A 57,671-nucleotide genomic window follows, 5' to 3' on the forward strand; every position below is an offset into this window, starting at 1 on the left:
AAACATTAATTGACGGAAAGGAGGTGTGGAACGATAAAATCACTTTACTGAACAGTTGAATCTGATCTGACAACTGCACCAGTCAAATCGGGGACTGTCTGATGGGATCGCGACTACTACATCTTAATCTACCCGTACGTACCCTTATACACCCTTATGTACCCTGCGGCGCTTCTCCGCTGTCCGTTCTTTCTCCCCGGTGTCGACGGGAAAATATCATTCGATCCAGGTTTTCCCCTACGGAAAGACATCCGTCCAGAAACCGGCTCGTCCTGGAAGAACTGGACGAACTGTCGTTCATCCAATGGACAAATGTCGCCAGATAAATGGAAGTGAGCGCACTTTCTTCCAACGCGCGCCGGAAGTACGTAGCATCCCTCCCTGCAGCCTCCCGCATCCATTGCACGGTACGGCTGACGCGCATCAATCCGGGAATCTGAACGTGCAGATGACCCGGCTCCAGTTTGCCATAGATCATTTGCCTTGTAGCCTTGCGGTAAGGGTAAAGAGAGGCCAGCCAGGTCATGATCAGCCGGTGCAGCCGTTGATGCGGTGTCAAGAAGGAAAAGTCCGGCGCCTGCGCCATCCTGAGCATCGCACTGTCTGCCCGCTCGAACCAGGCTTCAACGATATCCTCTTTCTCACGAAAATGCGCATGCACGTCATTCAGAGTTATACCCAGCGCAGCCGCCACGTCATGCAGGCGTACGGCCTCCCACGATTTCTGTTCGCCAAGTTCAACTGCGGTGTTAATAATCTGATCAGCAGTCACCATTACCGATAACCCATCACGCGAGTAGTTGATTCAGGAAGGAAATTTCACAAAACTCCGAACTGGTCAGAAGGAACGTAGCGCAAATACGGATGCAATGTCAACCCTTTCAGGGCTATGGAAACGTGACGAACCAGGATTACTCTCGTTGGAGAATTGCTGTTCACGCAATCGTCGTTGACGAAAAACAGCCTGCTCTCAGGAGTAACCGCTGGCGCCGCCACTTCTTAACGCAATCCGAGGAAGCTCAAGACAGCGAGAAGGATAACAATAAAACCCACCCACCAGATTATGTTGTTCATGCCTGCCTCCTTAAACTGTTTATATTCAAACGATGGGAGTTGTTTCGCCCATCATTCATGTGGTTGCTTGTGACTTTATTCTTCCCCTGATCGAGTTTTATTTCAGTTCGCCATCACACATATAAGGATTTGCAGTTTTACCATCGCCTGAGGATTGCCTTGCATCACGCTCCGCTTCTTCGTCATTCGCTTCTCTCATGAAGGAGGGATGCAATCAAAGTTACACGGAAATCAGCCAGGAAATGAACTACACTGAGTTCTGAATATGAAGCAACCGAGATAACGATCGCGATAAGGAGGAATCATGGCAAAGGCAAACCCGATTCAGGTACAGAAATTCCTGTCCGGCATGGATTACCCTGCGAACAAGGAGGATCTCGTGGATCACGCCAAATCCAAGGGCGCTGACGAGAATATAATGCAGACGCTCGAACAGTTGCCGGATGAGGACTATGAGACGCCGGCGGATGTGAGCAAGGCGATCGGGCATATCAAGTAATTCCTGGCATGGGTATAGGGCAGGATAAAGCCCGCCGGCAGGAGAACAGATACACCCGAAGACATCCGAAGGGTGAAACGTGTGGAGGCAACGAGGACAATGCCAGGAAACAAAGAACAAGAAATGATTTTTACTGACATTGGCAGCAGGTAATTTTCCCCCGCCTCTCCCGTTCTCACCCCGCAAAATCGCGGTTCTACACGCCAAGGCATTGGGTGACTTTATCGTCATCCTGCCCGCCCTGGATGCGATTAAACGGACATATCCCGATGCAGAACTCATCCTGCTTGCCAAACCCTGGGTAAAGGAATTCCTTGCCGGTCGGCCGTCAATAGTGGATCGGGTTATCGGTATTCCCCTGCTTGCCGGCGTCAATGATCCGGTCGAGTCAAAAGGCCAAGTCCTCGATACGGATAGTTGCGCCTACCCGCTGGAAGTCGATCGGTTTTGCCAGGCGATGCAAGGCGAGAAGCTCGATGTCGTCATTCACATGCAGGGTGACGGTAAATCCGTCAACCCCTTCATCAATAAATTCGGGGCCAGCCTGACGGCAGGCATGTGCAACCCGCCTGCCGAATCCCTCGACCGTTCCATCCCTTATGTGCATTACCAGAGCGAGATTCTGCGCAATCTGGAAGTGGCGGCCTTGATCGGGGCTCATACCACGAGTACCGGATTCGAACCGCGCATCGAGGTGACGGAATCCGACGAACAGGAGGCAGAACCAGTCCGGCAACTCATCAAGGGCAAACCCTATGTCGTTATCCACCCGGGCGCGGATGACCTCCGCAGGGTATGGCCTGCAGCCAGCTTTGCCGGGATAGCGAACTATCTGGCTGAAAAGGGATATGAAGTTGTCGTGACGGGAACGCCGAAAGAAGAAGAGCGTGTCGCGAATGTCTTGAAGGCGATGAGTTACGCCGCCCTTCCCTGCACTGATCTCGGGCTGGGCGGCTTGTCCGCTCTTTTACAGCAAAGCGCGCTCGTTGTCAGCAACGATACTGGTCCGCTCCATCTGGCACGCGCGGTCGGGGTACGTACAGTCGGGATTTACTGGGCGCCCAACGTGCTCAACTGGGGGCCGCTCAGCCGCGACCGGCATCGCGTTGCGATAAGCTGGCAGCTTGAATGCCCCCAATGCGGCATCAAGCCTGTTTCACCCTGGCCATTTCAGCCGCAGAAGCCGGATTGCAGTCATCCGTACTCATTCGTTGAAAGTGTACCGGTTGCAGAGGTTCTTGGATTGGCCACGGAATTATTGCCAAGCCATTGAGCACCGAGCACTAAGTCGCTCACTACGCCGCTGTTTTTCAGTAAGCATTCTGAACAAAGTTGCTGACGACTCTTTGCCAGTCGTTGGCAAACCGCTGGATGTTGAATCGCTGGATTGCATACTCGCGCGCGTTCCGGCTCAATTCCCGTGCATGATCGTGATCGTCGAGCAGATAACGCATCCGTTCAATCAGCTTGTCCACGTCGGTTTCGACATAGCCCCTTTTTCCGTTCTCAACTGCAGTAACCATCTCGGTTGTCGCGAGCCCTATGACGGGCAATCCCGTCATCATCGCTTCACAGACGGATAACCCGAGGCTGGTATAACGAATGGGGTTGAAAAAGAAGCGATACCTGGCGACGAAAGCAGGCAACTCATCATGCGACACTTCACCCAGCCCCCCCAGTTCCGTTGAACCCATCCCCACCAGATCCAGCGGTATCTGTTCGCGGATTTTCTCGAATACATCGAGACCGAGACGGCGGCCGCGCTTGTGCATGTTATTCACCACGACGATACCTTTGGCATGTTCACCCGTGTATTTCACGTTGTCCGGCACCGTCACGCCATGATCGATGACTGCGGTCGGTGTTCCGTTACTATCCCACATCAGGCGGTTGAAATCGGTTACGTGAACCAGAAGCATGGAAGGATCGTCCACCCAGTGGGCGGTGTTGGTTGGATGTTCCTGCGGGGGATCGTGTTCGAGGTAAATTTTAGGCAGCCGCCGCTGTGCCTCGGACAGGATTTCGTACTGATCAACTTCGTAGTTCTTGCGATGCTGAAACAGGATCACGTCAAAATCGAGATCCTTCACCTGTTCGATGGGCACATCGTGCACGTTGTCCCCCCAATCGAAACCACTCGAACGACCTCCGTAACCTGCGCCCTCTCCTTTGGGCAAATAAAACTCCAGCGGAGCCTGGGTGAGGTAGTAGAGGTAGTTGCCGTGAATATGCCAGGTAAGAATGCGCAATTTCTCCTGCTCTGTCGCTCTCTCTTTTCTTTCTTGATTCTCCTTTACTTCCACATTAATGCCCAATTAATTCCTCCAGCGCCCTGATTGCTGCTTTCGGTGTCCCCACGGCGTTTCGCGAAACAACCCGATGACGAACCTGATCCAACGGACCCCAGATCACCGGATCAGTCGTGGTGAAGACAGTAACGCTTGGAGCATCGACCGCTACCGCCAGATGCGCAACACCTGTGTCATTCGAAATCACCGCCTGGCTGCCTTTCAGAAGGGCGGCGAGTGATCCGATGTCGGTTTTACCGGCAAGATCAATCGCCGCGTCCGTCATTTTCCCCGCGACCGCTTGCGTAAGCGGCTTCTCTTCTGCGGTACCCGTCAACACCACTTTCAAACCCTGCCGAATACACCTATCCGCTACCTCCGCGAAATGCGCGGCAGGCCAGGGCGCTGCGGAGATAGCGCCCGGATGCAGGCAGACATAAGGTTTATCAAGAATAGTCACGTATTCTTCCAGCTCCTGAAGTTTCTGGCAGTCCCCGTCCAATACCGGAAACTCCATCGCCCTGTCCCCCGCGCGGTCCGTCTGGCCCAAGCCAAGAAATTCAAGCAGCGCGAGATTCCTTAACAACTCAGGCTGGCTGGATGGGTATGGCATGAAGAAATCGCAGTTCGGCCAATGACCGTCCTCGCTCGCAAACCCGGCCACAACAGCCGCTCCAAAAAGGGAGACGACAAGATTAGACACCGTGCCTTTGCCATGCATTTGCAGAGCAAGGTCGTATTGTCGCTGCTGCATGCCCTCCAGAAAGGCCGTAACCGCCTCGGCCTTGAAGGGATGCTCGGGCAATCCCGGAAAGCCCGGAAATTCGACAAATTCGTCAATATAATGATTGTAGCGCACGGCAAGTGCCTTGTTCCAAGGCAGGCCCACATAATCGATGGTGGCGTGTGGGAAAGCGCGCCGAATCAACCGCAGCGCAGGGACGAACAGCAGGAAATCTCCCAGCTTCAAGGCCCTGAAAATCGCGATCTTTTTAATTGGCAGATTACCCAGCTGAGCCATATGCTTTCCATGCGCTCCCGGTACGGTCAGAATCCCTTCACCCAACAGTATTGCATGTAAGCCAGGGTTCCGCTATTTTTGTAGCCAATTCTCCTGTTTTAACTCTTCTTTTCTGAAGCCATTAATTGAAAGGAGTCACGGATGTTCATATCCAGCCCGGCTTTTCCTGATCACACCATCGTTCTCAAACCACATACCTGCATGGGAGAAAATATCAGCCCTCCCCTGGAGTTTGGAGACCTTCCCACAGAAACGAAAAGCCTGGTCCTGATCGTGGAAGACCGTGATGCAACACCGGTTCCCTGGGTACATTGGCTGGTATTCAATATTCCCCCTGATACCACAACAGTTTCAGCCGGCAGTATTCCCGCGGGCGGGACGGAAGGCATTGCCAATGGGGGAACGCACGGTTATGAAGGTCCTTGCCCCAAATACTTCCACGGCACCCACCACTACCACTTCCAGTTATTCGCGCTGGATACCATCTTGGATTTACCCGCAAGTGCGGATAAAACTCGGGTAGCGGCAAGCATGAAAGAACACATCATTGATTCCGCTACGCTCGTTGGACTGTGCGAGGGGACGAAAGCCGAAGCGGAGACTTCTTGAGAAATTTGCATAACTCCTCACTTTAACTCCGCCTCCTTGTTTTGCCTATCTAATCCAGCTATGGAGAGGATAGAGGGGAGGCAGATTAATTGAATTATTGATTGAACAATATTTTTTTCTGCGTCAATTGTGTCTTTCCATACAGAAATCTTCAAAAATAAAGATAAAAATAAAGATTTACCTGTTACCTGTTACCTGTTCACTGGCCTCAAAAACTTAAATGAATCTCTCCCCCGGAATCACTTCTTCAAAGGAGAACGAGCCATGTTACATGCGGAAGACCGAACGAGCAGAGATCGCGTTCGCCACTCAACAGCGCCAAACGTGAACCGCGAGATAGACCGCCAAACAAATAGTAATATCCGGCGTTATGCGAACAGCAGCGAGGAGGTCATCAATCGTCGCATAGAGGAGCTCGATAGGGAATGGGACATCGAACGCGCGCTTGAAGCCAACGCCTCGGCACTCGCCTTGACCGGTCTTTTGCTCGGGCTGACTGTCAACAGGAAATGGCTGGCGTTACCCACGGTTGTACTGTCGTTCCTGCTGCAGCACTCCCTGCAAGGATGGTGCCCGCCTTTACCGCTGTTGAGGCGTCTCGGCGTACGCACGCGAGGCGAAATCGACCGTGAAAAATATGAACTGAAGGCATTGCTGGAGGGGAGGTAGCTGCTGGCGGAGGGAATTTATATGCGTCACCGCATTTTTCTCGCACAAATACTCAAACAGCAATGACAGTGCGCAGGCGATGCCGAATGGTCGTTCGCTCAATTCCCTGTGCTTTAAATCATCCCGCCGCATTGCAGGGCTCGGGATGATGTTTAACAAAAATAAGCTTCTCTGTATTAAAACCAAGTCTATTTGCCTCTCTGATGAATTTTTCCAAAACTTCCTCTTGGACGTGAGGAATTCTCGCCAGAAGCCAAAGGTAGTTTCGATCCGGTCCAGTGACAAACGAATACTGATAGCTGGCCTTATCCAGATCAAACACCACATACGAGGCATAGAAAGGGCCAAAAAAAGAAACTTTGAGATATCCAATGTCCGCTGCTGTTGCGGCGTAAGCTCTCCCCTTTGCTACACGCCACTTGCCTTTTTCGACATCACACCCGCGGTTTACCACGTCAATGCCTCCATCATCGCGCAAACCGTAGCTTGCTGTTACGTCATTTAAGCCCCTTTCGAAGGAATGTTCGAATCGAGCAATCTCGTACCAAACTCCTTGATAGCGACCGATGTCAAAGTCTGTGACTGGAGTAATTCCTTTTGGGATTCCTCCGCACCCCGCCAGCATCGCTGCAATTACCCAAGCTAATAATATTTTCTTCACGTTCAAAAAGATTTGTAACAATCAGCCCTTCGGGCAGCAGCGTTTTCAACAGATCGATTTTCCATTCAGCTTATAGATTTGCTTATAGTTCAGAGTGGAGTGGCTAATACGGTATGAGGGTATCGAGTGGGCAATCCACTATCACCGGATTTCAAGATTTGGAGCTATTCGTAAGCGACGCAAGGCGTTCACTCAGTCGTTCGATTTCTTTTTCTTCCAGAACCTGAGTGGTTATATCGTACTGAACGCCTAAATAGTAGAGAACCTTTCCGTGCGAGTCGAACAGCGGGATAATTTTAAGATGATTGTAAAATAGCTCTCCGTTTTTACGATAATTTCTGAGCGTGACTTCGATCAGCTCCTTGTTCGTTATCGCCGCACGGATCTGCGGTCTCTCTTCCTGTTCCCGATCTGTACCTTGCAAAAAACGGCAATTCTTTCCAATAGTTTCTTCCTGGGTATACCCAGTCATGGCCGCGAACGCCTTATTTGCGTAGACGAGGGGCAAATCTTCCATATCAGGATCGGCCAAGGTCACTCCATTGACACAAGAATCGAGTATAGTGCAGAGAACTCGGGGAATTAACCCAGGATCTTTATCATCAATGAAAAGCATTGGTGTCTCCTATCGTGTCCCGCACCACTAATATTAAAACCCAGTTCAATGGGCAGTGAGGGGCAGGAATATTAACAACGCGCTTCCACCAGTTTTTTTATATTTCTCACTGTCTCTTCCGTACCTTCCTGGATCGCTATACGAATCAGTTTTTCAAACGGTCTCATATACACGTCAAGGCTGAGCAGCTCGAAAGTGAAAATAATACGGCTTGCAGAGGTGGGTGTAACGGACTCGAAAAGGTAATCGCACCGATACGGATTAGAAATGCCCTCAAAGCAAACATGCCGGCCTAGCTGAAATACTGTAATCCTGAATGTAGACTCGGAGCGCCTCCCCTGGTCGATACGAACTTGGCGACAGGTCGTTCCTATTCGTACCGGTCCATCCGTCAACGGGACCAACTCTACAACTTCCCGCGACCACTTGGGATAGTTCACGAGTAAATTAGGGCCAACAAAATCGAAAACTTCTGTGACCGGCCGCTGGATCACGGTGTCAGCTTTACCAACCACGGGCGTGTCCTTAAGCAAACCGAACATAAAACTGACTCCGCTGTGTAATGTCAATCAACTCCATTTCCACTCAGTGATTAGCTCAGAACTGGCCGAAGCTGCCCCCTGTGGTAATTTCGTCAGAAATATGTAAGACAAGGGAGATAAGCTTCTATCATTTCAGATGACCCAGCAATAATCCCCTTCGAATGTATCGTCCATTCCATACCCTCGTAATCAACCACTTTCCCTCCCGAAACCCTAACCATGCAGACCCCCGCAACCATATCGGTCAGTTTGGTCGAAGGACGAAAAAACAGGTCCAGTCGTCCTGCGGCGACTTCTGCCAATGACAGTACCGGGGCGCCAAGAACCTTTACTGCCCGCGCTTGTTGTAATACGCCTGAGAGCTGGCCGAGTGTTTCGGACCGTGTTTCCATTTGAGAGGAAAAGTCCAGGCTGACAACCGCGTTTGTGGGTTCAGTATGTTTCCTCAGTTGCGTAACCTCTCCATTTATTTTTAGCAAACCTTCTTGCTGTGCGCTATACAGAATGTCGTGGATGGGATCGTAAATCACGCCCAGAACAGGTTTGGCGTTGCGAAGAAGCCCGATGGAGATGGCAAGAAGCGGTGGGTACCCCGTCATGTTTTCCGTCCCATCCAGTGGATCAACGACCCATTGGTCGTCCTGCTCAATAGCGACCCCCCCGCTCTCTTCCCCATAAAAATGGCATGGGTGGAGTTTCAGAAGCGCTTCTTTCAGGAATTGCTCGGACTCTCTGTCAGCGGTGGTTACAACCTGTCGAGGAGATTTGAACTGGGGTGCCACACCTTGGATATAGTGTGCTTTGATAATGCTTCCGGCGTGCTTTGCAATTTGCTCTATTTCTTCGATAGGAAAGTCGTACTGTGCGAAGCTTTTAAGCTGGAGGTTTTTCATACGCGCTTTGTTTAATTCAGTAATCAAACAACACACGTCATACCCGTGAAAACGGGTATCCAGGGGTTGTAAATATATGACATCAACGTTTAAAGCCGGATTCCGGGCAGCAGCGGATAAAGCCTGGAATGACAGATTTATAGAAGCAGGTCGGGCTCTGCCGGCAGTTTTTTGGTTGTCGGGCAGAGCCCGGCTTACTCGAACCAGTAATGACGATTGGTTAGATGATCCAAGAATGAATACATTTTATTTCCTGATCTGTCTTATTTCCTGCTCATAACGCCAGTTCTTTCGGGATATCGAATTTTCTGTTGATTACGGTGGTCGGCGCTTCCTGATGATAGGCGCCGGAGGGGATAAGGCCGCAGCCACCGTAGCGCTTCATGACTCTCAGTTGCGCAAGGACGTCCTCGCCCGCGTGTTCTTGCGGCACTTCCTGCCAGAATTCAAACCCGCCCGTTTCCCGCAGCTTTTCCGTGTCATACAGCACGCAGCCTCCCACCCAGGCGATCTTGTATTTCTTTTGGGTGTCGGGAGTCAGTTTCAGTTTTTCCTGCACATGAAGGATATTGGCTGCGTTATGCAGGCAGTATCGCTGCCAACTCGCGTGCTGGGGGGTTACGATCTCCGGCTCGACGCGACCGTGCCATAGCTCGATCGCCTGCTCCCAGGGCCGGCGGTCATTCCGGTATGACAATCCGATGACCGCCTGCCCGACAAATCCGATTTCTTCTTCCTGGTGCGCCAGCAGCATGTTTCCCAGAACGAAAGACTCCAGCAGAATGTCATCATCGAGGTAAAGGCAGTATGGCGAATCAACCGTATCCAGCAGGAACTGCCGTTGCTGCGCCAGGCCGCGGCGAGGCAAGTTGGTCAGTTGCTGCACCGCATGGCCTTTTTTTTCCAGCAGGCGGATTGCCGTCTGCACCGAGGCATCCCTGTATACGGGAAGATCACTCTGATCGGAGATAACGACGGCGAAATCGCGGTATTGCTGGAAACAAAGCCCGGTGAGCGTTACCGCCAGCGCCGTGGGGCGGTTGTAGGAAGGAATGACTACGGTAATGTCTTCCCGCATCATGTATCCCTTGTTATTGATGCCTCCAGGCGGCCATTGGATTTGATCAGCCTTTCCGTGGTCAGGCCTGGAATGACGGACCTGGGTTTTCTCCGTGAGGAAACAAGCTCACCCACAGCCGCCCCGATTGCCTCCGGCGAAGCCCTGGGTGTGGATGGTCCGGGGAAAGACTGAAGCAGCCGGTTCTTTGTCCTCAATTCCGGCGGCACCTCGAAGTAAAGCACCTTGCTCGGCACTTGCCACGGCGTATGCTGCGGATTGGTCATCGCGTACAGCACAACGACAGGGGTGCCGACGGCAGCGGCGATATGGACAGGACCGGTATTATTCGACATCAGAACGGGCGCCGCTTCGATCAGGATAATGAGTTCTGCAATGGATAGCTCTCCAGCGAGATTCACCGCAGCCGCCCCGAGTTGGCGAGCGATCTGGTCCACATGGCCCCGCTCGCTGCCGCTGCCAGTGAGCAGGATTTTATAGCCCTGCCTGATGAGCGACTGGCAGGCCGTCACATAATTACTGGCCGGGTAGAGGCGCTTTTCTTCACTGACGCCAGCATGCAGCACCAGCCAGCGCATACCTGCCCGGATGCCAGCGGCATTTAACATACCCCCTATCCTGTCCGTTGCTTCTTTCCGCGTCTCCTCCGGAATTTTCAGCAGGAGCCTTGTATCGGAGGTTTCCGCGCCGACCATCTCGACCAGGCGAAGTTGCCGTTCGACCTCGTGGACGACGTAGTCCAGAGGCTCCCTGTCCGGTACCCACTGATTGATAAGCTGGTAGGGATTCTCGCGGCAATAGCCCAGAACGGTTTTGATACCCGCCAGATAGCACAACATTCCAGCCGGCAGGGGATTCTGGCTATAGACTGTAAAGATTACGGCGGCATCAAACCGAAAGGCTTGCAATTCATCGGCAAGCGCCAGCAACCGTTGCGCCCCATTGGTTTCGGTCGTCTTTACCCAGGGAACATCGAACGGAATCGTTTCGTCCACTTCCGGAATGAAGGGGGCAATGCATGCTCCTGCGGTGGAAGTCAGCAGAGTAATTTTTCTGCCCGCAACCGACTCCCTGAGCGCGCGCATCGCCGGTTGGCTCATCAACACGTCGCCCATGTTGTCTGGGCGGACGCATAATAGGTTCTTGTAATTTTTCCAGGCTTCGGCAAACACTTTGGTTTCCCGGCTAGGCAACCTGTTTGTCCATGCTTTTGATTCTGGATATGATGTTTGTCGTGGATCGGTCCTGAACAAAAGGCATGATTTCCACTTTTCCACCGTATGCCCGGACAATCGGCGCTTCGGGAAGCGTGTCGATCGTATAGTCGCCGCCTTTTACATACAAATCCGGCTGAATGACTTCCAGAAGGTTGATCGGCGTGTCTTCCTCGAATGACGTCATGAGTGTCACCGACTCCAATCCGGACAGTATGCGGATACGTTCGTATAGGTTGTTAATTGGGCGATTGCTCCCTTTCAGGCGTTTAATGCTAGCATCGGAATTGAGGCCCAGCACCAGAACGTCACCCAAATCCCGCGCCTGCTCAAGATAGGTGACATGGCCGCTATGAAGCAGATCGAAGCACCCATTGGTAAACACAATACGCTTGCCTTCTTTTCTGAATGCAGCCAAGCGATTATTCAAGCCTTGCCAGTCCGGGATATATTTACTGCTGCTTCCCAGGTAATGCCGTAGCTCGTTCTGCGTGCAGGTCGCAGTGTGGGATTTTTGCAGTATCACCATCGCGGCAGACTTGGCAATCTCACCTGCCACTTCAATGGAAGACTCGCTGGCGAGGGCCAGCGTAAGCGCGCTGACATAAGTATCCCCAGCTCCGGCTGCCCTAGTGTTCTCTACCGGTTTGGAGAATGTGCGATAAGGCTCCTTGCCGTGCTGAAACAGCAATGCGCCTTCGATATCGATGGTGGCTGCAACATATTTGGTTCCTGTTTTTTTGAGCAGCTTTTGTCCGTAGAGCCTGATCTGCTCCGAACGCTGGCCGACAGGTGCCGGTTCCGTGATGGCAAGCAGCGTGACGAGTTCCTGATAGTTCGGCTTGGCTACAGTCGCCCCAAGCCGGCTGTATTTATCGAGCGATTTCGCGTCGATTACCAAGATATTTTCCTTTTTTTTCTGCAAGACACGCAAAGCATTGATCACCGGGTCCGTGATAATGCCATAGCCATAATCGGAAACAACGACAGCATCCATCTCATGAAACTTTTCGTTCAGGGTATCGATCATCTGCTGTTCATGCTCGTTGCATACCTGTTCCGTCGTGCCTGCGTCGAAACGCACCAGCAGCTGGGCGCCCGCGGCTACACGCTGTTTGGTAAGCGTGCGGCGGGTGGGATCGCAGATAACCAGGGAAATGTCGAGGCCATGACTGACGAGCGATTCTTTCAGTAATTCGGCCTCGTGATCACATCCGACAACCGAAAGGTAGTGGACTGTGGCCCCCAGTTGTGCCAGATTTACTGCCGTATTAGCCGCCCCTCCCGGCACCGCCTTGACATCCCTGATATCCACGATGGGAACAGGGGCCTCCCTGCAGATACGACTTGCCGACCCGTCGAGATACACATCGAGCATTGCATCGCCGATTACCAGCACATTCAAATCGCTGAAACGATCGATAGTGGCAAGATAACTGCTGTTCATGCTGTCTCCTTTTACCTGGGATGTGTCACCTGTGCATGAGCTACACGGGGTCAAAGCAAATTTCAGGGGGCAATCGAGAAAACTGCCGGTATCAGCAGTGTGCAACCTCCCTGCGCGTCGCATCGCAGCCGGCGCCCTGACAAACAATCTCGGCGGCTTCCATCCAATCCGTTACCGAATACATGGGTTCGCGGTAATTACCCCTTACCCACTCCGTCTCGTTACCGTTATCCAGATGAATCGTATGGCAACCCGCCCGATTGCCGGCTTCCACGTCATTCAGGATATCGCCGATCATCCAGGAGGCTTGAAGGTACACATCATGATTTCTGGCTGCCTGTAAAATCATTTCCGGCATCGGCTTACGGCATTGGCAACCATCGGCCGGCCCGTGGGGGCAGTAATAAAAAGCGTCGATGGAAACGTCATATTCGGCCAGCAAGGACTGGATGCAGCGGTTAACAGGAAATAAATCCTTTTCCTCGAACAGCCCCCTGGCGATGCCGGATTGATTGGAAATGACAATCAATTTATAACCCACATTTTTCATATTCCGGAGTGCTGCACCCGCACCCGCGATCAATCGCACCTGCCGGGGATCGACGTTGTAGGGCACGTCGTGAACAAGGGTGCCATCCTTGTCGATAAACACCGCCTTTCCGGTTCCAATTTCTTCAGTTTCCTTAAGCACTACGGCCACGATGTCTCCCGCATCGGAAGAACCATTACTTCCGGGATCACTGTTTCGTCCGGTTGTGTGAGAACAAAATGCACGGTTTCGGCCACATTTTTTGGATCCTGGAGGACGTTTGGATCGGTATCGGGGAACCTATCCATGATAAAAGGCGTGCGCATTCCGCCTGCTATCACCGCAGTGACCTTGATATTGTCCCTGCGCCCTTCCGCATGCAGCGCATGACTGAAACCGAGCAGGCCCCATTTGCTGGCGTGATAGGCGCTTGCCTCGGTCCAGACCCGCTTCGCGGCTGTCGAGGCAATGTTGATGATATGCCCCCTGCCCTGACGCTTGAGGAGCGGATAGACGGCTTTCGACAACAGGAAGGGACCACATAAGTTGACGTCCACCACCCGGTCCCAATCCGTGACGCTTAAATCTTCAATACCGAGGGTCATGTCGGTACCGGCGTTATTGATCAGTATGTCGATGCGCCCATGTCCGGCCATGATGTCATCGATAGTCTGCCGGATATCCTCCGCATTGCGCACGTCCAGCACGAAGGGATAAGCAGTGCCGCCCTCATCGTTAATGGCCTGGGCTACGTTTTTTACCTTGTCTTCCTTGATGTCGCAGGCGCAGACAACCGCTCCTGCCGCGCCGAGCGTATTCGCAATCGCCTCGCCTAACCCTTGGCCCGCCCCAGTGACAATAACGACTTTGTCAGTCACATTTTGTTGATTCATGCTTGATTTTCCTCTTATTAACGTTTTTAGCCAGTCCCTGGACCTGGAAGTGCTTTATTGACCACTCTTCCGTTATCTGAATGGTATCCAGGTCGTCCACCACGATTTGCTGCTCGATCAGATGGCTCAGCACGTGGAGAACAAGCAGTTGTACTTCCTGGATGCGTGAAGTTTCGTTTGACGGAACGATGATGCTGACATCAGTCAGTTCGCTGGCAGGTCCACCTTCCTTGCCGAGCAGGCCGATGCAGAACATCTCGCGCCGGCGCGCAGTCCGGAGCGCCTTGACCAGGTTGACTGACTGCCCGCTCGAACTGATGACCACCAGGACATCTCCCGGCTGTCCGTGTGCTTCGACCTGCCTGGCAAATACATCATCAAATGTATAGTCGTTCGACCAGGCAGTCACAAAGGCGGTATCGGCAGTGAGTGCCATTGCGGGCAAGCCGCGGCGACCGTTCGCCTCAAACCGTCCCATGAGTTCGGCTGCAAAGTGTTGCGCTTCGGCGGCACTCCCGCCATTGCCGCAAACCAACACCTTCCCGCCACGAGCGAGCGATCGGTAAATAGCCTGGGCCGAATCGAGAGTGGCAAGGCGGATTTTCCGCCTGGACTTTTCAATAGTCTCTATTAATGCCCCGAAGGAGTCGTCGATGTACGACAGAGAATCTTCTTCGTCGTCTGCCCGCAGCGGGTTCTGCGTTGCAATCCGCTCGTACATGTTGGCCGTGAGATGCGTTGCCTTCATCCATGTGTAATTCTGATTGACATGGCGGATAGCGTTTTCCTTGAAATACGTCATGAGCTTGTTACTGCTCAAAAGCTCGATGATGCGGCGGCCAAGCGACGCGGGGTCGTTGGGTGGCACAAGAAAGCCCGTCCTGCCGTCCATGACCGTGGATTTAATGCCCCCGACATTTGAACCGATCACGGGCGTCCCGCAGGCCATGGCTTCAAGCGGGGTGATGCCGAACGGTTCATACCAGGGCGTGGTCGTGAATACGTCGCACGCGCTATAGTAGTAATGCAGCATGTCGCGCGGCCGGCGTCCGACAAACGTCACGAGATCGCCCGCACCCTCTGCTTCAGCCAGTTTTTGCAGGCGACCGATTTCAGGCGTTGTTTTTGGATCGGGCTCATCCGACTCCCCGCCCACTATCAGGAGGCGCGCTTCGAAGTTGTGCTCGCGCCGCATGTAGCCCAGCGCTTTTATGACGTTATCGACACCTTTTCGCCGCACCATGCGCCCCAGCTGCAGGATGATCTTTTCCTGGGGATCGAGTTTCAGCGCCATGCGTGCGAACAGCTTATCGAGAGGATAGATTTCATCCGGCCTGAATCCATTTGGAATAACCGTGATTTTTCCCGGATCAGCTTCATAGAGATTGACCAGGTCATCGCGATCCTGCGGGCACAAGGCAACAATCTGGTCAGCCTCTGCAATCACCCTTTCCTCGATGGCAAAGCCCTCGTCCGGGAACCAGTCATTCCCCCCCTGGTGAAGCCTCCGTACTTTTGCAAGAGCGTGAAAGGTAACGATGAAAGGAATGCCCAGTTTCCGCTTGATATCCGCCGCCACCAGCCCTGACATGAAGAAATGGGCATGAACGAGCTTGTAGCGATTATTTTCCGTCTTCATAAACCGCAGGATGTTCCGCGTGAAGGCGGGCATATGAGGCAGCAGCTTTTCCTTAGGGATGAACGTGACTGGCCCGGCTTCGACATGCACGATGCGTATGCCATCCCGCCAGTTGAGGATTTTTGGAACTCGCCGGTCGTCCCAACGGGTAAAGACGTCGATTTCGTAGCCGAGGGCGGCAAGATGCCGGGCCAGTTCAGCAACCGCGATATTTTGTCCGCCGGTGTCCGTACCCCCTATTGCCGCAATGGGTGAAGCGTGTTCACTGATGAGAGCAATTCTCTTCTTCATACTCCTCCCCTTTCATTGAAGCCGGTCACGAGGCGCCTGCCGGTAATGAAACAGAAGAAGGCACCTCATTCACACGAGAGCACTTCCTGTTTCGACAGGCCGGCGTCTGCACGTCCAGCTAGAGTATGTTGGATGCCGCAGCGATCGAGGACTACGAGATTTTCAATGGAGACACAAACTGCATTCCAATCTGTCTGTGCCTCTGATCCCAGATCAATCACTCAGCTCGAATTAGAGCAGAAGCCCGAATTTTAAGGACGAAAACACGCTCTCTCTGTTCGGTAACACACTCATCCTGAACAGCAAGGCTTTTCCAGTGGAAGACTGCAGGCCAGGCGAAAGGGGAGGCATTATTCTCCGGGCTTTTCGGTTCGGGTATTGGCAACTGAAGAATAAGCAGGAGGTATTCTTTTATGACGCGGATACGAGGTTTGTTCATCCGGCAATCAGATTGATTCCCGGTCTTTTTCGCACACTCGACGGATTCAATCAATCGAAACTGAGCGAATAAAGCACATCGATCGCATTATCCATTCCCGCACGGGCAACTAACGTGATCTTGGGAGTTAGCGCATAGGTGAGCTTCGTCACACCCGCCGCTGCGGCAAGGCCTTGTTCGTAGCTGATGTAAGCCTCCTTCGACAGGCGCTTGCCGATCGTGCCGATTTGTCCGGTCAAGGGATCGCTTCCCGCCTGCCGGATCGATAATTCGTCTACTCCCAATGCCCGGGTTATTTTATCGGTCACACCGCCGGATTGCCCGCCGAGAATGGAGCCGGCCGCGGCAAGCAATAATGAGGCGTCTGCCTTGCCTCCCGGAGCCCGCCCCAGGGTAATCCACGAAAGTTTCTCCAGATCGGACACGGCCGGCGTCGATACCAGCCGTATGACGGGATGACGCACACTGCCAGTCACTTCAACTCCTGCCACCACCGCCAACCCCTTGCGTACTGCACGCACGTTCAGTGCCGGATCGTCGATCGAACCTTGAAAGCTCACGATGCCTCGCTCCACAGTCAGGTCCTGCCCATAGGCCTCGAATTTCGTATCCTGCGCGGTAATGGTGCCGACAGTGCGTAGCTTCTGTCCGGGCTCGCCCCTCAAGTGCAATTGTCCGGCAAGCCTGCCCTCCAGTCCTGATGCATGAATGTAGAACCGCTGGCCCAGATCGAGGGTAGCTTCAACATCGATGCGCAATCCGCTGCGCTCGGAATGCTGTCCATCCGGCTCGTCCCGGCCGATGATAATCACGTCATCGGGCAAATGAGGACGGCCCGCGGTAGGCTGCGCCAGCATACCCGCGTTTGCCATGAGGTTTCCTCTGAGGGTGAGCATATTGTGTTCCAGCGTGGCATTACCGCTTCCCGAAGCAATGATCCAGCGATCAGGCCGTTGAGCCAGCGGAACAAGATTGGCGGTAATTTCGACACTGCCGCGCTCTCCGGTAAAATCCATGACTCCCGACGCCCGCAAGGTACCCGGTCCTTTTGCGAGTTCCAGATGCCGCACCAGGGGGTCCTGCGGAGGTGAATAATGCGGCGCCGAGAAATCCAGGATGTCCATGTGAAGGGACTCCTCGTCAAAATGCGCGGCGAGCTTTCCCTGTTCAAGCCGCACCCCGTGCTCCAGCGAGGCAACCGCCAGATTATCTCCCTGTATCTTTCCTTCCAGACGCGGCTTGCCAAACGTCCCGATCACCTCCGCCTGCAATGCGGCTGCGCCACCAGTCTTGATGCTGCTGTCAATGGCGGGACCCGCCCAGGAAATATCCTGCATTTTGACAAGGATATGGCCGGAGAGGGCGGCATCCTGCAAAATTGTCCAGTGCATCCCGGACTCGGCTGATCTCGCCAGCGGCATGGAGACAAGAGCGTTCGCCTCGCCCAATCGCTTGCCTCTTGCAGTGAGTTCTGCGGTCAGTTGGCCGCCTGTGGCTCGGGTAGACAACTTGAGGATTTGCAGCCCCAGCGGTAGTGGCGGCTCGCCCGGCAATACCCAGTCACCTCCCTCGCGTTCGATGTCAATAAAACCCTTCAGTTGACTACCGACTGAAATATCCCATTCTCCGTGCAACCGGAGAGCTTCATGACCCGCTCCCCGATCGGCTTCATACACCCTACGCCCGTCCGTGCCTTCGTTTTCGTTTGCCCGTGTAGTCTTTGCAGTCTTTACTGCCTTCACTGCCGCCACACCCCCCGCAGCCTCCTCAGACTTTTTTCCTCCAGTCCCGGGACGCAGCCCAATCCCCGAAAAATGCCCCTTTGTGCTCCACCTTTCAGGACTCCAGTCGATTTCGCGAATCTGGACCTCGCCTCCCGCAATGCGGATATTCGATAAGCCGAGTGATGCGTGGCTTGAGCCAATCCGCACGGGAGAGGTATTTTTGAGGCTGAATGGAACTCGGCCGGACCCGGACAACTCCACCAGTTCCCCCGCCCACTCGGCATCCCGCCACTTCCCCCCCGTTTTGGCGAGCCCGCCTCTGCTGCGGAGGGACAAGCTCTGATCATCGACCAACTGGGCAGAAACCTGGATCTCGTGTTGTGAAGTATTGCCCCCCACTTCCACACTGAGTTGTTGCAGACGCGGATTTGCCTGGAGCCGGTAATCCGCAGCCAGAATCTTTAACGCGATCGCATCGCCGTGCAACCTGCCATCGGCAGTGAAATTACCCAGATAATGTTCATCCGGAATCTTGACGCCCTTTCCGGTGGCGGAAAAGCTTAAATCCGGCAATTCAAGCGGCTTCTCGATAAAACTGGCGGAACCGCTTCCCATTATTGCCTTCGCCATGAGTGAGCCGGCAAGTCCGTATCCGATTTGCGCCAGCGCAGGGGCATTCAGTTCAAGCTGTAATTGGTCGCCTGGCCGCCCATAGCCGCCGTGCGCCCGAAGCTGGTTCGTACCGAAGTGCAGTTCAACCTCTCCTTTAGCCCGGCCGAGCCCTGAAAACTCGATACGGCCATTGCCTGATACTGGGTGTTCCGCAACGTGACTGTTGGAGATTGCAAACTGGGCTATACCCGCCGGTTCTGAAACTTTCCGGGCGGACTCGCGCGCCTCCCCGCGAGTCCCGGCGGAGCCTAGCTTACCCGCCAGTTTGAGGGTCGCGTTGAGATCGGTTCGAGGCGCCTGCAAAACCGCGGAGATATCGAAGCGCTGCAAGCTGCCCGCCAGGTCAAACTCCCGCTGCCCGTTCAACTCCATCCTGGCCTGACCGATGAACAGGGACTGTCCATGGTTGAGGCGCACTTTTTCCAGTGTCAGCACATCGTCCGCCAGTGTCATATGAGCACCCGCACTCAGCTTCCGGTCATGAAGCGCCAATATTCCCTGCTGGCTCTTCGCATCCCCGCTGAGTTTCAACGATCCACTGACATTTGTAGGACGCACGCGCGTGTCCAGCCTGGCCATGTTAACCTGCCGGATGCGGAAGTCCGCCGATCCGCTTGCCTGCTTGAGTTGCCATACGACATCACCCATGATCGACCCGCCGCCCGGCAGCAGCAGTTTCAAATCATGAAGCTGGAGCACTTCCGCTGACAACACGGAGTCCGCGCGCGCCTCGAGCACCGGGAGACCGCCCGTATCGAGAGCAGCAGGCTTGCTGTTTTTAACGGTCAAGGTGCCTTCGAGTTGTCCCCCCATTTTTTCATTCAAATCTGCCTGCAAATCAAGCCTGGCCTGAGGCGCCGTAGCTGAAAAAACATGAGGATCCAGACCGCTCAGTGACAACCGTAGCCCAGCCACGGCGAACGGGGCAAAGGGGCGCAGCTTTGCGTTCCCCTCCCCTGCCAGTCCGGCGCCCTCTCCTTCGATTTTCACGTCGATCTGTGCCAGATCGCCACCAAGGGTGGCATAAATGCGTGCTTCCGATTTCCCCGTCAACGTATGGTTTTGTTGTCGCACTTCAGGGATGGCAATCCCTGCCAGGACTACCTCGCCTTCCAGATGAAAAGGCTTCACGCCTTCCAGTTGAGCGGATGCGGTCAGGTGCCCATAGTCGAGCATGGCGCGCAGTTCCGGAATCTGATGTATGTGCCCATCACTTGTCAATTTCACGGCAAGGTCCAGCGCCCGAAAAACCGGGGCACCCTCTTTTTCGCGCATCACACGGAGGACGCCGATCTCGAACTTGCGCACATCCAGTGATAAGGGTAATTCCAGGTTATCCGGTTGTGTTGCCGGTTCCGGGGAAGGGGATGAAACCACTTCCACTTCTCCCGCTGTCAAGGCGATGATTTTCAGGTGGCCTGACCGCAATGCACCGGGTTCCCAATCCAGTTGCACGTCCCGTGCGACGATAAGCAGGTTTTCCCCGGAAAAGCGCACGCGCCGGACGCTGAAGGATCGGGACAGTTTTCCTTCCAGCCCTTCAAAAGAAATGCTATCCGCGCTCAGGCGAGACAGGGTCGACCCGAGCCAGACGAGGCCCGAGTTGCTTGTGACCAGCCAGAGAGTGGAGCCCACGACCGCAAGGAGAATGAAGATCGCCGCCAGCAGCAACCACTGCCACCAGCGGAAGCTTGGGAAGACATGCCGGATTCGCTGTTCGCTTGGAGGCTTCATACGCTGTCAGAACGCCACGGCAATCGAAAAATGAAAACGGAGTTTTCCGTCCCGCTGCCCGCGGGCAACATCCACCGCCAGTGGCCCCACAGGACTGCGCCATCGTATCCCTCCACCGTATCCGACGGCCGGATTCAGCCCGCCTATGGTATCGGCTGCATCCCCCACATCGGTAAAGATGGCAGCCCCCCAGTTACGCGTAAGCCAATGATTATACTCAATCGATCCCGTGAACATCACCCTGCCTCCGACCACAGCGCTGCCTTCCCGCACGCCTAAACGCTGAAAAGCGTATCCGCGAACGGATTGAATACCGCCTGCCCTGAAGAGATATTCCTGGGGAATGCCGAAGCGTGAAGGAGCAAAGGTGTACCCCACCTCGCCCCGCAGAAGCAGCACGTCGCGCTTGCCCACCGGATACCAGAACTGATGTCTTGCATAAGTCCGCAAGAAATCCTGATCGGACAGCAGTTCCCGCTTACCACCCCCTATGCGCAATTCCGAAACACTGCCATCCCTGGGAAATAACGGGTTATCCACGGAACGATAGCGCAGATAGCCATCCAGCACCAAGGTCTGGTTGATCTGCTCCAGGCCCCCTTCTGGCTCCCGGTTTTCCCGCTGCCAGTTCAATGAAAGCCTGGTTTCAGTCTTGTCCAAGAGCTGGTTGCGACTGACGCCGACTTTCTGGCGTATGGTTTCCAGTTGCTGGATGAAGGTCCTATCCCCCGACGCCCCCAGGGAAAACCATGTTCCCGACGCATCCGCCACGCTGTCGATTGAGCCCGTCAGGCTCTGGCGTTTCTGCTCGATACGCAATCCACTGTTGAGCCTCAAGGCGCTATTCAGAAAATCGTTATTCGTGTAAGTGACCTCGCCACGCGCACCCGTATTGGAACTGTAACCTGCGCCGAACCCTACTCTCTTCGATTTCGCCTCTGATAGCACTACCTCTACCGGCGCCCCCTCATGCGTTGCTTCGTCAGGTTGAATATTGACAGCCGCGGAACTGAATTGAGGCAGATTCTGCAATTTCGTCTGGAACGAGAGTAATTGATCACGGCGATAAAGGTCCCCCGGTTTAAATGGTGCAAGCCCGCTTATGAGTGAGGGTTCATAGCGATTAAGTCCTTTTATGTCGAGATCGCCAAAGCGGAATGCCGGCCCGGAGTTCACTATCACCATTAATCGCGCCTGCGAAGAATCAGGGTCTATCTCCGCCTTGCTTTCCTCGATCTGCGCTGCGACATAATCCTCTCCCGCGACACTGGATAGCAATACCGATTTGGCCTCTTCCCAGGCAGGGGAGCGAAAGGGCTGGCCCTCCCTGAGTGACCAGGCAGATCGCAGCTTTTCAATCCGTGCGCGCCTTACAGGCTCATCAACACCCAGATCTCCCTTGAACTCGATATGGACCTCGGCAACCACTGTTCGCGGTCCCGGTGCGACTTCCAATTGCGGTAGTGCCTCGCTGGATGTGGAGAGATGCAATGTTATCCCAGGCATGAAATAACCTTCGGTGGCGAGCAGTTCGCTGATTTCGCGCTGGGCCCGCCGCATGAAAGTGGCGCGCGCCGTTTCGTCTTCCAGAGGCTCCGTCGGCAGACGGAAATGTGTCTTCAGCAGATCCGCCACGGGTTCCGGAGCGGAAAGCCTGATGGAGGGGGACGGAGCGTCTCCGAAGAGTCCCCCGAAGAGACCCGCTTCGACCGTGCCATTACTCAGCATGAGCAAAATGATCACGCCGAGATAAAGACACGCTTTATCTGCCAGAAGAGAAAACAAGAATTTCAAGACGGACAAATGCGAGAAGGGCTGTATAAACACTACCGGAAGCCGCGAATGAAAGGCAGGCTTTGCCTGTAAACCTGCGGGATAAGGTAAAAATCTTTGCATCCGCAAGCGGACCGCCAGAATCAAAGAATAGCAGGCCAGCGATATAAGCAACTTTCCTGAGTAAAGCGCATCCGGTGCGGTCGCGTCAAGCCTTTGCTGAGCAAGCTCTCTCCATCCGCCTATCTCCTGGAGCGGCGCCTTGCGCTACAGATCGGTATATATACTATGCTGAACAAAGTCAGGCATTTGACTGTCTACGAATATAACAGTACGAGAGTAAGGATATCCGATGGATAAAAAGGATAAAAAGCCCCAACTTCCCATGGACAAAAAAACCCAGATCAACTTCTGGTACGTCATTATTGCGGTACTCGGCATTCTGCTCATACAAAGCATGTATGCCCGCTATACCAAGGTCGAGCCCATCCCTTACAGCCGCTTTCATACCCTGCTGGACGAGGACAAGATTGCGGAGATAGCCATTACCGAAAACCATATTTATGGCACCCTGAAAGGGGAAGGCGCCGACGGGTTGAAGGATTTCGTGACCACGCGGGTGGAACCTGAGCTGGCTGATAAGCTCGATCAACATCACGTGACGTATACGGGCGTGATTCAGAGCACCTGGATGCGCGATCTGCTGTCGTGGCTATTACCGATGGCGATTTTTTTCGGGATATGGCTGTTTATCATCCGCCGCATGAATCCAGGCGGCATGAGCGGCGGGCTGATGTCAATCGGCAAGAGCCGCGCCAAAGTTTTCGTGGAGAAAGAAACCAAAGTGACTTTCGCAGACGTGGCGGGGGTGGATGAGGCCAAGGAAGAACTGGAAGAAGTCATCAATTTTTTGAAGGATCCTGCCGGATACAGCCGCCTGGGCGGGAGGGTACCCAAGGGTATCCTGCTGGTGGGACCGCCCGGTACGGGCAAGACGCTGCTGGCTCGTGCTGTGGCAGGCGAAGCGAATGTTCCGTTCTTCTCGATCTCCGGTTCCGAGTTCGTAGAGATGTTTGTCGGGGTTGGAGCCGCCCGGGTGCGCGACCTGTTTGAACAGGCGCGTCAGATGGCTCCCGCCATCATCTTTATCGATGAACTGGATTCGCTTGGACGAGCCCGAGGCGCCTATGGGCTTGGGGGTCATGACGAGAAGGAGCAGACGCTGAATCAACTGTTGGCCGAGCTTGATGGTTTCGACCCTAAAAGTGGCGTGGTGCTGCTCGCAGCGACCAACCGGCCCGAAATCCTCGACCCCGCCCTGCTGCGGGCGGGGCGATTTGACCGCCAGGTGCTGGTGGACCGACCGGACAAACTGGGGCGAGAGCAGATTCTTGCTGTGCATCTGAAAAAGGTGAAGCTCGATCCTGATGTAAAAAAAGAGCAGGTCGCAGCTTTGACGCCGGGGTTTACGGGCGCTGATCTCGCCAACCTGGTCAACGAAGCTGCCCTGCTTGCCACCCGCAGGAATGGCGCCGCCGTGACAATGGGGGATTTCAATAACGCCATTTTGCGGGTGGTAGCCGGCCTTGAGAAGCGCAACCGCCTGCTCAATCCGGAAGAACGCCGCGTAGTCGCGTTTCATGAACTGGGACACGCCATGGTGGCGCTCGCCTTGCCAGGAACCGATGCGGTACACAAGGTTTCTATTATCCCACGTGGAATAGGCGCGCTCGGCTATACAGTGCAGCGACCGACCGAAGACCGGTTTCTGATGACCCGGGCAGAACTGGAAAACAAAATGGCGGTGATGATGGGCGGACGAGCGGCCGAGCGTGTGGTATTCAATGAAATATCGACGGGCGCATCGGATGACATCGTCCGCGCGACCGACCTCGCCCGTGCCATGGTGCTACGCTATGGAATGACCGAAGCGCTCGGTAATGTTGCCTATGATCGCGAACGCTCGCAGTTTCTGCAACCCGGCATTCCCATGCCGCAAAGCCGGGACTATAGCGAAGATACGGCAAACACGGTTGACAACACTGTGCGTGCGCTCGTCGATGGCGCGCTGGAGCGAGCGATAGAGATATTGAAAAACAACCGCGCGCTGCTCGATCGTACGGCGGAGGAGCTGCTTCAGGCCGAAACGTTGAATGAACCCGAGATAGAGAACCTGAAACGGCAGATCACTGCCAGGCCCGTGCTTCCTCGCACCGAGACTATCCCTCCGGAAAGCGACAAAGTCCTGGAGAAAATGTAGGCTTCGAATGCTGACTTTGCATGACTGATTGCCTATCTGGAACAGACCTACAGGGTCCATTCCAGATAGGCATCTCAATCAAGCCGCGCATGCATTTATCCACATAAAAAATTTCTATACAGCTCCAGTTTCCTGTATACTCCGCGCTTCGGCGAAAAGCCCTAATAGCATCACGGCTTTTCTCGATCCATCGTTCCTGACCGTTTCAGAGCTTTTTCGATTTTCAAGTTTCCAGCGGAAATTGGCGGCACCGTGGTTAGCGGCGATGTTTGGAACCCTGGGTCAACCCTTTATGGGTTGTTCAAGCGGTTTCTTATGTATGTGCGCTGGCCGACCAACAGCCCGTCCGTTTTCGGGATACGTCCTGCTTGCGCGCTTGAGAGCGCATCCAAGAATCAATATCAGGTCACCTGACTCAGCCACAAAATGGGATGGAAACATCCCTGTGCAGAACTCGACAATCTTGTCGTAACTCTCTTGACGCAAGATCCTTTCAAGTAGAGGCTGAGGTACGGAAACCGGATTTTCATGAGGATGCACACTTTTTCATTCAACAGGAAAAAACAACGTGTCTTTTGAAAGTTTGAATCTCCATCCGCTCATTCTTAAAGCCATCAATGATGCGGGCTATACCTCGCCTACCCCCATTCAGGAACAAGCCATTCCCGAATTGCTGACGGGGCATGATGTCATGGCATCAGCCCAGACCGGCACAGGCAAAACTGCTGCTTTCATGTTGCCTGCTCTGCACCGGCTGGCTTCCCCCTCCCAGGTGCGTAGCCGCGGACCCCGCGTGCTGGTATTGACGCCAACGCGGGAACTTGCGCTCCAGGTATCCGAAGCCACTGCCAAATATGGGAAGTACCTCCCGCGGGCGAAAGTGGTGAGCATACTTGGTGGTATGCCTTACCCGCTGCAGAACAAACTGCTCTCGCAGATGGTCGATATTCTTGTGGCCACTCCAGGTCGGCTGGTCGACCACATCCAACGGGGGCGGATTGATTTTTCGCGCCTGGAAATGCTGGTGCTGGACGAGGCCGACCGCATGCTCGACATGGGCTTCATAGAGGATGTTGAGCGAATCGTATCGGCCACCCCTGCAACCCGCCAGACCTTGCTGTTTTCAGCCACCCTGGATGGTGCAATGGATAATGTGGCTGCGCGTCTGCTGAACTCGCCGAAGCGCATCCAGGTAGCCACTTCCAAGGCCCGGTTGAACAATATCGAACAACGGCTGCATTACGTGGACGACATTTCCCACAAAAACCAGTTGCTGGACCACCTGCTTCAGGACATAGCGCTCAAACAAGCCATCGTTTTTACCGCTACCAAACGTGATGCGGATATGCTCGCCGACAGTCTTTCCGCCCAGGGTCATACGGCAGCCGCCTTGCACGGGGACATGAGCCAGCGCGACCGCAACCGTACTCTCGTAAAGCTGCGCCAGGGCGGCATAAGAGTGCTGGTGGCGACCGATGTAGCCGCGCGGGGAATCGATGTGGCGGGCATTACCCACGTCATCAATTTTGATCTGCCGAAATTTGCCGAAGATTATGTGCATCGCATCGGGCGGACAGGACGCGCTGGCGCGTCAGGAATTGCGGTTTCATTCGCTTCCAGCAAGGATGGAATCCATCTGAAAAAAATCGAACGCTTTACCGGCCACCGCATTGCTTCGCATGTCGTTCCCGGCCTGGAACCACGCGTTAAACCCCGCTCTGGCGGGGGTGTACAGCCTAGAAGCACACCTAGTGTCGCCCATAAACGCAGCCGTACCTGGTCCAGTGATGTTCCGCACCGGAGCAACGCTTATAGGTCCGATGGAGACTGGAAGACTGGGCAGAGCCGTTCACCTGCCGGTAATCGAGATACATGGGGTAATACAGCGAGCAGTACCAGAGCCGCCAGAGCCGGTAGCGGAGGGAATAGCAGGCGTGATTCATTGGGAAACACGACCGGTTCCAGCGCTTTTTTCAGGGGGAAGTAGGCGTTTCATCCATGTTCTGAAGGACCAGCGGGAGGGAAAGCAGCGGGAATTTCCCTGCCCCGCTATTCACGCAATCCTTCATCAATTTTATTCCGGCTGGTTGCGCATGAAGTCCGCGGTCTGATCGAACGCCATGGCGAGCTTCTTGCGCAAGGCCTCATCCAGCTCGATATCCACCATCGCTCGATACATGCAGCCCAACCACTGATCGCGCTCTGCAGCGCCGATAGGAAAAGGCATATGGCGGCTGCGCAGGCGGGGATCGCCATACTTGTCGGTATAAAGTGTCGGTCCCCCGGTCCAGCCCGAGAGGAACATGAACAATTTCTCCCGGGAACTGGTCAAGTCCTGCGGATGAAGCTTGCGTATGCCGTAATAGTCGGGATCCTCATCCATTAGGTCATAAAAACGGTCTACCAAGCGGCGGATGACTGCTTCCCCACCCATCCGTTCGTAAGCTTCTATAAGGTGCACTTCATTCTCCTTCTTTCCTTTAACCAGACTTTAACCAGATCGTCACATCGTCAGGGAAGGCCGGAAGAACAAGGCGCTGCTTCCTCCATTGTTCCCTGCAAAGGTTCACGTTTCCTCAGCATGCGTAAAATCCAGTAGATAGCACAAGCAGCAAGCAGATGCTTTACGCTGTGTCCACTGATTGCGTGTCCGAGAGCATAAATCGGCCGGTCTGCGAATTCCGCAACTTTGCCAAGGGCATAAAACCCGAGCGCAGCGTAGATGTCTCCTCCCCGGGTATAACGCGAGCGGAAGAAAACACCAAGGAGAATGATGACCAGCAACGAATAGAACTGCACAACTACGTAAAAGTTCAGATTGCCCGCTCCGCGCTGTTCGCTCCAATACCAGTTCAGTACGGTACCCGCGCCGATCGCAATCAGGACAGGCAAAAGGGGTGTCCCTGCTTTTGGACCGACCCGGTCGTTGAGCGTTGCTGCCAGCAGCGCCATGATGCCGATTGCAATGGGTAATCGGTCCCATATCAGGCGATCGTTGGCAGGAGCCAGATGGTAGTAGGCTGAACCGAAGCATACCAGCGCCACGTTCAGGAACAAAATCACGAAAGGCCAGCGTTCGGATGGCAGGGTAAAGGCCTTGGCGGCAAGTGAGCTTCGGGAGGACAGCAAAAATACCAGCCCTGCGACTCCCACGAAGAGAAAGGCGAGATTGGAGATTACGTTAAAACAGTTTGGAATGCCGAAACAGTCACGGCTATCAGCGAAATGGTGGTATGACGGGGGCTGCGGAATGGGTGGAACAATTGCGGCAAGCAACAACATGCCAACTGAAAGTATAGCCAGTATCCATAATTTGAATTTATTACTCAATTACTCGTCCAAACTCAACTGAAGGTCTTTGCATGCAAATAAGGAAGTGAACCATAATAGGGTGCATGCAACATGAAAAGAGAAGACCTGGTATGAGAACAAGTGTTTCAACCCGCACGCAAAAACATCGTGCGATGCCGATTTGCCAGATCGATTTGAATATCAAGGAGAAATCATGAAAGTGCTGGGAGTACTTGCAACGTTAGTAACTCTTATTATGACTTTTGGAAGTCGTGGCGCCCTTGCCGAACCTCTTAAGGTGGGCGAGACAGCGCCGGATTTTAATCTTCCCGATCAAAATGGCAAAAACCACAAGCTCTCGGATTACCACGGCAAATGGCTGGCATTGTATTTCTATGTCAAGGACGATACACCCGGGTGCACCAAGCAGGCATGTAAATTCCGTGATGACATTCACCAATTGAGGGATCTGGGCGCGGAAGTTATCGGTGTAAGCGTGGACGACAGTGCAAGCCATGCAAACTTTGCCAAAAAGTATGATATTCCCTTTCCGCTTTTAGCAGATAGCAAAGGCGAGACTGCCAAGCGTTACGATTCGATATGGAGCATCATCGGTCTGGCCAAACGCAATACCTACCTCATTGATCCGGAAGGCAGGATCGCTAAAATTTATTTAGCAGCCAGCGCTTCGCGCAATTCTGTTGAAATAATCGAGGACTTGAAAAGAATGAAGGATTCCCAGTTGCATGTCAAAGATTGAAGTGAATCTCGAAATGTGAAACCTTCTCTAATCCACAAGTAACGGACACAAATTGCCGACTGGAAGTCTCGGCAGGGCTCTCCATTTGGCCACGAAGACCTTTTATCTCTACAGCATCAGACTCTGGGGTTTTACTTGTTTATAGAGATGACAGGCTGCCCTGCAGCAGTCGTTGTAAGTAGTCGTCCCTGAACAATTTGATTTTTGGGAACAAGCTGCTATAAGCTGGTTCCCAGGTCGGTCATCATTCGCTGTTTGCGCCTGCAGCCGAACGAGAATCAGGTCAAGAAGAAGCCGCAGCTTCCTCAGAATCATGCGCAGGTTGTGCCCACAACCCCAGAGCAAGGCATGGAAGGCGTCGCCCAGGTCCACGAACACTTCCTTCGACTGCCGTTTTGTCAGGTTTTTCACTTGTTCCAGGGCCGCATGCAGCATATGTCCATCATAGGGATTACCCGGCAGGCTCTGCATGCCAACCACCAGTCCTTCCTTATGAGTTGTGGCCACCGACACTTTCACCCCAAACTCATAAGGCCGACACACCTTAATGTCTGGTTGTTTGAATATTTGCTGCTCGTTTTTCCAGCTCTTCAGCTTTGCTGATCCGGTTTGTTGCTCTATAGAATTCTGCGAGGTTGTTGAGACCTAAGACCATATCGGGATGATCAGGGCCAAGGGTTTTCTCCCAGATTTCCAGCGAGCGCTTATACAGCGACTCGGCTTGCTCATACTGTCCTTGGGCATCGAACAGCACCGCAATATTGTGGAGGTTTTTAGCCACATCGGGATGATCAGGGCCGAGGGCCTTCTCCCAGATTTCCAGGGCTCGCTTAAAGAGCGGCTCAGCCTGTGCGTATTGCCCTTGAGAAGAGTATAGCAACGCGAGGTTGTTGAGGCTTTGAGCCACATTGGAATGATCGGGACCGAGAGCCTTCTCCGAGATTTTCAGCGCTCGCTTAAGGAGCGGCTCAGCCTGCGCATCCTGCCCTTGGGTGCGATACAGCTCTGCAAGGTTGTTGAGGCTTGTGGCCACATTAGGATGATCAAGGCCAAGTGCTTTCTCCCAGATCTCCAGCGACCGCTTATAGAGCGGCTCGGTCAGCGCATACTGCCCCTGGGCGCGATACAGCTCTGCGAGGTTGTTGAGATTTGTGGCCACATTGGGATGATCGGAACCGAGAGCCTTCTCCGAGATTTTCAGCGCTCGCCTAAGGAGCGGCTCAGCCTGCGCATACTGTCCCTGGGCGCGATACAGCTCTGCGAGGTTGTTGAGGCTTGTGGCCACATTGGGATGATCAAGGCCAAGTGCTTTCTCCCAGATCTCCAGCGAGCGCTTATAGAGCGGCTCAGCCTGCGCATACTGCCCTTGGGCATGATACAGTGCCGCGAGATTATTGAGACTTGTTGCCACATCTGGGTGGTCCGGCCCGAGAGCCTTTTCCCTGCTAACCAAGGATCTCTTGAAGAGCGACTCAGCTAGCACGTACTGACCTTGGGCATGATACAGTGCCGCGAGATTATCCACTCCTTTAGCCACATTGGGCTGATCGCGGTCCAAGATCTTCTCCATGAGCGACAGCGATCGCTTAAGGAGCGGCTCAGCCAGCGCGTACTGACCTTGGGCGCGATACAGTTCTGCAAGGTTGTTGAGGCTTACGGCAACAGCGGGATGATCAGCCCCAAATCCTTTCTCTGCCATTGCTAACGCGTTTTTGGCGACTATTGTCGCCTGGTCGTACTGCCCCTTCTGGAAAAGCAACTTTACTTTGTTATTGAGTATTTCCCATTCTTTCGCCTGCCCGCTTACGACAGCGCTAAATCCCATAAACAGAAGAAAAAGAATTACAGGTGTTTTAACGAATATCATTTATGTGTCACAGGTAGGTTATGGGAGTGAAAGGGGCAAATCGATTTTCCGCGATTCGCTGGGATTATTGATTTTCTCACGGCTGTAAGCGCAATGCTTAAGTTGCAACCTGGAGCAATGGTGGCGAGCGGTTCTTCCATGCTCTGTTCGAGCAGGTTCGTACCAACTTGTGCGCGAAGTTCAGGAGCTAACCGTCTACACCGCCTCGCAATCCACAATAGATATGGAACTAATCAAGACCTTCGTATTACTATCGCGTTCCTGCAACCGCCTCCTCCACTCGTTCCACCGCAATGATTTCGATGCCGGAAGGCGCTGCTTTCGGTTTGTTGGCCTTGGGTACGATAGCCTTCACAAAACCCAGCTTGGCGGCTTCTCTCAATCTTTCCAGGCCACGCTGGACGGGCCGCACTTCTCCCGCCAGACCCACTTCCCCAAACACCACCGTTTTTTCCGGCAGCGGCCGATTCTTGAGCGAGGAAACGATTGCCAGCAATACCGCCAGATCGGCACCTGGTTCGGTAATTTTTACGCCCCCCACCGCGTTCACGAACACATCCTGATCGAAGCAGGCGATGCCTGCGTGGCGGTGCAAAACCGCCAGCAGCATGGCCAGCCTGTTCTGCTCCAGTCCAACGCTCAACCTTCTCGCGTTAGGCGAGTGCGCTTCATCCACCAGGGCCTGGATTTCAACGAGAAGCGGTCGGGTACCTTCCTGTGTCACCATGATGCAGGAGCCCGGGACCTGCCCGCCATGATGAGAAAGAAACAGGGCCGAAGGGTTGCTCACCTCCCGCAAACCCTTTTCAGTCATCGCAAAAACGCCTAGTTCATTCACTGCGCCAAACCGGTTCTTGAAGGCGCGGATCAGGCGAAAACTCGAATGCGTGTCGCCTTCGAAATAGAGCACCGTATCCACCATGTGCTCCAGTACGCGCGGCCCGGCCAATGCGCCCTCCTTCGTCACATGGCCCACCAGAATCATGCTGGTACCGCTGGCCTTGGCGAGCCGGGTCAATTGTGCGGCACACTCGCGTACCTGGGCGACAGAACCGGGTGCGGATTGCAGTGCGTCGGAATAAACTGTCTGGATGGAATCGATGACGGCCACATCAGGCTTGCGTTCGGCCAGCACTTCCTGGATCCGCTCCAGGCGAATTTCAGCCAGCAAATGCAACGCCTTTGCATCGACCCCCATCCGTTTTGCGCGCATCGCCACCTGTCTGGCCGACTCTTCACCGCTCACGTACAATACGTTTCTTGCGAGCGGCAGCAAAGACATATTGCATAACGCCTGGAGCAACAGCGTGGATTTGCCGATGCCCGGGTCGCCGCCCAGCAATACCACGCCACCCTGCACGAGGCCCCCGCCGAGCACCCGGTCAAACTCGATCAAACCTGTGGAATAACGCTGGTCTTCTTCCGCTTCCACTTCGCTCAAGCTCTGAACTTCCCTGCTTTCCGAGACGGGAGTGAATCGCGCTGCCACCTTTTCGCTCACCGCCTCGACCAGCGTGTTCCATGCCTGACAATGCGGGCACTGGCCCTGCCACTTCAAGGTCTGGCCGCCGCATTCGGTGCAGGAATAAGTGGATTTGGATTTAGCCATGTGTGAGGAACCGGAATTCGTTATTGCCCTGACAGCTCGATCATGGAAGTAATATATTTCATTTCCACGACCACGTCATAGATATATCGAGCAGACGGCGGATTCCGTCCAGCGCAAGGATTGCATCAGTTCCAACGATCAGAGATTTGAGGATTGACGCCGGCATAGGGAATTCCAGCCAATCTGGACATTTCGGCTTTCCAGGTGCAAATATCATCCCGGCTAAATTCCCGCAGGGAATGGTGGCCGCAGGCTCTTGTCATGATCTTCATCAGGTGCATGCTGCCGGTGAAAAACAGCGCCAGATCACGCGCCCTGGCGTCGATATCGATCTTGTTGACCAGGTGCTGGGCATGAGTTGCTATGCCGGCCGGGCAATCGCCGGAGTAGCAGATACGCGCACCGGTACAGCCAATTGCCTGCAGCGCACTGTTGGCCAGCGCGATTCCGTCGGCCCCCAAGGCTAACGCCTTGATGAAATCAGAGGGAATGCGCAAACCACCGGCAATGATCAGGGTCACGCTATTCTTTGTACCTTTTCCATGGCCGGCGGCGTCTAGAAATTTTCTCGCCCGCGCCAACGCGGCGATCGTTGGCACTGAAATATGATCCCGGAAAATCGCCGGCGCAGCGCCGGTACTGCCCCCTCGTCCGTCGAGAATGATGTAATCGGCCCCGGCATCGAGCGCGAAGCGCATGTCATCCTCGATATGGTTTGCGCTTATCTTGAAACCAATCGGAATGCCGCCCATCTGATCGCGAATCTGATCGGCAAAATCAGCAAAATCGCGGGGTGTGTGGAAATCGGCAAAGGTGGATGGGGAAATCGCATCCTTGCCGACTTCAATCCGGCGTGCCTTGGCAATCTCCTCCGTGACCTTGCCTCCCGGCAAATGCCCGCCGGTGCCGGTCTTGGCCGCCTGCCCGCCCTTGAAGTGAAACGCCTTGACTTTGCCTTTAAAATCCTTCGCGAACTGACTCAAGTCGTTGTTTTTCTTCAGGCCGTTGCGCGCGCTGCCCAGTTCGAACATATAGCTCTGGTTCAGCTCGATTTCATCCCCCAGAATGCCGCCCTCACCTGAACAGATCGCGGTACCGGCCAGCTCAGCGCCCTTTGACAATGCCTGCTTGGCCCTTTTCGACAGCGCGCCATAACTCATATCCCCGACCAGCAGCGGGATATCCAGAACCAGGGGTTTTTGGGCATGCGGACCGATCACTAGCTGAGTATCCACCGGCGCATCATCCATTAATGGTTTTTTATGGAGTTGCGCTGTCAGAATCTGGATATCGTTCCATTTGGGCAGCGTATCCTTCGGCACCCCCATGGATACCACCGGTCCGTGATGGATTTCATCGGGATGGTCGATAAGCTGTCGTCCCAGCTCGATCATCTGCAAAATGTCGAACCGCGTGTTTTCGATGCTGGCCGCTATGCTCTTCTTCAATTCCTCGTTCATTATTGCATCCTTTAATTATTTGCTTTGCGCAGATAGTCGGACAGGACATTTAACACCGAACCTGGCAGTTGCCCGCTGGGGGGCATCGGATTGATCGGTTCGTGCATGCGGCCTATGATTTTGTCGACCAGATCGCGGTGCTTGAAATCAGCTTCGGTCATTAAAACCGGCTTGGCCATTTCCGGTGTATGGCAATAGCTGCAATGTTCCTGCAAATATTTGAACGGTTCCTTTTTGACCCGCTCCATCGTCCAGTGATCGTCCCATTGGCAATTTCCCGGCTGCCGGTCGCAATCATTGATCTTTTGCAAGGCCATCCGATAGTGTCCGAGCGATAGTTTTTCCCGTAATTCGTTCTCCTCCTTGATCGATTTGGCGCTGACCCTGATCGGCAGGATGCCTTCGCTCTTTATCTTTTTATCGTGCGCGCTATCGCTGCGCTGAGTCTCGGAAACATTCGACAAAAACAAACGAGCACGCCAGTTTTCGCCAACCGCGGGATGAAATTTTTCGTCCTTCAGGCTATGGACGGAAAACAGGGAATTAACAAAAGTGGCGTAGACACCATTTCCAAGTGCATGGCATTGCGCGCACGCTTTCGCCTCGGGGCTGACCAGACGCTTGGGCTTTTCCCAGGGATACTGCATCAGGTCTTCATAATATTTATCTTTTTTGTCGGCTTCGCTCATCGCCAGTAAAAATTTGTTGAGCGTACCGTCTCCATCAAAAGGAGAAACCACCGAGTACAGCATTCCCGACCGGCGGTTTGGTTTCAGAACCCTGCACTGATATTTGATGCGGTCGCCACGCGCATAGGTTTGTTCGAGATATTTGCCGCAAGCCTCGTTGCTGGAAAAACTTCTGACACAGCTGGCAGAGCTGCCGGCAACCAGGCAGACCGGCTCATTGAATGGGTAGCGAATGAACGGACCGTTGGAGTGACAACGGGTGCAGCCGCCAAGAGTCGGCACCGACCAGTGGATCACCATTTTTTCAACGAATTTACTGAAGCCTGGCGCAGGAATCTTTTCCCCCGGAATCAGGGCAACATCCGCTTCCGTTCTGATGGTTTCGACCGGCTCACCTTCATTGTTTTTCTCGATGACCGTCCACTTCCCATTGACCTTGAGGGTTTGCGTCGGTTGTCCGGCAAAATAGCAGGTTTTACCCGTATGCCGGTTGTAGCCGATCAGTCCCAGTTCATTGTAATGATCCCCCTGCTTCGAAAAATTGCTATTTTTCCGGCATATGTAGACCCAATCGACGGTTTGTCCGCCCTTGATCTGATTTGTCAGGTGTTTGATGCGATTGCCGGGGATACAGCCAGCATTACGCATGTCCCGAAAAATGCCGCTGGGCTTGTCGCAGGAGGTGATGTCATCGAATAACCGGGTATCGGCATTCAACTTGAGCTGCCCGGTTTCGGAATTGCGGAACCGGGGGGTGCTCTCCGGCAAATCATCACCAAGCTCGATCACTTTGCCGCCGGCAAGCGTGTGCTCCGTCGGAATCAGCACTGCATCCGGACAGTGGATGGTTTCCTGAGGAAATGGTCCCAGCTCTGCTTCACAAACCTCGAAATATTTCTTGTTGATCTCAATTCTGACCTTGGATGGTGCAGCCACCGGCGTCATGTCAGGCTCATCCTCATAGGCTTGTTGCGCAAGGAGCTCTGAGGCAAACGCAAGAAGCAGGAGAAAAAAGCTGGATAAAATCTTTTGCTGCATCACAATCTCCATCGATCTATCAATTAAACAAACTTATTATTCAGGCTGAAGTACATAGATGCTCCTGTCTGCGTGACCGTATGGAATAATCCGGGTAACATTTTTTCGCGCACTATTGCTGTCATCTTCAAGCGACCTGCCTGCTCAGCAATTATCCGGCTGTTGCCTGTTTTCCATTTTCTGGAAAAGATATGTCTATATCACGTTGTTCCATTCTTCCTCCGGGGTTTTGAGAAGGCTGTCTGGTTAAAGTAAAACAGATTCGGCAGCCTTTGCCGCGAGTTGTTGATAGCACCTTTCTTTGGCCTCGGCGGGTTGCTTGTCATCGATGGATTCAAGCAACTGCTGATGATTGAACCAGGATACCCATTTCAGGGTGCGAGAAACCGTAATCCGTTACCGCCCGTGATCTCAAAAAATGCGCCTGGAATACAACTTGATTTAAGAACAATATGACTATATATAAAATACAAAAACTATACGATGAGAGTTCTTCCTTCGGGAGGAGTCAGGGCAGGCCGGAAGAGTGCGCAGCCCTGCCGCCCGCGCTAATCTTCAAGCTGCGAGAAGCCGATACAATCCGGTAACTGACGCGAGCTTCCTCTAAAAAGCGCCTCCCCTAAAAACCGGATTTCATGATGAACAAAAATGCGGGTGAGGCTGTCTCGGGCAATTCGCATGCGGGCATATACGGCCCGCTCAAGGTACCGCTGTTTCGTGCTTTCTGGTTCGCCGCACTCGCATCCAACATCGGCACCTGGATAAACGGAGTTTCCTCAGCCTGGGTAATGACTGATCTCTCTCCTTCACCGGTGATGGTGTCTCTGGTGCAGGCGGCCACTTCGTTACCCATGGTACTGTTCGCGCTGGCCGCGGGTGCGCTGACCGATATCGTAGACCGGCGACGTTACCTGCTCTTCACGCAAATATGGATGGCGCTTGCCGCGACAATGCTCGCCGTGCTTGCTGCTACCGATCAGATCGATATCTGGAACCTGTTGATTCTGACCTTCGCTCTCGGCATTGGCGCCTCACTGGCGACCCCTGCGCTGAACGTCACTGCCCCCGAGCTCGTTCCCCGGAATATGCTGCCGGAAGCGGTCGCATTGAGTTCGTTGTCAATGAATCTGTCGCGTTCCCTCGGACCTGCCATTGCCGGCGTGTTGCTGGCCCAGATCGGCGCATGGGCCGCTTATAGCCTGAATGCACTCTCATTTATAGGCATGATTGCCGTGCTGTGGCGGTGGAAACGTGAACCGGAAGAACGATCATTGCCGCCTGAACGCTTCTTTCAGGCGTTGCGCGCCGGCGTACGCTATGCACATATAGCGTCGCCTTTCCGTGCGGTGCTGATTCGCACGACGGCTTTTATTCTCTTCGCAGCCTCGGGATGGGCATTGCTTCCGCTGATTGCACGAGTCGAATTGGGCGGGGGGCCCGGGACTTATGGGCTCTTGCTCTCCTTCGTCGGTATTGGGGCGGTTTGCAGTCTCCTTGTTCTGCCCCGGCTACATGAGCTTGTCTCCCGCGATCGCCTAGTACTAGTGGCAAGCCTGATTTATGCGGCAACGATCATGGCGCTGGCAACGCTGCAGAGCGAAGAGATGCTTTACGCCGTCATGACGCTTTCCGGCGCAGCATGGGTTGGCGTGCTCTGGTCGCTGCAGGTTACCGCACAGACCGCTGTTCCTGCATGGGTTCGGGGACGCGCACTGTCTCTCTATATCATGGTTTTCTCTGCAGGCCTGGCATTGGGAAGCCTGTTTTGGGGCTGGGTTGCTGCCAGCACTACCGTTCCCACCGCGCTCCTGCTATCCTCGGCCGCGACTATGGTGGCAGCGCTGGCTGTTCGCAATTTCAGCCTGGGCTCCCGAGAGGCCCCGGATCTTGCCCCTTCATACCATTGGCGACCACATCCTCCAGCAATGGAAGAACCTGACCTGCGCCGGGGACCCGTGCTGGTCACTGTCGAATATGAGATTGCGCTGGATCAGCGGCGAGCCTTCCTAGAAGCAATCCGCTCCCTGGGGGCATCGCGCCGGCGCGATGGGGCGTTTGCCTGGGGAGTCTTTGAGGACCTCGAGAAGCCGGGGCGTTATATCGAATTCTTCCAGCAGGCCTCCTGGCTGGATCATTTACGCCAGCATGCACGCGTTACCCGCGAGGACCAGCGTGTGCAGGAAAACGTCAACCGCTTTCATACAGGTAGGGAAGCACCGCAAGTTTCGCATTTCATCGGCGGCGCGCCGATAGCGTCAACCGACAGTACCGCGGCGACGGGGGGCATGACTCAAGCATAAAGAGGAAGCTGCCGCAAATCGCCGAACTTAATAACCCCTTTTTCCGCCTCACTGAAAGGAGCATTTAAATGATCCAACTACGCCGCGCTCATGAGCGGGGCCATGCCGACCACGGCTGGCTGAATTCCTGGCACAGCTTTTCTTTCGCGGACTATTACGATCCTGAGCACACGCAGTTTCGTTCATTGCGGGTGATCAATGATGACACTGTCCAGCCGGGGCAGGGTTTTGGCACGCATGGGCACCGCGATATGGAGATTGTCAGCTATGTGCTGGAAGGCGCGCTGGCACATAAAGACAGTACCGGGGGCGGTTCAGTGATCCGCCCCGGCAGCGTGCAGCGCATGAGTGCAGGAACTGGCGTGCGGCACAGCGAATTCAACGCTTCGCAGAGCGAAAAAGTTCATTTCCTGCAAATCTGGTTCCTGCCCAACAAGACCGATATTCCGCCCGGCTATGAGGAGAAATACTTTGATGAAGCGGAAAAGCGCGGGAAGCTACGCCTGGTTGCCTCGCCGGATGGCGCCAATGGTTCTGTAAAAATACAGACCGATGCAAAGATGTTCGCTGGACTGGTGAATGGGGGCGAGCGAATTGAACACAGTATTGGCTCAGGTGATGATGTTTACGTCCACATTGCGCGCGGCCATGTATCACTGAATGGCCATCCGCTTGAAGCGGGAGATGCCGCCATGCTTACCAATGAAGACCGTCTGGTTCTCGATCAGGGTCAAAAGGCGGAAGTGCTGGTGTTTGAATTGTGGTAAGGAGCGTTCTGACAGGGAAATCAGTGTATCCGATAGGTAGCCAGTGCCGGAGGAAGAAACAGCAGCAATGAACCCCGGAGGAGCTTCAGGCAGAATGGGTGAGTCAACGAAATAGATTCCGGGTCAAGCCCGGAATGACGAATTTGTGGAAACTCTTTCATCAGGCTGAATGAGGAATCTCGCGTCCTCCCCATGGAGAGCCTGGATTTGCCTGCCACTCCACCACGAGCCCCTGTTCGTCGCCCGCTGCCTGAAAGTCGCAGTCTACGCCAATTCCCGGCACGCAGACCAGCTGCTCTCCGCTGAATATCAACGGTAGCCTTTGCCGTTGCCAGGGTGGAAGCGATGCTTCCCGTAGGAGGTTTTTAAGGCTGCGGCGCGGACGATTGCAGTCTGGACGCAGGCGTTCCCCGCCCTGGCGCAGACGGATCGTTATGGACTGCTCGTTGATCTTTTGCAAACCAATCCCTGCGCCTATACAACGTGTAAACCGGAGGGTTCCACTAAATTCAGGAGTGGGAAGGCATTCTTCTCCCTGCCAGACCAAATGCCAGCGAGTCTCGGGAATCGCTTGGACTTTTCGTATATGTACCCGACTTCTGAAGCACCGGATTTCTGTATTCCCGAAAATGACATGCAGTTTTGTATCGGGGCACGAGGAGAGCAGTTGCCGCAGAATTTCTTCGAGCTTTACCGTACTGGGCAGTATGACGCCATGCTGTGCCAGCGTGTAGCGCAGCAGGTTCCGGGCACGCGGAAAACCCAGTTTCCGTAAGTCTTCGACATGGAGCTTTCCGGGCACTGCACATTGCGCGCTATCGACTTCAGCCAATTCATCCAGTAAAACCGATGCCTCTGCCATATGGCGGCTGGCGCGCAGGAAAGTCGTACGATAAGCGGGGAAGCGCGTCTCCAGGAGCGGAAAAAGTGCGTGGCGCAGAAAATTCCGATCAAAAGATACCTCGTCGTTACTTTCATCGGTAATCCACTGCAAAGCATGCTCTCTCGCATAGTCTTCGATTTCCCGCCGCGAAACATCGAGCAGAGGCCGAAGCAGCTTCGGGCGGCGCTCAAGTGCAGGGACGGGGTCTGTCGAGACTTGCTCGTCCATTTCTTTTCGCACGGTTCTCACAACCGGCATCGCGCTCAGACCCTTTACCCCTGCACCACGCAGCAATTGCAGCAGCAGCGTTTCTGCCTGGTCGTCCAGATGCTGGGCCAGCACCACATAATCGGTTTGGAGATTTCGAAAGATGCGATAGCGTTCTTCACGCGCCGCAGCTTCCAGACTGATTCCTGGCTCGCGCATGACTTTTACTCTGGCAATTTCAAGGGGGATGTTTCGGGACTGGCACAGATTTCGGCAGAATTCACTCCATTTGTCTGCATTGGGGCTGATGCCGTGGTTGACATGAACGGCGGAGAGCGGGAGCTGCATTTGCGAGGCAAGCGGGACTAGCAGGTGCAGCAACACTGCCGAATCCACTCCCCCGCTCAATGCAACGGTCAGATGATCGCCGGTTTGGACCTGCGTACGCAATACATGCTGCGCCCTGCGTGAGATATTATCTGACTTTGACTTCCTTGAACTTGCCATATCCCATCAGCCGCTCAAAGCGTTTCTCCAGCAACGTTTCGATGGAATAGTCCTGCAGGAGCTTGAGCGAGTCCTGCAAGGCTTTCCTTACGGCTTGCATGGTTGCGGGATGATCACGATGCGCACCTCCGGAGGGCTCGCTGATGATCATGTCTATCAGCTCCAGGCTTTTGAGGCGATGCGCCGTGATCCCCATGATCTCGGCAGCTTCAGGTGCCTTGTCAGCGCTTTTCCAAAGGATGGAGGCACAGCCTTCGGGAGAAATAACGGAATAGGTTGCATATTGCAGCATCTGGATTGCGTCGCCCACTGCCACCGCCAGTGCGCCGCCAGATCCGCCCTCCCCGATAACGGTGCAGATCACGGGCACTTTCAACTCCGCCATTACATACAGGTTGTGTCCAATCGCTTCTGACTGGCCGCGTTCTTCCGCCCCAATGCCGGGATATGCGCCGGGCGTATCAATGAATGTGAACAGCGGGATGGCGAATTTTTCTGCCAGGCGCATCAGGCGCAGCGCCTTGCGATATCCCTCGGGCTTGGGCATGCCAAAATTGCGATGAATTTTTTCCTTGGTGTCACGCCCCTTCTGGTGGCCGATCACCATGACTGTCTGGCCGTTAAAACGCGCCAACCCGCCTATTATGGCATAGTCATCCGCAAAGCCACGGTCGCCGTGGAGTTCTTCGAAATCCGTGAAAAGATTCTGAATGTAATCGAGCGTATAGGGGCGCTGTGGATGGCGCGCGACTTGTGAAATCTGCCAGGGCGTGAGCTTCCCGTATATGCTGTTGGTGAGGGATTGGCTTTTCTTTTGCAGGCGCAGGATCTCGGCTGAAATATCGACCGCTGAGTCGTCCTGGGCAAAACGCAACTCTTCTATTTTCGCTTCAAGCTCAGCAATCGGCTGCTCGAAATCCAGAAATGTAATCTTCATAAAACACCGATTTAAGCCGAAACGGTAATGATACAGGATCAGGTGAAAACCGAGGAATCTCTCAATAAGCCGGGATGTCTGCGAGCCCTGTTTACGGGTTCCCTGTTTGCCCCTCCATGAGGATCATATTCCGTTTCTGCTGTAGGAAACGTATAATGGAGAGTTTTTTCCAGCCCCTTCCCGGGGACAGAGAGAGGAAAAGACGTTGATTACAACAGCCAATATCACCATGCAGTTTGGGGCAAAACCCCTTTTCGAGAATGTCTCGGTCAAGTTCGGCGATGGCAATCGCTATGGATTGATCGGCGCCAACGGGTGTGGGAAATCGACCTTCATGAAAATCCTGGGGAGCGATCTGGAGCCTACTTCCGGCAATGTCAGTGTAGATGCTGGTGAGCGCGTGGGAAAATTGCGCCAGGACCAGTTCGCTTTCGAAAATTGTCTCGTAATCGATACGGTGATGATGGGGCATGAAGAACTGTGGCGCGTAAAGGAAGAACGCGACGCAATTTATGCCGATCCCGATGCGACGGAAGATGACTACATGCGCGCCGCGGAACTGGAAGCGAGGTTCGCTGAACTGGATGGCTATTCCGCCGAAGCGCGTGCGGGAGAACTGCTACTCGGGGTGGGCATACCGCTGCCGCAACATCAGGGGCTGATGAGCGCTGTGGCGCCCGGCTTCAAACTGCGCATACTGCTTGCCCAGGCGTTGTTTGCCGATCCGGATATCCTGCTCCTGGACGAGCCCACCAATAATCTCGATATCAATACCATCCGCTGGCTTGAAGATGTCATCAACACCAGCAGGAGCACGATTGTCATCATTTCGCATGACCGGCATTTCCTGAACAGCGTATGTACCCATATGGCTGACCTGGATTATGGTGAAATCCGCATCTATCCGGGAAATTACGATGACTACATGCTCGCCTCTACCCAGGTGCGAGAGCGCATGCTGGCCGACAACGCGAAGAAAAAAGCCCAGATTGCTGAATTGCAGTCGTTCGTGAGCCGATTTTCCGCCAACGCCTCCAAAGCACGCCAAGCGACCAGCCGTGCCCGCCAGATCGAAAAAATAAAGCTGGAGGATGTGAAACCTTCAAGCCGACAATATCCATACATCCGCCTGGACATGGACGAGCGCGAGAAGCTGCACCGCCTGGCGGTATCGGTGCAAAGCATCACCAAAGGTTTTGCCGGAATGCAAAAACCGCTGTTCCAAAAATTCAGCATGAATGTGGAAGCGGGCGAAAAAATTGCGATTATCGGTCCGAACGGCATTGGCAAGACGACCTTGCTGCGTTGCCTTGCCGGTGATCTGTCGCCTGATGCGGGAGAAGTCAAATGGGCGGAGAAAGCGCGTCCTGGGTATTTTGCGCAGGATCATGCCGCGGACTTCGACAACGATGTATCGCTTACCGAATGGATGATGCAGTGGCGTGGTGAGCACGATGACGATCAGGCGGTACGGAGTGTGCTTGGCAGATTGCTGTTTTCGGGCGATGAAGTCAGAAAATCGGTGAACGTCATTTCCGGCGGAGAGGAAGGGCGTATGCTGTTTGGCAAGCTGATGCTGCAAAGAAACAATGTATTGCTGATGGACGAACCCACCAACCATCTCGACATGGAATCCATCGAATCGCTTAATGCAGCCTTGGAAAAATATACAGGCACACTGATTTTCGTTTCCCATGACCGCGAATTTGTGTCGTCTCTCGCAACACGCATCGTTGAAATGAAGCCGGAGGGAGTCGTCGATTTCAAGGGCAACTACGAGGACTATTTGCGGAGCCAGGGAATTTTTTCGGATGGCGTGAATTCGCGCGGGAATAGTTCTGCCTCGTCCAAGGAAAAGGCGCGCGCCTCATCCAGATGACAGGATGAGTTCTTCTCTCTGATGCTTAGCCGAGAGACTGCGCAAGCCTCGAAATAAGGCTTAACGCGGGGCAGTGAGCGCTGCGCGATAACGCTCCCAGTCGAAACAGGGGCCTGGGTCGGTCTTGCGACCTGGCGCAATATCGGAATGCCCCGCGATGTGCTCGATGGAATACGCTTTTTGCAGCTCCAGCGTGAGTTCGACCAGCGCTCCGTATTGAGAATCGGTAAAAGGGTGCGAATCGCTGCCCTCGAGTTCGATACCGATAGAAAAATCGTTGCACCGGTCCCTGCCCTGCCAGCAAGACTCCCCCGCGTGCCAGGCGCGTTTTTCGCACGGGACGAATTGAATGATTTCCCCTGTCCGGCGGATATAAAAGTGGCTGGAAACCCTGAGTCCGTGAATGGCGCGGTAGTAGGGATGGGCTTCCGGATCAAGTCTGTTGGTGAATAAATCGACTACGCCGTCCCCACCAAACTCATCGGGGGGAAGGCTTATGTTGTGAATCACCAGCAGACTGATTGCACACCCGGCAGGACGTTCGTCAAAATTGGGCGAAGCGATGAAGCGGATGCCGCTCGCACATCCCGTTGCGTCGATCTGCATGAGGCAGTCATCCTGTCGGCCGCTGCTGGCTGCCTCATTTTGCCGGCTGTAACCCGTTTGCACCGTCGGGTTCACGATTCAGATTGCAGGTGCAGTCGCCGATGCTCATCACTGCAAAAAAAATTGCCTTCCGAATCAATACTCTCGCTTCTGGGCAAATGGACACCGCAGTAAATACATCGGACCATATCCTCACCCTCGAGAGATTGAGGCTGTTTATGCATCTCCTCACGTTTTTTGAGAGCGCGGCGGTAGCTCCTTATTACCCAGAAAAAAAGAAGGGCAATAAGGGCGAAGAACAGGATTCTACCCAAGCTGGAATCTCCGTTGCGGTATCGAAACCGGCGGCAAGCAGTTAAATGACATGTACGGCATTCTACCGCTTATGCATTGGGGCGCAAGCTTGAGAGGAGATAAAAATCCGCCAAGGCCGCCCTCTCCCCTGGCCCCTCTCCCACTCGTGGGAGAGCAACCGTGTCAAGGGGAATAAATGGTTCGGTTAACCTGTTTCTTCTCTCCTTGGTTCTCTCTGCACTTGCAGACGTGGGGAGAGGACCAAATCTGACCCGCTTGCATAAGTCAGGAATGAATGACGCAGATATTCCGCATATGACAGCGTTTCCAGATAAAAGCAGTCGAAAACGCCAATGTGAACAAACCGAATGGTCGGGGTGAGAGGATTCGAACCTCCGACTCCTGCGTCCCGAACGCAGTACTCTACCAGGCTGAGCTACACCCCGAAAAACCGATTTTGATACTTGCGATGCCTGGAACAATTCATGTCAGGCACGTGGGCTGCAATTGTACGCAGGAAGGGGTTTCGGAGCAATCCAAATTAGCGCGGTGACTGCGCCACCGCGCCCCTGCCAAGCAGGCGAATTAGGTCCAGGTAAAACTATTAATAATTTCTCGCCACCGCAAAGGTGCTCAGATCCAGCAGGGATTGCTTGTAGTCTGAATCCGGCAGTGAGGAAATCATATTGGATGCCGTTTCGGATTCGGCTTGCGCCCGTTGTCTGGCATAATCCAATGCTCCGGTCTGCTGGATAACTTCCAGCACGGGCTGAAAACCTCCCTCGCCTCCCTGCTCGATGGCGCTGCGTATGATCTCTGCCTGGGCGCTCGATCCTGTTTTCATGGCATAGATCAACGGCAGGGTGGGCTTGCCTTCTGCCAGGTCGTCACCCAGATTCTTGCCGGTCTCTTGATAGTCCCCGGAATAATCCAGCATGTCATCGGTGAGTTGGAACGCGGTGCCGAGATGCATGCCATACACGGCCATCGCCTCTTCCTCCGCCGGCGTGGCATTACCGAGGATCGCGCCGAGCCGCGTTGCGGCTTCGAACAGCTTTGCTGTCTTATAGCGGATCACGCGCAGGTAATTTTCCTCATCTACGTCCGGATCGCGAACATTGAGCAGTTGCAACACTTCGCCTTCGGCAATCGTGTTGGTCGCATCGGCCAACACCCGCATGACACGCATATTGTCCACTTCGACCATCATCTGAAACGCCCGGGAATACAGAAAATCCCCGACCAATACACTGGCGGCATTTCCGAACAGAGCATTTGCAGTCGCCTTGCTTCGCCTCAGATCGGAAGCATCCACGACGTCGTCATGCAGGAGGGTTGCCGTATGGATGAATTCCACGATGGCGGCAAGATTGTAATGGTATTGTCCGGTATAACCGAACGCGCCTGCGGACAGGATTACCAAGGCGGGCCGTAGACGCTTCCCGCCGCTGTTGATGATATATTCGCTTACCTGCCGGATGAGCACGACCTCCGAATGGAGTTTTTCACGAATTACGGTATCCACCCTGCCCATATCCTGGGCAATCAGGCTTCTGATACGTTCAATTGACACGGAGGTTCCTGCAAAAAAGCTGCCATGGTAGAAATGTCGCTGCCAACGTGTCAAGCCCGAAAACGGGCAAAACTCGGATTGCCTCATAAAACTCATCCACAACAGACCTTTACCTTGAGTGGGTGACTCTGTATAATCCGCGTCTACTTCTTTTCATGGCTCCCTGGCGGGCGCAATAAACAGGATTCCATCATGTACGCAGTCATAAAAACCGGCGGGAAGCAGTACCGGGTTGAAAACGGGTTAAAGCTCAAAATAGAACAGGTACCAGCAGAAATCGGAAGCGAACTTCTGATCGACCAGGTATTGATGGTTGCTGATGGCGACAATATTTCGCTGGGAAAACCCTTGCTGAGCGGCGCTTCTGTCAAAGCAACCGTACTGGAACAGGGCAGGCATGACAAAATCCGCATTTTCAAGATGCGCCGGCGCAAACACTATCGGAAACAGCAGGGGCACCGGCAGAACTACACCGAAATTCAGATTACCGATATTTCGGTATAAGGAGAGTCTGGCATGGCACATAAAAAAGCAGGTGGCAGTTCCCGTAACGGGCGGGACTCCAATTCCAAGCGCCTTGGTGTGAAGCGCTTTGGCGGCGAACTGATTCCGGCTGGCAGCATCATCATCCGCCAGCGGGGTACAAGGGTTCATCCGGGTGAGAACGTCGGAATGGGCAAGGATCATACACTGTTCGCCAAGGTGGACGGCAAGGTAAACTTCACGGTCAAAGGGTTGCCGCAGCGCAAGACAGTGAGCATTATCCCGGTTTGATTTATTTTATTTACCTTTCAGGAAAAGCCCTATCAGTCCGATAGGGCTTTTTTGTTTGCATCCGAGTAAATGATCCATGAAATACATTGACGAAGCAATTATCCATGTAATCGCTGGAAAAGGCGGCGACGGCGTCGCAGCCTTCCGCCGGGAAAAATACATTCCGAAAGGCGGTCCGTCCGGCGGTGATGGCGGACGCGGGGGCAGCATTTTTGCGGTGGCTGACCGCAACATCAATACCTTGGTGGATTACCGGTTTGCTCGCATCCACCGCGCAAAAAACGGGGAAAATGGGCAAGGCTCTGATCGCTACGGAAAAAGCGCCGAGGATATTGTATTGCGCATGCCCGTTGGCACCGTTGTCACCAACGAGGTCACCGGAGAGTTGGTGGCCGATCTGGCCCAGCATGATCAAAAAATCCTGCTGGCGAAAGGCGGCACGGGGGGATTAGGCAATCTGCACTTCAAATCCAGCACAAACCGCACCCCCCGGCAATTCACGCTGGGTGAACCAGGAGAGGAAGCCAACCTCAAGCTGGAGCTCAAGGTTCTTGCGGACGTGGGACTGCTCGGCATGCCAAACGCGGGCAAGTCGACCCTGATTCGGGCAGTTTCAGCAGCACGCCCAAAAGTAGCTGATTACCCTTTCACCACCATGCACCCTGCTCTGGGCGTGGTGCGTGTGGATCAGAGCCGCAGTTTCGTAATGGCTGATATTCCAGGACTGATCGAAGGCGCAGCGGAAGGCGCGGGACTTGGACACCGCTTCCTGAAGCATCTTGCGCGTACCCGCCTGTTGTTGCATATCGTCGATATTGCGCCGCTCGATGAAGCGGTTGATCCAGTGCATGAGGCCAGGGCTATTCTCGAAGAACTGAGGAAGTATGACCAAGTGCTCTATTGCAAGCCGCGCTGGCTGGTGCTCAACAAGGTCGATCTGCTGCCGGAAAATGAGCGCGAAAAAATATGCAGGAAATTCATCCGTAGCCTTGGCTGGAAAGACAAAAACTTTGCCATCTCAGCCATGACGGGGGATGGCTGCAAGGAACTGACCTACGCGATCATGGAATTTCTGGAGCAGGAACCGATGGACGAAAATCAGGATCTGGCAAAATCTGCGGAACCGGATACATTCGATTGATTTCCCTGCGGGTCCATTAACAGGCGTCCTCCGTTGCGACCCCCTTTCATTCCTTTATCAGCAGCAAAGCTCACAGTAGCGCACGTGGCGCATAAGTTGTACTACACTTAATCAGATTTCCAGATAAAACTCTGCTTGCGCTGATCCAACTTTAAATTTGGAAATATTTTTTTTGACTGGGGAGGAATGATGACAGAACTTGCCGAGGCGGAACTTGCGGGACTGGATGCCGTTATAGAAGCAAGAAGAATGACATCCGATACATCCGACAAATATGAGCAGATCGTGATACCCATTGGTAATGCCGGCACCGCTGTAGCGGGTGACAATGCGGGTTTATCAGGAGGCGAGGGCCTGTCGCTGGACGCACTCGTGAAACTTCGCGAGAACGCGCTGAGCTGATATAAGCTCCCCATGTCATTAGTCTCTATCCTGCTTTATTCGATAGTGACTCTTTGGCTGGTAATCACATTATTGGCGCAACACTCGCGCTTCCAGTCCGTTATCAACCGGTTTAACGGACTTCATATCATTCCACGCTGGACATTCTTTGCACCTAACCCTGGAGTCAGGGATTATCACCTGGTTATAAGGGACCGTTGCCGGGATGGACGGCTGACAGACTGGAAAAGCGTGCCTGTCTATCCGTTGCGCCCGAAATTCGCGTACTTGTGGAATCCGCAGAAGCGCGCATCGAAGATACTGACTGATGCCATCCAGGCAATAAAGCTGTTATTGAAACGCGATGATGTGGGACCCTCCGGACTTCCTTTCACCGTTCCCTATCTCCTTCTTTTGCATTACGCAGCCCATGCTGTGCAGCCTGAGCCGGACGCTGCCGAGTTTCAAATCGCGATTATCGAAGCTACAGGGCATCTCGAGCGGAACCTGGAATGTTCATTCCTTTCCAGTTTTCATAGCCGATGGTAACTGAGGGCATGGCGGACATCGCCTTATGCCTCGTCATCACCAAGACTCTTTTGGCTGCATGGGCCCTGCTTTCCGCAGCGGAATGGTTTGCCAACCTTCACCTATTCCGCTCTGATGGTTTGCTCACATGGAATATTCTGCGCCTGCGGCCACGCCTTGTGATCCCGGCGTCCATCCGCCATCGTGTACATGCGGAATCCGCTGTAATTGCTGTCCTGGTAGGCCGTATTGTCGCGGGACTTCTGCTGCTGATCCCCTATCCCAATCATGCAGATTTGCCGTGCAGCCTGCTCATTCTGCTTTCATGCTTCTACATGTCACGCCGCACCTGGTTCGGCGGCGATGGATCGGATCAGATGGGAATGGTCATTGCTGCAGGTGTTGCCATCATTTCAGCCGGCCTTGTGCTGGATGACATGAACGTGACGGCCTCTGGTGTTCTTGCAATCAGCGGTCAAGCGGTCCTCGCTTATTTTGTTGCCGGCGCCGCCAAGGTTGTTTCGCCCGTCTGGCGAGACGGAAAAGCATTGCCCGGTGTGATGAAAACCCGAACATACGGACACTCCTTTGCCGCGGGTTTTGCCGCAGACCGACCCGGCTTCTGCAAGTTCGTATGCTGGCTGACTATCGGGACGGAAATGCTGTTTCCACTCGTTCTATTGGCGCCACCCGGCGTGGCGATTGCAAGTCTTTGCTGCTTCGCTCTTTTTCATTTTTCCAATGCCTACTTCATGGGATTGAATGCGTTTGTCTGGCCTTTTCTCGCGGCTTATCCGGCTGTCATGCTAGCCAATTCGTCAGTCCGCGGCTGGATGGGCTGGGCATGACAGCGACTGCGAATGATCCAGATCGCCTCTCCGTCATTTATGACGGAGAATGCCCTTTTTGTGCGGCGTTTGTGAAACTTTACGCTCTACGGAAGAATATAGGCGAGATAGAACTCATCGACGCCCGGACAAGGCCTGATCTGCTCCGGGAGTTGCGAGCCCAAGGCATGGAAATCAATGAAGGCATGGCCGTGATATGGCAGAGGCATTATTACCACGGGGCCAATGCAATGCATCTTCTTTCCATACTCGGTGCTGACAGGGGATTTTTTGGTAGGTTGAACAAATTCCTGTTCTGCAACAGAAACGCCGCTGCACTGGTTTATCCCGTACTTGCGACTGGCCGCAGAGTGGCCCTATCGTTACTGGGCAGAAAAATGATTCCACACCGATGATGGTCAAGGGCAGGTTTTTCGGAAAAAATGAGAAAGGTGTAGACATGACGAAAATCAGGGCAATACAGCTATACGTCTCCCACTCCCTTCATCAGCATTTTCTTTCGCGCCCACCGCTTCTTCTGCCAGATGATCACTCCCGTAACTGACAGCATCGCCACCAGCAGGCCCATGACGGATACGAAAATACGTCCGGGAAGACCGACGATACGTCCGGAATGCAGCGGAAACTGCGCCTGCATGAAAATATCGCCCGCACTGCCCTCACCCGGCACATTTGCTCCGGCGGGTGTTCCATCCTTGCCATCGAAGAAAAGCGAGGGATTTCCCAGTCCCACATCCCCATGGTCGTTCCCCGGCTCAAAGAAGATCACACCATAAACCCCCACTTCGGGATCATAAAATATGCCACCGGGAGGCGTATGCCATCCGCGCTTTTCCGCTTCGGTTATTGCACCCTGCAGGATGGTGTGGCGATCCACCATCGGCTCGACAGGCTGGTCGGGAGGATTGGGAGTACGTGTGAAGGGACTGGGCGATAGCATCGAAAAAAGCGACACCAGCGGCCGCATGACCTGCTGGTTGAGATTCATCGACACGGCAGTCACAGCCAGGATCAGCAGGAATCCCCATACCCACACTCCACCGGATCGATGCAGATCGAAGTTCAGCCTTGCTCCTCCTTGCCGCCAGCGGAATGCAAAGGATTTGGTCCATGCACTCGCCTTGGGAAATGAAATCCACAGAGCAATGAAGCAATCGAGTGCCCAGATGATCGCAAGAGTGCCCATGAACAATATGCCCAACTCGATTCCGAACCCGTCCGGAATATGCATGCTGTAATGCAGCTTGTACAGAAACGGCAGCAGATTCTCGCGACTGAGGGAGATCTCGCCCCACATACGCTTGCCGCGCACTTCTCCATCAACTGGGTCGAGGGCTATCTGGTTGAAATCCAGATCGAAGGCTGTGCCTGTTGCCCGGTCGAGGCGCGGCTTCACTGCCAGGCCAAGGTTATGTCCCGGCTCGACGGAGAGTGGAACCCAGGTCACCAGCAACCGGGGGTCCGCTGCTTCCAGTCGATCGGCCAGCAGCAGCGGAGGCTGCGAGATGCCACCAGCATTCCTTGCTTCGTATAATTGGGGATTAAGCCACTCATCCAGCTCATGATCCCAGGAGATGACAGCGCCGGTAAGGCCGGATACGAAAAGAAATGCGGCCAATAAAAGACCCGCCCAGCGATGCGCCAGTACAAGAAAATTGCGCCCGATCGAAAGTCTCTCCGCGCGCCGGGTATCTTGTGCTCCGGTTACGCCCGGCACCGTGATCATTCGTTTCATTGCTTCATGTCATACCGTCAAGTACCAGCGGCGGGGCCGCGATCGCGTGCGCGGCATCTTTCAGTGATGGACGACCATTGAACGTCAGGCATCCGCTCTCCATGCGTATCAACCGGTCGGCAAGATGAAAGTAACGGTCATCGTGCGATATCACCAATACAGCCTTGCCCATGGCGCGCAATTCCGGAAGGAGCTCGCGGTAAAAGACCTCCTTGAAGACCGGGTCCTGATCCGCTGCCCATTCGTCGAATATAAAAAACGGGCGATTTTCCAGATAGGCAACCACCAAAGCGAGACGCTTGCGCTGTCCTTGCGAAAGGGCAAGCGTCGTGAAAGCCCCGTTCTGGACTTTAACCTTGTTTTGCAGGTGCAGTTTGGCTAAAAGCCGATTGCCTTCGTCATCCAGATCAACTCTGCCCGTTTCCAGCAAGCGGTCGAAAAGATGGAAATCCGAAAAAACCGTCGAAAAAAGCTGCCTGTAGCGATCCCGGTTTGTCTCATCGACCACTTTTCCATTGAAAACTATCTGCCCTTCCTCCGGCGGATAGAGTCCAACCAGCAACTTGGCCAAAGTAGTCTTGCCGCTCCCGTTGCCCCCCACTAGAAAAGTAATCTCTCCGGGACGGAAATCCAGGTCGATGGGGCCGAGCGTGAACAATTCATCGCTCTGTTCATGATAATACCGGTGCAACACGCCCTGGAGTGCGATGAATTCCAAGCCTGAGAGAGAAGAATTATCGGTCTCGATTTCCAATGTGGTCATCGCCCGCGTTATTTCCTCGATCCGCTCCGCAGAAACCTTGGCCAGATTGGCGCGGGGAATATTCAACAGAAGCGCTTCGAGCGGTCCCACCATGTAAACGAACACCAGGGCGTAGCCCGTCATGACCAGAGCCCGGTCAGGACCATCACTCACCAATGCGAATAATACCATCCCGATAAACCCATAGAGCAGGAACTGGGCCCATCCACCGGATGCGACGAAGACGGACATTCCAAAAGTCCTTTCGCGGCGCACGGTTTCGATCGAGTCTGACAGCACATCCTCATAAAATGCCTTCCGCTTCCGGTTATTGAGACGAAGCTCCTTGGCCCCGTCGGTCAGGGACCGAAAATAGGAAAACAATTTGTCCTGCTCTTCGGAGGCAATATTCAAATGGCGTATTGCGCGCAGGTGCGCAAGATGATATCCCACGGACCCTAGGCCAACCACAAGGATAGCGAGCAGGAATACCTGCCATGAAAGCCACGCCATATAAAGCAGACATCCGGCGACGATGACGGCATTCATCAGGATGACGGGAAAGCTCACAAAGAATTCGGCAACGTGCGTGCAATGCTCGGCAAGGGCCGATTGGATGCGGGCAGTCCCCACCGTTTCAAGATTACGGTAATCGGCGGCTAGCACCTTTCTGGCGACAAAGCTGCGCAGTTCCGCGTGCGCCCGTTGTCCCAGGCGCTCGAAAAGAATCGCTGCGCTTACATAACTCAGCATCACGGCAACGGCAGTGGCAATAAAAATGAGCGCCATGGTTCCCCGTTCGCTCTCGGTCGCGGTGAGCGCAGAATTGATCTGTGCGACGAGAAACACGCTGCAAGCACCATGGAATACTGTGACCAATGAAGCGCCTGCCAATAATACCCTGGATTGGTTGATGAGATACTTGAGCATGGCTGCCCCGTAAGGAAATGGATATGAGGGAAGACGAATGAGAATTACAATTATTTACGCTTGAACGATTCATATCACCTCTCGGTTCACGTCATCTCCTGTTAATCCCCAAAGCAGGTTCCGGGCATTTCACTCCTTGGAGCAATTTCGCTCCTTAGGGCAATTTCCTCTTGCATGACCTGGAAAGACAATTGCAGCGGGAGTGTTTGCCGTTATCCGCATAGGCAATTATCCGCATAGACCCTTCTAATCCCCCATTTTCTCCAGAACAGAATTTTCCCTCGTACTTCTCCCAAGGTTATAGCTCTCACAATGAGCAATCAATCCGGCTGCAATTGTAAAAAATAATGTTTCTCATTCGTCTTTAACCAGAATAACAACGCGAAATACAGCGAACACGAATAACAGCGACAGCGATAGCCCGATAGCGCCGTTCTTACAATACTTATCCGGAAAACGAGATGGGACATTTACACGAGCAGGGCCAGCATCTCTCCCCTCGTGCGACGTCGATTAATTGTCGTCCCGATCGGACTGCATATTCGGCCACGCTCGACGGCAACACCTTGCTTTTACAACCCGCGAATGGTGTCGAAAATTCGCGGTGGCAGCTGGACCAGCAGAGTGATGGACTGACTCTGGAATGGATAGGGTCCGATGCTGAAAAACCAAAGCTCGTGGAAGTATTGGCGGCAATTGAAGCTGCGTTCGTCAGTTTTCCTGTAGCAGATAAACTGGATCTCCTGGCTCCTTTCGACCAGGCTGAAGAACTGCTTCGATCAGGTCTTCTCCTTCGCGACAGGAGCGGTCAGGCCACTGTGAATATCGAGCTTTTCTGGCAACAGCCGAGAATGTGGCTGGTGCCGCCTCAGCCCCATGCCTTCCCCGTGACTTATGTGCTGAGCGAGGGACGCCGTCATCCGCTGCGGCCTCCCAAACCGGCCGGCACCGTATACCAGCGCCATATCGACTGGCTCGGCCGTACGCTGTCATTCCGTACGGTGGACTTTCACCGGGACTTGGAACGCTTCAACCGCTGGATGAACGACCCCGTAGTAGCGGCATCCTGGCGGGAAGAAGGCGATCTGGCAAAACACCAGGCTTATCTACAAGCCATTTCTGCGGACCCTCATGTTACAGGGCTCATCGCGAGTCTCGATGACGAGGCTTTCGGTTATTTTGAAGTTTATTGGGCAAAAGAAGACCGTATTGCCCCCTTCTATGATGTGGATGACTTCGATCGAGGCTGGCACGTGCTGATCGGTGAAATCCGTTTTCGCGGCAAGCCCTTCGTCACAGCCTGGCTGCCATCGATCTCCCATTACCTGTTTCTCGACGATTGCAGGACGCAGCGCGTCGTCATAGAACCTCGCACGGATAATTACAAAATGATTCGCAATCTCGTGAGGTGCGGTTATGCGAATCTCAAGGAATTCGATTTCCCCCACAAACGCGCCATGCTCGGCATGTTGTTGCGGGAACGCTTCTTTGCAGAACGGCTGTGGGTTCCACGCGATGTCATCGCAACATCCTGTTCCACATCTTCTTTATCCTGAGGATATCGCTATGCAAATACATGATCTGATCGGTATCGGCTTTGGCCCCTCCAACATTGCGCTTGCTATTACCTTGGAGGAAAAGAAACAGGAAGGATACGACATAGACGCGTTTTTTATCGAGAAACAGCCGGGTTTCGCCTGGCATCCAAACATGATGCTGGACAATGCGCATATGCAGATTTCCTTCCTGAAGGATCTGGCCACGCTGCGGAATCCCTCCAGTCACTTTACATTCATCAACTATCTCCATCAAAAACAGCGGCTGCAGGACTTTATCAACCTCAAGACCTTTTTCCCCAGTCGCCACGAATTCAACGATTACCTCGCCTGGGCCGCATCCCATTTCGACGATCGGTGTGCTTACGGGGAAGAAGTTCTGGAAGTACTGCCGGAGAAGCGTAATGATGAAGTGATGCTGCTGCGCGTGCGTTCGCGAGATTCCACTGGAACTGTGCGGGAACGGCTGACCCGCAATCTCATTGTCAGCGTCGGGGGTGTTCCCAGCATACCCGAATGCTTCCAATCGCTGAAAGGCGACAAGCGCATATTTCATTCGAACAGTTATCTCCGCGAGATCGAGCGGCATAAGGAAGCAAAAAAAATAGCGGTCGTAGGTGCAGGTCAAAGCGCGTCGGAAATTTTCATGGATCTGCACAACCGCTCTGATGCTCCGCAGATTGACCTGATCATGCGCGCCCGCGCAATCAAACCGTCGGACGACAGTCCCTTTGTAAACGAAATCTTCAATGCCGATTTCACCGACTTCGTTTTCAGCCGCTCGGAGCACGACCGGGTTTCTCTTCTGGAGGAGTTCTGGCATACCAATTACGCTGCACCTGATCTGGTTTTGATCGAACAGATCTTTAATGTGTTCTACCAGCAGAGAGTGACCGGCAATACCCGCCACCGCTTCCTGCGGCGTCATGAAGTCGCAAGCGTCAATACCTTGCCGGAAGGCGGCATTCAATTGTTTCTGCGCGATTTGAATGCGGGGCGGGAATACAGCGCGGTCTACGATGCGGTCGTGCTTGCAACCGGCTACGGACGGGATTATCACAAATCCTTGCTGAAACCCCTTTCACCCTACATGGATGACTTCAGCGTAGACCGCAACTACCGGCTGAAAAGTACGCCGAATTTTCGGCCTGCCATCTTCCTTCAGGGGGCCTGCGAATCAACTCACGGTCTAAGCGATACGCTGCTTTCAGTTACAGCAGTCCGCACGAACGAAATAGGACAGGCGCTCGTGGGTATGGTCAATGATCCGGTTGCGAAGCAGGCAGAAAACCCGGTGCGTGCAGTGGCCGTCCGTTGAATCTTGAAAACGAAAATCTACTTCAATCTCATGAATACGAGTTGATAACACCTCCCCCACTTTACAATTTTTTAACTACCAGCAACCACAAAAAAATGAAAGCCTATACAAAAACTATTAAAGGGCATCGTCGTCCACTTACTCCACTTACACGACCCACCAGACTTGTAATCGCAATACAGTACGCACTCCTCAGCCTGTCCGTGGCTGGCTACGGGCATGCACAGGAAACTTCCCTGGAGTCAGCCAAAAAATTTCAAACGAGTGTTCCTGCGGCAGAAAGTAATGCCGAATCCTCTGCTACAGAATCTTCCAGATCGGGGGAGAAAGCTTCAAAAGGGAACGCCCCATCGACTCAGGAGAATGCGCAGCAGGGGGAAAATCCTGAATCGGCCAAACGCTCCGAAACAGTCTTGCCGACGCTAGTCATCAAGGACAAAGGACCGACACCCGGATATGTCACCAGTCGCACCCTGACAGGGACAAAGACGGACACGCCGCTGATCGAGATACCCCAATCCATTTCGGTTATCAATCGCAATGAACTGGACATGCGCGGGGTAAATCTCAATTTCACCGAAGCGCTGCGGTATGTACCCGGCGTGGTACCAGACCAGTTCGGTTTCAACGGAACGGGTTTCGAGTATGTGAGCATGCGCGGTTTTAATGTCCAGACCACTGCCAATTTCCGGGATAACTTGAGCCAGACTGCGACAGGGCTTTACTTCGCCGCCTTTATCACTGATCCATATTCACTTGAGCGCGTGGATGTGCTGCGGGGGCCTACTGCGGTCATGTTCGGTCGCGGGGACGCCGGGGGCATCGTGAACAGAATAACCAAACTTCCCACTGCTACTCCTATCCGTGAAGTCGAGATCCAGTACGGTAATTTCGACCGCAAGCGGATCGCTGGGGACTTTGGCTTGGCCAATGAGGATGGAACACTGATGTTCCGCCTGGTGACCAGCGCGCTCGATACGGACACCCAGGTGCGCTTTCCGAATACAGGTGGAGACCGGGCCCAGATCAGACGCTTCTACATAGCACCATCGCTGACATGGCGTCCAACTGACCGAACATCAATCACGCTTTTTGGCGATATCCTCAATAACCGTAGCGAGGCAGCCGCATTCTACCTCGGCGCACCCGATGGCACCCCGACCAATACACTCCTAGGAGATCCCAGTTATACCCGATACTCGACGGATCAGGCTTCGGTCAGCTACAGACTGGAACATCATTTCAATGATACCTGGACAGCACGACAGAATTTCCGCTTCCAGCGATTGGATGGCCGCTTCAGGGACATGGATCCGTTAGGATTTGCTGAAAATGATCTCAGCGGCACCATGCCCCGTTCCGCGTTTGCCACCGCAGAGCGTCTTGATCAGACAGCCCTGGATACGCACGTGCAAGCCCGGATCAGCACTGGACCGTTGAGCCATACGGTACTGACCGGAATAGATTGGACTCGCACCGAGGCCACCCTTAAGTATTTTGCAGCTACCGCTCCGACGCCTTCCATTAATGTATTTAACCCTATATATCCTCAACCGATACCCACACCAGATTTCCTGGCCGTGGATGGAATACAAAAGATAGATCAAGTTGGTTTCTACGTGCAGGATCAAATCAAGTTCCAAAACTGGATTCTAACCCTGAGCGGCCGTCACGACAGGGTATCAAACAACACAAACGAGTTCTTGAGCCAGACCACTTTCGCGAACAAGGACGCTGCATACACCGGAAGGGCTGGCCTGACCTACCTTTTCTCCAATGGAATCGCACCCTATGCAAGCTATTCGCAATCGTTCCTGCCCCAGCCGGGATTGGACCGGAGTAGTGATGGCAGGCCATTCGATGCAACCCGGGCTTCCCAATATGAAGTAGGCGTCAAGTATCAACCACCGGGTACCAGAAGCCTTTTCACAGCAGCACTGTTCGAGCTCACCAAAACCAATGTTCTGGTACCTGATCTGCGCGCGGGTGGAGTCCTCACACAAACCGGTGAGATCCGCTCCAGAGGTGCGGAAGTAGAGGCCCGAACGCAATTATTTCGCGGAATGAATTTTATCGGTGCCTTCACCTATAACGACGTAAAGGTTACTGAGAGCTTCGATGGTTTTGCAGGCAAAATGCCCATCCGCGTTCCTAATCTGACTACCTCCGGATGGTTGGATTACGATCTTGGTACACTGAATGTCAGTTGGTTGAGGGGTTTTGGCATCGGTGGTGGCGTGCGCTATGTGGGCAGGGTCTTCAACGATGATGCAAACACAAGCATCACTCCGTCGTTTACGCTGTTTGACGCGGTGGTTCGATATGATCATGGCCCCTGGCGCTTCTACATCAATGCCAACAACATATTCAACGAAAAATACTACTCTGCAAGTTCTGGCGGAAACTTTTTCCGCGGTACCGAACGAATGGTGATAGGGACGCTAAAACTTCGGTTCTAGCCGATTACTGAAATCACTCCTGAGAGA

48 protein-coding genes, 1 tRNA gene and 1 pseudogene are annotated in these 57,671 nt (G+C 53.9%); 20 read left to right on the top strand and 30 right to left on the bottom strand.

Going from position 1 to position 57,671, the window contains the following annotated elements; genetic code table 11:
• Window positions 1-154: 154 nt before the first annotated feature.
• Window positions 155-775 carry a TetR/AcrR family transcriptional regulator gene (locus AC52W5_RS06175; protein ID WP_495670364.1) on the bottom strand — a complete coding sequence of 207 codons (621 nt, stop codon included), beginning with the start codon at window positions 773-775 and terminating at the stop codon, window positions 155-157.
• Between the two features lie 603 nt (window positions 776-1,378).
• Here AC52W5_RS06175 and AC52W5_RS06180 point away from each other — a divergent pair.
• Window positions 1,379-1,573, top strand: a complete 195-nt coding sequence (locus tag AC52W5_RS06180; protein WP_074972745.1) for a DUF2795 domain-containing protein — start codon at window positions 1,379-1,381, stop codon at window positions 1,571-1,573.
• Window positions 1,574-1,712: 139 nt separating this feature from the next.
• Window positions 1,713-2,846, top strand: a complete 1,134-nt coding sequence (locus AC52W5_RS06185) for a glycosyltransferase family 9 protein (RefSeq protein ID WP_495670365.1) — start codon at window positions 1,713-1,715, stop codon at window positions 2,844-2,846.
• Between the two features lie 37 nt (window positions 2,847-2,883).
• Here AC52W5_RS06185 and AC52W5_RS06190 read toward each other — a convergent pair whose 3' ends face one another.
• Both AC52W5_RS06190 and AC52W5_RS06195 read right to left on the bottom strand, forming a co-directional pair.
• Window positions 2,884-3,888, bottom strand: a complete 1,005-nt coding sequence (locus AC52W5_RS06190; RefSeq protein WP_495670366.1) for a glycosyltransferase family 4 protein — start codon at window positions 3,886-3,888, stop codon at window positions 2,884-2,886.
• A complete protein-coding gene (locus tag AC52W5_RS06195; protein ID WP_074973194.1) occupies window positions 3,878-4,882 on the bottom strand; it encodes a glycosyltransferase family 9 protein in 1,005 nt (334 codons plus the stop codon). Before AC52W5_RS06195 ends, AC52W5_RS06190 begins: the two co-directional genes overlap by 11 nt.
• 141 nt (window positions 4,883-5,023) lie before the next feature.
• Here AC52W5_RS06195 and AC52W5_RS06200 point away from each other — a divergent pair, with 141 nt between their 5' ends.
• Both AC52W5_RS06200 and AC52W5_RS06205 read left to right on the top strand, forming a co-directional pair.
• Window positions 5,024-5,491, top strand: coding sequence for a YbhB/YbcL family Raf kinase inhibitor-like protein (locus tag AC52W5_RS06200; protein ID WP_495670367.1), 468 nt, complete (start codon window positions 5,024-5,026; stop codon window positions 5,489-5,491).
• 264 nt (window positions 5,492-5,755) lie between these two features.
• Window positions 5,756-6,160, top strand: a complete 405-nt coding sequence (locus AC52W5_RS06205; RefSeq protein WP_074972753.1) for a hypothetical protein — start codon at window positions 5,756-5,758, stop codon at window positions 6,158-6,160.
• A gap of 118 nt (window positions 6,161-6,278) precedes the next feature.
• On the opposite strand, the gene AC52W5_RS06210 is transcribed toward AC52W5_RS06205, so the two are convergent.
• From AC52W5_RS06210 to AC52W5_RS06265, 12 genes are all read right to left on the bottom strand, one after another.
• On the bottom strand, window positions 6,279-6,842 hold the full coding sequence (locus tag AC52W5_RS06210; RefSeq protein WP_495670368.1) for a lipocalin family protein: 564 nt from the start codon (window positions 6,840-6,842) through the stop codon (window positions 6,279-6,281).
• 130 nt (window positions 6,843-6,972) lie between these two features.
• Window positions 6,973-7,437 carry a PAS domain-containing protein gene (locus AC52W5_RS06215; RefSeq protein WP_495670369.1) on the bottom strand — a complete coding sequence of 155 codons (465 nt, stop codon included), beginning with the start codon at window positions 7,435-7,437 and terminating at the stop codon, window positions 6,973-6,975.
• A gap of 71 nt (window positions 7,438-7,508) precedes the next feature.
• Window positions 7,509-7,979, bottom strand: a complete 471-nt coding sequence (locus AC52W5_RS06220; protein ID WP_495670370.1) for an SRPBCC family protein — start codon at window positions 7,977-7,979, stop codon at window positions 7,509-7,511.
• Window positions 7,980-8,071: 92 nt separating this feature from the next.
• Window positions 8,072-8,899: an inositol monophosphatase family protein gene (locus AC52W5_RS06225; protein WP_495670371.1), complete on the bottom strand. Its 828-nt coding sequence runs from the start codon at window positions 8,897-8,899 to the stop codon at window positions 8,072-8,074.
• A gap of 247 nt (window positions 8,900-9,146) precedes the next feature.
• Entirely contained in the window at window positions 9,147-9,953 is an 807-nt protein-coding gene (locus tag AC52W5_RS06230) for a glycosyltransferase family 2 protein (RefSeq protein ID WP_495670372.1), read from the bottom strand.
• Window positions 9,950-11,122 carry a glycosyltransferase family 9 protein gene (locus AC52W5_RS06235; protein ID WP_495670373.1) on the bottom strand — a complete coding sequence of 391 codons (1,173 nt, stop codon included), beginning with the start codon at window positions 11,120-11,122 and terminating at the stop codon, window positions 9,950-9,952. Before AC52W5_RS06235 ends, AC52W5_RS06230 begins: the two co-directional genes overlap by 4 nt.
• A gap of 13 nt (window positions 11,123-11,135) precedes the next feature.
• Window positions 11,136-12,611, bottom strand: a complete 1,476-nt coding sequence (gene rfaE2 / locus AC52W5_RS06240; RefSeq protein WP_495670374.1) for a D-glycero-beta-D-manno-heptose 1-phosphate adenylyltransferase — start codon at window positions 12,609-12,611, stop codon at window positions 11,136-11,138.
• 91 nt (window positions 12,612-12,702) lie between these two features.
• Window positions 12,703-13,311: a D-glycero-alpha-D-manno-heptose-1,7-bisphosphate 7-phosphatase gene (locus AC52W5_RS06245; protein ID WP_495670375.1), complete on the bottom strand. Its 609-nt coding sequence runs from the start codon at window positions 13,309-13,311 to the stop codon at window positions 12,703-12,705.
• The gene (locus tag AC52W5_RS06250) at window positions 13,302-14,033 is read right to left on the bottom strand and encodes an SDR family oxidoreductase (protein WP_495670376.1); all 732 of its coding nucleotides are present in this window, start codon (window positions 14,031-14,033) and stop codon (window positions 13,302-13,304) included. Before AC52W5_RS06250 ends, AC52W5_RS06245 begins: the two co-directional genes overlap by 10 nt.
• A complete protein-coding gene (locus AC52W5_RS06255) occupies window positions 14,011-15,963 on the bottom strand; it encodes a glycosyltransferase (RefSeq protein WP_074972767.1) in 1,953 nt (650 codons plus the stop codon). Before AC52W5_RS06255 ends, AC52W5_RS06250 begins: the two co-directional genes overlap by 23 nt.
• 489 nt (window positions 15,964-16,452) lie before the next feature.
• Entirely contained in the window at window positions 16,453-20,532 is a 4,080-nt protein-coding gene (locus tag AC52W5_RS06260) for a translocation/assembly module TamB domain-containing protein (protein WP_495670377.1), read from the bottom strand.
• 6 nt (window positions 20,533-20,538) lie between these two features.
• The gene (locus tag AC52W5_RS06265; RefSeq protein WP_495670378.1) at window positions 20,539-22,326 is read right to left on the bottom strand and encodes an autotransporter assembly complex protein TamA; all 1,788 of its coding nucleotides are present in this window, start codon (window positions 22,324-22,326) and stop codon (window positions 20,539-20,541) included.
• A 364-nt stretch (window positions 22,327-22,690) separates the two neighbouring features.
• Here AC52W5_RS06265 and ftsH point away from each other — a divergent pair, with 364 nt between their 5' ends.
• On the top strand, window positions 22,691-24,565 hold the full coding sequence (gene ftsH, locus AC52W5_RS06270) for an ATP-dependent zinc metalloprotease FtsH (RefSeq protein ID WP_495670399.1): 1,875 nt from the start codon (window positions 22,691-22,693) through the stop codon (window positions 24,563-24,565).
• Window positions 24,566-25,133: 568 nt separating this feature from the next.
• Window positions 25,134-26,552 (top strand): DEAD/DEAH box helicase, encoded by a 1,419-nt coding sequence (locus AC52W5_RS06275; RefSeq protein ID WP_495670379.1) that lies wholly within the window; start codon window positions 25,134-25,136, stop codon window positions 26,550-26,552.
• A gap of 87 nt (window positions 26,553-26,639) precedes the next feature.
• Here AC52W5_RS06275 and AC52W5_RS06280 read toward each other — a convergent pair whose 3' ends face one another.
• Together AC52W5_RS06280 and AC52W5_RS06285 are read right to left on the bottom strand one after the other, a co-directional pair.
• Window positions 26,640-26,999 (bottom strand): group II truncated hemoglobin, encoded by a 360-nt coding sequence (locus AC52W5_RS06280; RefSeq protein WP_074972777.1) that lies wholly within the window; start codon window positions 26,997-26,999, stop codon window positions 26,640-26,642.
• A gap of 77 nt (window positions 27,000-27,076) precedes the next feature.
• Window positions 27,077-27,895 carry an alkaline phytoceramidase gene (locus AC52W5_RS06285; protein ID WP_495670380.1) on the bottom strand — a complete coding sequence of 273 codons (819 nt, stop codon included), beginning with the start codon at window positions 27,893-27,895 and terminating at the stop codon, window positions 27,077-27,079.
• Between the two features lie 175 nt (window positions 27,896-28,070).
• Between AC52W5_RS06285 and AC52W5_RS06290 the strand changes: the two genes are divergently transcribed.
• Window positions 28,071-28,616: a peroxiredoxin gene (locus tag AC52W5_RS06290; protein ID WP_074972781.1), complete on the top strand. Its 546-nt coding sequence runs from the start codon at window positions 28,071-28,073 to the stop codon at window positions 28,614-28,616.
• 108 nt (window positions 28,617-28,724) lie between these two features.
• Here the strand turns inward: AC52W5_RS06290 and AC52W5_RS06295 are convergent.
• The 5 genes and pseudogenes from AC52W5_RS06295 to AC52W5_RS06315 all read right to left on the bottom strand — a co-directional run.
• Window positions 28,725-29,162, bottom strand: a pseudogene (locus tag AC52W5_RS06295) (hypothetical protein); the annotation flags it as partial.
• Window positions 29,161-30,483, bottom strand: a complete 1,323-nt coding sequence (locus tag AC52W5_RS06300; protein ID WP_495670381.1) for a tetratricopeptide repeat protein — start codon at window positions 30,481-30,483, stop codon at window positions 29,161-29,163. The gene AC52W5_RS06300 and the pseudogene AC52W5_RS06295, both read right to left, overlap by 2 nt.
• A 250-nt stretch (window positions 30,484-30,733) precedes the next feature.
• Window positions 30,734-32,092, bottom strand: a complete 1,359-nt coding sequence (gene radA, locus AC52W5_RS06305) for a DNA repair protein RadA (protein WP_495670382.1) — start codon at window positions 32,090-32,092, stop codon at window positions 30,734-30,736.
• Window positions 32,093-32,217: 125 nt separating this feature from the next.
• Window positions 32,218-33,552, bottom strand: a complete 1,335-nt coding sequence (locus AC52W5_RS06310) for an FMN-binding glutamate synthase family protein (protein ID WP_495670383.1) — start codon at window positions 33,550-33,552, stop codon at window positions 32,218-32,220.
• Between the two features lie 11 nt (window positions 33,553-33,563).
• A complete protein-coding gene (locus AC52W5_RS06315; protein WP_143104264.1) occupies window positions 33,564-35,279 on the bottom strand; it encodes a hypothetical protein in 1,716 nt (571 codons plus the stop codon).
• A 635-nt stretch (window positions 35,280-35,914) separates the two neighbouring features.
• On the opposite strand from AC52W5_RS06315, the gene AC52W5_RS06320 reads away from it, so the two are divergent.
• Window positions 35,915-37,579, top strand: coding sequence for an MFS transporter (locus AC52W5_RS06320; RefSeq protein ID WP_495670384.1), 1,665 nt, complete (start codon window positions 35,915-35,917; stop codon window positions 37,577-37,579).
• 68 nt (window positions 37,580-37,647) lie between these two features.
• On the top strand, window positions 37,648-38,346 hold the full coding sequence (locus AC52W5_RS06325) for a pirin family protein (protein WP_495670385.1): 699 nt from the start codon (window positions 37,648-37,650) through the stop codon (window positions 38,344-38,346).
• Window positions 38,347-38,506: 160 nt separating this feature from the next.
• Here the strand turns inward: AC52W5_RS06325 and tilS are convergent, their stop codons facing one another.
• On the bottom strand, window positions 38,507-39,943 hold the full coding sequence (gene tilS, locus AC52W5_RS06330; RefSeq protein WP_495670386.1) for a tRNA lysidine(34) synthetase TilS: 1,437 nt from the start codon (window positions 39,941-39,943) through the stop codon (window positions 38,507-38,509).
• Window positions 39,912-40,880: an acetyl-CoA carboxylase carboxyltransferase subunit alpha gene (locus AC52W5_RS06335; protein ID WP_495670387.1), complete on the bottom strand. Its 969-nt coding sequence runs from the start codon at window positions 40,878-40,880 to the stop codon at window positions 39,912-39,914. The genes tilS and AC52W5_RS06335 overlap by 32 nt, the downstream gene beginning before the upstream one ends.
• 205 nt (window positions 40,881-41,085) lie before the next feature.
• Here AC52W5_RS06335 and AC52W5_RS06340 point away from each other — a divergent pair, with 205 nt between their 5' ends.
• Complete coding sequence (locus AC52W5_RS06340; RefSeq protein ID WP_074972797.1) at window positions 41,086-42,759, top strand: ABC-F family ATPase; 1,674 nt, start codon at window positions 41,086-41,088, stop codon at window positions 42,757-42,759.
• A 60-nt stretch (window positions 42,760-42,819) separates the two neighbouring features.
• Here the strand turns inward: AC52W5_RS06340 and ampD are convergent, their stop codons facing one another.
• The 4 genes from ampD to ispB all read right to left on the bottom strand — a co-directional run bounded on the left by ampD (window position 42,820) and on the right by ispB (window position 45,232).
• Entirely contained in the window at window positions 42,820-43,365 is a 546-nt protein-coding gene (ampD, locus tag AC52W5_RS06345; protein WP_074973205.1) for a 1,6-anhydro-N-acetylmuramyl-L-alanine amidase AmpD, read from the bottom strand.
• Window positions 43,366-43,436: 71 nt separating this feature from the next.
• A complete protein-coding gene (locus AC52W5_RS06350; RefSeq protein ID WP_074972799.1) occupies window positions 43,437-43,679 on the bottom strand; it encodes a PP0621 family protein in 243 nt (80 codons plus the stop codon).
• A 349-nt stretch (window positions 43,680-44,028) separates the two neighbouring features.
• Window positions 44,029-44,105, bottom strand: a tRNA-Pro gene (locus tag AC52W5_RS06355).
• A 158-nt stretch (window positions 44,106-44,263) separates the two neighbouring features.
• Window positions 44,264-45,232, bottom strand: coding sequence for an octaprenyl diphosphate synthase (gene ispB / locus AC52W5_RS06360; protein ID WP_074972801.1), 969 nt, complete (start codon window positions 45,230-45,232; stop codon window positions 44,264-44,266).
• A gap of 192 nt (window positions 45,233-45,424) precedes the next feature.
• Between ispB and rplU the strand changes: the two genes are divergently transcribed.
• From rplU to AC52W5_RS06395, 7 genes are all read left to right on the top strand, one after another.
• Window positions 45,425-45,736, top strand: a complete 312-nt coding sequence (gene rplU, locus AC52W5_RS06365; protein ID WP_074972803.1) for a 50S ribosomal protein L21 — start codon at window positions 45,425-45,427, stop codon at window positions 45,734-45,736.
• Between the two features lie 12 nt (window positions 45,737-45,748).
• Window positions 45,749-46,006: a 50S ribosomal protein L27 gene (gene rpmA, locus AC52W5_RS06370; protein ID WP_074972805.1), complete on the top strand. Its 258-nt coding sequence runs from the start codon at window positions 45,749-45,751 to the stop codon at window positions 46,004-46,006.
• Between the two features lie 76 nt (window positions 46,007-46,082).
• Window positions 46,083-47,147, top strand: coding sequence for an Obg family GTPase CgtA (cgtA, locus tag AC52W5_RS06375; RefSeq protein WP_495670388.1), 1,065 nt, complete (start codon window positions 46,083-46,085; stop codon window positions 47,145-47,147).
• A 186-nt stretch (window positions 47,148-47,333) separates the two neighbouring features.
• Complete coding sequence (locus AC52W5_RS06380; protein WP_133670000.1) at window positions 47,334-47,549, top strand: hypothetical protein; 216 nt, start codon at window positions 47,334-47,336, stop codon at window positions 47,547-47,549.
• A gap of 12 nt (window positions 47,550-47,561) precedes the next feature.
• A complete protein-coding gene (locus AC52W5_RS06385; protein ID WP_495670389.1) occupies window positions 47,562-48,077 on the top strand; it encodes a hypothetical protein in 516 nt (171 codons plus the stop codon).
• Window positions 48,078-48,085: 8 nt separating this feature from the next.
• Entirely contained in the window at window positions 48,086-48,904 is an 819-nt protein-coding gene (locus tag AC52W5_RS06390; RefSeq protein ID WP_495670390.1) for an HTTM domain-containing protein, read from the top strand.
• The gene (locus AC52W5_RS06395) at window positions 48,901-49,299 is read left to right on the top strand and encodes a DCC1-like thiol-disulfide oxidoreductase family protein (protein ID WP_495670391.1); all 399 of its coding nucleotides are present in this window, start codon (window positions 48,901-48,903) and stop codon (window positions 49,297-49,299) included. The genes AC52W5_RS06390 and AC52W5_RS06395 overlap by 4 nt, the downstream gene beginning before the upstream one ends.
• Window positions 49,300-49,367: 68 nt before the next feature.
• Here AC52W5_RS06395 and AC52W5_RS06400 read toward each other — a convergent pair whose 3' ends face one another.
• The gene (locus tag AC52W5_RS06400; RefSeq protein ID WP_495670392.1) at window positions 49,368-50,639 is read right to left on the bottom strand and encodes a PepSY-associated TM helix domain-containing protein; all 1,272 of its coding nucleotides are present in this window, start codon (window positions 50,637-50,639) and stop codon (window positions 49,368-49,370) included.
• A gap of 4 nt (window positions 50,640-50,643) precedes the next feature.
• On the bottom strand, window positions 50,644-52,311 hold the full coding sequence (locus AC52W5_RS06405) for a cyclic peptide export ABC transporter (RefSeq protein WP_495670393.1): 1,668 nt from the start codon (window positions 52,309-52,311) through the stop codon (window positions 50,644-50,646).
• A gap of 461 nt (window positions 52,312-52,772) precedes the next feature.
• On the opposite strand from AC52W5_RS06405, the gene AC52W5_RS06410 reads away from it, so the two are divergent.
• The 3 genes from AC52W5_RS06410 (at window position 52,773) to AC52W5_RS06420 (ending at window position 57,644) form a co-directional block, all read left to right on the top strand.
• Window positions 52,773-53,867 (top strand): GNAT family N-acetyltransferase, encoded by a 1,095-nt coding sequence (locus AC52W5_RS06410; protein ID WP_495670394.1) that lies wholly within the window; start codon window positions 52,773-52,775, stop codon window positions 53,865-53,867.
• 10 nt (window positions 53,868-53,877) lie between these two features.
• The gene (locus AC52W5_RS06415; protein ID WP_074972819.1) at window positions 53,878-55,185 is read left to right on the top strand and encodes a lysine N(6)-hydroxylase/L-ornithine N(5)-oxygenase family protein; all 1,308 of its coding nucleotides are present in this window, start codon (window positions 53,878-53,880) and stop codon (window positions 55,183-55,185) included.
• Between the two features lie 95 nt (window positions 55,186-55,280).
• On the top strand, window positions 55,281-57,644 hold the full coding sequence (locus AC52W5_RS06420) for a TonB-dependent siderophore receptor (RefSeq protein WP_495670395.1): 2,364 nt from the start codon (window positions 55,281-55,283) through the stop codon (window positions 57,642-57,644).
• Window positions 57,645-57,671: the final 27 nt, after the last annotated feature.

The organism is Nitrosospira sp. CT (assembly GCF_059489795.1).

What these genes read in the sequence shown, in the direction of transcription:
- AC52W5_RS06175 (WP_495670364.1), bottom strand. Translation starts at nt 775, where the DNA reads ATGGTGACTGCTGATCAGATTATTAACACCGCAGTTGAACTTGGCGAA.
- AC52W5_RS06180 (WP_074972745.1), top strand. Translation starts at nt 1,379, where the DNA reads ATGGCAAAGGCAAACCCGATTCAGGTACAGAAATTCCTGTCCGGCATG.
- AC52W5_RS06195 (WP_074973194.1), bottom strand. Translation starts at nt 4,882, where the DNA reads ATGGCTCAGCTGGGTAATCTGCCAATTAAAAAGATCGCGATTTTCAGG.
- AC52W5_RS06200 (WP_495670367.1), top strand. Translation starts at nt 5,024, where the DNA reads ATGTTCATATCCAGCCCGGCTTTTCCTGATCACACCATCGTTCTCAAA.
- AC52W5_RS06205 (WP_074972753.1), top strand. Translation starts at nt 5,756, where the DNA reads ATGTTACATGCGGAAGACCGAACGAGCAGAGATCGCGTTCGCCACTCA.
- AC52W5_RS06215 (WP_495670369.1), bottom strand. Translation starts at nt 7,437, where the DNA reads ATGCTTTTCATTGATGATAAAGATCCTGGGTTAATTCCCCGAGTTCTC.
- AC52W5_RS06220 (WP_495670370.1), bottom strand. Translation starts at nt 7,979, where the DNA reads ATGTTCGGTTTGCTTAAGGACACGCCCGTGGTTGGTAAAGCTGACACC.
- AC52W5_RS06230 (WP_495670372.1), bottom strand. Translation starts at nt 9,953, where the DNA reads ATGATGCGGGAAGACATTACCGTAGTCATTCCTTCCTACAACCGCCCC.
- rfaE2 (WP_495670374.1), bottom strand. Translation starts at nt 12,611, where the DNA reads ATGAACAGCAGTTATCTTGCCACTATCGATCGTTTCAGCGATTTGAAT.
- AC52W5_RS06250 (WP_495670376.1), bottom strand. Translation starts at nt 14,033, where the DNA reads ATGAATCAACAAAATGTGACTGACAAAGTCGTTATTGTCACTGGGGCG.
- AC52W5_RS06255 (WP_074972767.1), bottom strand. Translation starts at nt 15,963, where the DNA reads ATGAAGAAGAGAATTGCTCTCATCAGTGAACACGCTTCACCCATTGCG.
- AC52W5_RS06260 (WP_495670377.1), bottom strand. Translation starts at nt 20,532, where the DNA reads ATGAAGCCTCCAAGCGAACAGCGAATCCGGCATGTCTTCCCAAGCTTC.
- ftsH (WP_495670399.1), top strand. Translation starts at nt 22,691, where the DNA reads ATGGACAAAAAAACCCAGATCAACTTCTGGTACGTCATTATTGCGGTA.
- AC52W5_RS06280 (WP_074972777.1), bottom strand. Translation starts at nt 26,999, where the DNA reads ATGGGTGGGGAAGCAGTCATCCGCCGCTTGGTAGACCGTTTTTATGAC.
- AC52W5_RS06290 (WP_074972781.1), top strand. Translation starts at nt 28,071, where the DNA reads ATGAAAGTGCTGGGAGTACTTGCAACGTTAGTAACTCTTATTATGACT.
- AC52W5_RS06300 (WP_495670381.1), bottom strand. Translation starts at nt 30,483, where the DNA reads ATGATATTCGTTAAAACACCTGTAATTCTTTTTCTTCTGTTTATGGGA.
- radA (WP_495670382.1), bottom strand. Translation starts at nt 32,092, where the DNA reads ATGGCTAAATCCAAATCCACTTATTCCTGCACCGAATGCGGCGGCCAG.
- AC52W5_RS06310 (WP_495670383.1), bottom strand. Translation starts at nt 33,552, where the DNA reads ATGAACGAGGAATTGAAGAAGAGCATAGCGGCCAGCATCGAAAACACG.
- AC52W5_RS06315 (WP_143104264.1), bottom strand. Translation starts at nt 35,279, where the DNA reads ATGCAGCAAAAGATTTTATCCAGCTTTTTTCTCCTGCTTCTTGCGTTT.
- AC52W5_RS06320 (WP_495670384.1), top strand. Translation starts at nt 35,915, where the DNA reads ATGATGAACAAAAATGCGGGTGAGGCTGTCTCGGGCAATTCGCATGCG.
- AC52W5_RS06325 (WP_495670385.1), top strand. Translation starts at nt 37,648, where the DNA reads ATGATCCAACTACGCCGCGCTCATGAGCGGGGCCATGCCGACCACGGC.
- tilS (WP_495670386.1), bottom strand. Translation starts at nt 39,943, where the DNA reads ATGGCAAGTTCAAGGAAGTCAAAGTCAGATAATATCTCACGCAGGGCG.
- AC52W5_RS06335 (WP_495670387.1), bottom strand. Translation starts at nt 40,880, where the DNA reads ATGAAGATTACATTTCTGGATTTCGAGCAGCCGATTGCTGAGCTTGAA.
- ampD (WP_074973205.1), bottom strand. Translation starts at nt 43,365, where the DNA reads ATGCAGATCGACGCAACGGGATGTGCGAGCGGCATCCGCTTCATCGCT.
- rplU (WP_074972803.1), top strand. Translation starts at nt 45,425, where the DNA reads ATGTACGCAGTCATAAAAACCGGCGGGAAGCAGTACCGGGTTGAAAAC.
- rpmA (WP_074972805.1), top strand. Translation starts at nt 45,749, where the DNA reads ATGGCACATAAAAAAGCAGGTGGCAGTTCCCGTAACGGGCGGGACTCC.
- cgtA (WP_495670388.1), top strand. Translation starts at nt 46,083, where the DNA reads ATGAAATACATTGACGAAGCAATTATCCATGTAATCGCTGGAAAAGGC.
- AC52W5_RS06380 (WP_133670000.1), top strand. Translation starts at nt 47,334, where the DNA reads ATGATGACAGAACTTGCCGAGGCGGAACTTGCGGGACTGGATGCCGTT.
- AC52W5_RS06385 (WP_495670389.1), top strand. Translation starts at nt 47,562, where the DNA reads ATGTCATTAGTCTCTATCCTGCTTTATTCGATAGTGACTCTTTGGCTG.
- AC52W5_RS06390 (WP_495670390.1), top strand. Translation starts at nt 48,086, where the DNA reads ATGGCGGACATCGCCTTATGCCTCGTCATCACCAAGACTCTTTTGGCT.
- AC52W5_RS06395 (WP_495670391.1), top strand. Translation starts at nt 48,901, where the DNA reads ATGACAGCGACTGCGAATGATCCAGATCGCCTCTCCGTCATTTATGAC.
- AC52W5_RS06400 (WP_495670392.1), bottom strand. Translation starts at nt 50,639, where the DNA reads ATGAAACGAATGATCACGGTGCCGGGCGTAACCGGAGCACAAGATACC.
- AC52W5_RS06405 (WP_495670393.1), bottom strand. Translation starts at nt 52,311, where the DNA reads ATGCTCAAGTATCTCATCAACCAATCCAGGGTATTATTGGCAGGCGCT.
- AC52W5_RS06410 (WP_495670394.1), top strand. Translation starts at nt 52,773, where the DNA reads ATGGGACATTTACACGAGCAGGGCCAGCATCTCTCCCCTCGTGCGACG.
- AC52W5_RS06415 (WP_074972819.1), top strand. Translation starts at nt 53,878, where the DNA reads ATGCAAATACATGATCTGATCGGTATCGGCTTTGGCCCCTCCAACATT.
- AC52W5_RS06420 (WP_495670395.1), top strand. Translation starts at nt 55,281, where the DNA reads ATGAAAGCCTATACAAAAACTATTAAAGGGCATCGTCGTCCACTTACT.